Source organism: Pseudomonas plecoglossicida NBRC 103162 = DSM 15088 (assembly GCF_000730665.1).
Lineage (GTDB): Bacteria > Pseudomonadota > Gammaproteobacteria > Pseudomonadales > Pseudomonadaceae > Aquipseudomonas > Aquipseudomonas plecoglossicida.
In genome coordinates this window covers 227,709-285,379 of sequence record NZ_BBIV01000002.1, presented here as the reverse complement: position 1 = coordinate 285,379, position 57,671 = coordinate 227,709, and the positions used below count along the sequence as shown (strand labels likewise).

Genomic DNA, 57,671 nt, shown 5'->3' with positions numbered 1-57,671 from the left:
GGCTGTACCGCCATGAAAAGCGCATCGCCATCCCGCTGCTGGTCTCGAGCATCCTGCTGTTCTACGCCGGCATGGCATTCGCCTATTTCCTGGTGTTCCCGCTGATGTTCAGCTTCTTCGCCGCCGCGACGCCGGAAGGCGTGTCGATGATGACCGACATCGCCAGCTACCTCGACTTCGTCATGACCCTGTTCTTCGCCTTCGGCGTCGCCTTCGAGATCCCGGTGGCGGTGGTGCTGCTGGTGTGGATCGGCGTGGTCGATGTGCAGTCACTGAAGAAGATGCGTCCCTATGTGATCATCGGCTGCTTCGTGGTCGGCATGATCCTCACCCCGCCGGACATCTTCTCCCAGACCTTGCTCGCCGTGCCCATGTGGCTGCTGTTCGAGGTCGGCGTGCTGTGTGGCAGCCTGATCCGCAAGCGCGGCCACGAGCCCGATGAAGCCACGGACGACCACAACGACCAGCCGCCTGCGACCCAACCGTGAACCTGTTGCTCCTCGAAGAGGCCGACTTCGTCTCGGCCGACCGCGTCGTTCTCGCTGATCGGCGCTTCACCCACATGCAGGACATCCACCGCGTAGCGGTCGGCGACACCCTGCGCGTGGGCCGTATCAATGGCCTGATGGGCAGCGCCAGCGTGGTGCGCCTGGAGCAGCACGAAGCGGAACTGGCCGTCGCCTTCGACCAGCAGCCACCCGCCAAGCTGCCGCTGACCCTGGTGTTGGCCGTACCACGCCCAAAGATGCTGCGCCGGCTGTTCCAGACCGTAGCCACCCTCGGCGTACCGCGGCTGATCCTGCTCAACAGCTACAAGGTCGAGAAAAGCTTCTGGCAGACCCCTTTCCTCAAGCCTGAAAGCATCCGCGAGAACCTCATTCTCGGCCTGGAACAGGCCCGGGACACCGTGCTGCCTGAGGTGATCATCGAGAAACGTTTCAAACCGTTCGTCGAAGACCGCCTGCCCGCCATCGCCGATGGGACCCTCGGCCTGGTTGGCCACCCCGGCCCCTACCCCGCCTGCCCACGTGCAGTCGAGGGTCCGGTAACCCTGGCGATCGGCCCCGAAGGCGGCTGGATCCCCTACGAAGTCGACCTGTTGGGCAAGGCCGGCCTGAAGCCGGTACAGCTGGGCGATCGGATCCTGCGCGTCGAAACCGCTGTAACTGCCTTACTCTCAAGGATTTTCTGACAAACAGGTCAGCTTTCTCCCATCAAGTTTCCCCGGCGCAAGCCGATGGCCTGATTACACAAGAGTATTCCGTGCTGTCTAGTTGCCGGGGAGCCCAAAAATGTATCAATTGTTTTCCCAATCGCTGGGTAATGTGAGCGTCAATCGCAAGCTCGGGCTGGGTTTCGGCCTGGTGCTGCTGCTGACCCTGGCGATCACCCTCACCGGGTGGCTGGGCATGGACAGCATCATCAACCGCGGCGACAAGCTGGGCAATATCTCGGTGATCTACGGCTACACGCAAGACTTGCGTATCGCCCGTCAGCATTACCAGCGCCAGGCCGACCAGGCTTCGATAAACGAACTGGACCAGGCGCTGAACAATGTCGAACGCCAGGTCACGCTCATGCTTGGCCAGATCGAACAGGCCGGTGACCATCAACGCCTGCAACAGCAGCTTGAAGCGATCCGCCTTTATCGCCAGGCATTCACCGAACTCAAACAGGCGCCCAACGAGCAGATCCTGCAGCGCATGGCCGACCAGGGTACGCTGCTGCTGCAAACCAACCAGGCCATGACCGAATCGCAGACCAAGGTCCGCGACGCTGGTGCCCGCCAGGCCAAGGCCATGCTCGCCGGCGCCACCGCCCTGGCCATGCTGCTTGGCCTGCTGGCCGCCTGGGCCATCACCCGGCAGATCATCATCCCGCTGCGCCAGATCCTGGCCGCCGCCGAGCGAGTGGCCAACGGCGACCTGCGTCAGGACCTGCCAACCACTCGCCGCGACGAGCTGGGTCAGTTGCAGGCCAGCATGCACCGCATGACCCAGGGCCTGCGCGAGCTGATCGGCGGCATCGGCGACGGCGTCACCCAGATCGCCAGCGCCGCCGAAGAGCTGTCGGCGGCCACCGAGCAGACCAGTGCCGGGGTCAACAACCAAAAGGTCGAGACCGACCAGGTGGCCACCGCGATGAACGAAATGGCCGCCACCGTGCATGAGGTGGCGCGCAATGCCGAACAGGCCTCCGAGGCGGCGCTGATGGCCGACCAGCAGGCCCGGGAAGGCGATCGCGTGGTCGGCGAGGCGGTCACCCAGATCGAGCGCCTGGCCACTGAGGTGGTCAACTCCAGCGAAGCGATGAACCAGCTCAAGGCCGAGAGCGACAAGATTGGTAGCGTGCTCGACGTCATCAAGTCGGTGGCACAGCAAACCAACCTGCTGGCGCTCAACGCCGCTATCGAGGCGGCCCGCGCGGGCGAGGCCGGCCGCGGCTTCGCCGTGGTGGCCGATGAAGTGCGCAGCCTCGCCCAGCGCACCCAGCAGTCCACCGAAGAGATCGAGGAGCTGATCGCCGGCCTGCAGAGCGGTACCCAGCGTGTGGCCAGCGTGATGGACGCCAGCCGCCAGCTCACCGACAGCAGTGTCGAGCTGACCCGCCGTGCGGGGACTTCGTTGGACAGCATCACCCGCACGGTTTCATCGATCCAGGCGATGAACCAGCAGATCGCCACGGCGGCCGAGCAGCAGAGCGCCACGGCCGAGGAGATCAACCGTAGCGTGATGAATGTGCGGGATATTTCCGATCAGGCGTCGGCGGCGAGTGAGGAGACGGCCAGTTCCAGCATTGAGCTGGCGCGGCTGGGGACGCATTTGCAGGGGTTGCTGGGGCGGTTCAGGCTCTGATGGCACCAGGGGCCGCTTCGCGGCCCAATCGCCGGCAAGCCAGCGATTGGGCAGCCCCAGCGATTACAGCACTTGGCGCAGGAAGGCCTGGGCCCGCGGGTCTCTGGGCGATTCGAAGAACGCCACCGGCGCCGAGTCTTCCAGCAGCTTGCCATGGTCGAAGAACAGCACGCGATCCGCCACTTCCCGGGCAAAGCCCATTTCATGGGTCACGCAGACCATGGTCATGCCTTCCTGGGCCAGGGTCTTCATCACATCCAGCACTTCGCCGACCATCTCCGGGTCGAGCGCCGACGTCGGCTCGTCGAACAGCATCACCTTCGGGTCCATGGCCAGGGCCCGGGCGATCGCCACCCGCTGCTGCTGGCCACCGGACAGGCGTGACGGGTACTCATTGGCCTTCTGCGAAATACCGACCTTCTCCAGCAGCGCACGGGCCTTGGCCTCGCGGTCGGCCTTGCTGCGCTTGCGCACCACCTTCTGCGCCAGGCACAGGTTTTCCAGCACGGTCATGTGCGGGAACAGGTTGAAGTGCTGGAACACCATGCCGACTTCACGGCGGTAGGCGTTGATGTCGGTCTTCGGGTCGTCCAGGCGCAGGCCGTCGATGGCCACGTGGCCTTCGTCGAAATGCTCCAGGCCGTTGAGGCAGCGCAGGAAGGTCGACTTGCCCGAACCGGACGGGCCGAGCACCACCACCACTTCACCCTTGGCCACTTGCGTGGTGACGTTGTCCACCGCGCGTACCACATGGCCACGGGTGTCGAAGACTTTCAGCAGGTCACGGACTTCAATCACTTTGCGCAAGCCTCCGCTCGAGCCGGCTGGCCAGGTGCGACAGCGGCAGGTTGATCAGCAGGTACAGGCCTGCCACGCAGAACCAGATCTCGAAGGTCGAGAACGAGGTGGTGATGGCCTCGCGGCCACTCTTGGTCAGCTCGGTGATGGCGATCACCGACACCAGCGAGGTGTCCTTGACCAGGCTGATGAACTGCCCGGCCAGCGGTGGCAGCACACGCTTGAACGCCTGCGGCAGGATCACATGGCGCATCGACTGGCCGGCGTTCAAGCCCAGGGAGCGTGCGGCCTCGTTCTGGCCCTTGGCGATCGACTGCACGCCAGCCCGCACGATTTCCGCCACGTAGGCGCCGGTGAACAGCGCCAATGCCGCCACCCCGGCAAACTCGCGAGACAGGTTGAGCACGGTGCCGATGAAGAAGTAGAAGATGAAGATCTGCACCAGCAGCGGCGTGCCCCGAACCAGTTCGACGTAGACCGTCGACAGGTCGCGCAGCGTCGGGTTGTTGGAAAGCCGGCACAGTCCGGCAAACAGCCCGATCACCAGGCCCAGTGCCCCGGATACCACCGAGATCCACAAGGTCGTCCACAGGCCCCACGCCAGCGGCCCCGCAGCCCAGTGGCGGGTCACGCCGATCGGGTCGCCTTCGAAGACGTCGTCGCCGCGGCTCAGTTGCAGGCTGTCCTTGGCCACGTCGAGTACTTGCTCATCGCCGTTTTCGTCCGTCAGCGTGACACGCGCGTTGTCACCGGAGACGACGATGTCCTGCACGGTGCCGTAACCGGCCGCACGCTGCGCTTCCTCGGCCTTGTAGGCGAAGTATTGCGGCACGCGGTTCCAGCGCCACTCGTAGGAAATCATCGAAGTGGCCATGTACAGGCTGAACGCCAGGCCCACCAGGACCAGCGCGGTCAGCGCATGCCAGGGCCACTGGGCTTTCTTGTGTTTGATCACGTGGTTACTCCAGAAAGCGGCAAGCCGCAAGCTACAAGCTGCAAGAGAAAGCGAACCGCGTATGGGCCCACCTCCTCTTGCAGCTTGCAGCTTGCGGCTTGAAGCTGCTTCTTATTCCATTTCCTTCAGCCAGTCCTTGTTCTTGAACCACTTGTCGTGGATACGATCGTAGGTCCCGTCATGCTTGATCTGGTGCAGGAAGTTGTTGATGAAGTTGATGCTGTCGTAGTCGCCCTTCTTCAGGCCGAAGGCCAGCGGCTCGTAGGTGAAGGGTTCTTCGAGGAACAGCAGCTTGCCGGCGCCGGCCTTGTCCACTGCCACCACGTTGTACGGGGCGTCGTAGACGAAGGCGTCAGCCTTGCCGTTGACCACGTCCATCACCGCTTCCTGCTCGTTGTCGTAGCCGTGGTACTGGGCCTTGGCGATCAGCTTCTTGGATACCATCTCGCCGGTGGTGCCGAGCTTGGAGGTGATGCGGTACTTCTCGTTGTTCAGGTCCTTGTACGACTTGATCTCGCCCGCCAGTTCCTTGCGGATCAGCAGGGTCTGGCCGACTACGATGAAGGGTTCGCTGAAATTCAGGCGCAGGTTGCGTTCCTGGGTCAGGGTCATGCCGCTGCCGATGATGTCGAACTTGTCGGTCAGCAGGGCCGGGATGATGCCGTCGTAGGCGGTGGAAACAGCCTCGAACTTGACGCCCATGGACTTGGCCATGGCCTTGAGGATATCGACTTCGAAGCCGATGATCTCGCCGCGCTTGTTGGTCATCTGGAACGGCATGTAGGTCGGGTCCATGCCCACCCGCAAGGTGCCACGCTTGACCGCGTCGTCGATGGCGCCGGCCTGGGCGCTAGCGACCGCGACCAGCGCGGTGACGCCCACCAGCAGGCGCGAAAGGTATTTCTTCATCATCACCAAGTCCCCTAGCAAGAAAAGTAGCGAATCTTATCGTTGGCACGGCCGTACCGGCCGGCGTGTTTTATCGGAGAGGGATGCTAACGCATGGCGGCCCTGGGACCTAGAGCCGGGGGGGACTTTGTTGGCCAAAATCCGATTGGGCGGGAATATACGGGGGCCTTCATCGCCGGCAAGCCGGCGAAAGGGCCGCAAAGCGGCCCCAAGGTCTGTCAGGCGCCGACGAGTGCCGGCTGCCCTTCACTTTCTGGATGCAGCGGCAGCAACGGCGAATGCGGGTCGTTGTTGATCGACGCACGCCACACATCGATCCACGCCGTATCGTGCCGGGCCCAGACCTGCTCGTGCAGGCGGGTCAGCGCCACCGGGTCGCTGAGCAAGGCCAGGCGGGTATTGAGATCAAGTCCTTTAGGCCCGACCTCGAGCGCCTTGGCCACACGCTCGGCGCGCAATGCCTCGATCGGTGCTGCCTGCCCATGCCGGGCAGTGGCCATGGCACAGGCCAGGGCATTCTGCCGCGGGTCGACCACGGCACGCACGAAGCCGTCATGCAGGGCATGCCAACGGTTTTCGTGGGTGTACTGGTCAGTTGCCAGCAGCTCCTGCGGCGTCGCGTACTCCTCGGGGATGAGGAACAGCTTCTCGTCCTTGGCCGCCAGGCCCAGGCGAGTACGGCTGGAAATCACCGAAACCGGAATCGACAGCACCAGCGAACCGACAATCGGCGCCAGCCACCACAGGAAGCTCGGGTTCAGCCATGCGACCAACCCGGCCCAGGCAAAGCCCAGCAGGGTCTGCGGGCCATGGCGACGCACCGCCTCGCTCCACGGGGTGGAGTCGTCGTCACGCTGCGGCGAATTCCAGGTCGCGGCCCAGCCGAGGAACGCGGCCAGCACGAAGCGGGTGTGGAAGATCATCCGCACCGGTGCCAGCAGCATGGAGAACAGCATCTCCATCAGCATCGACAAGGTGACCTTTATGCGCCCGCCGTACTCGACCGCGCCCTTGGCCCAGATCAGCACGATGCTGAGCAGCTTGGGCAGGAACAGCAGCACGATGGTGGTGGAGAACAGCGCCACAGCCTTCTCTGGGTGCCATTGCGGCCACAGCGGGTAGAGCTGGTACGGCTCGATGAAGTACTGCGGCTCCATCAGCGTGTTGGTCGCCAGCAGCGCGGTCGACAGCACCAGGAACAGGAACCACAGCGGCGCCGACAGGTACGACATGACCCCGGTGAGGAACACCGCACGGTGCACCGGGTGCATGCCCTTGACCAGGAACAGGCGGAAGTTCATCAGGTTGCCGTGGCACCAGCGACGGTCGCGCTTGAGCTCGTCGAGCAGGTTCGGCGGCAACTCTTCGTAACTGCCCGGCAGGTCGTAGGCGATCCACACCCCCCAGCCGGCACGGCGCATCAGCGCGGCTTCGACGAAGTCGTGGGAAAGGATGGCCCCGGCGAACGCGCCCTTGCCCGGCAACGGCGCCAGGGCGCAGTGCTCAATGAACGGCTTCATGCGGATGATTGCGTTGTGGCCCCAGTAGTGCGACTCGCCCAGCTGCCAGAAGTGCAGGCCGGCGGTGAACAACGGGCCATACACGCGGGTAGCGAACTGCTGCATGCGCGCATACAGGGTGTCCATGCCCGAAGCCTTCGGCCCGGTCTGGATGATGCCGGCGTCCGGGTTGGCCTCCATCAGCCGCACCAGGCTGCTCAGGCACTCGCCGCTCATCACGCTGTCGGCGTCGAGCACGACCATGTACTTGTACTCGCCACCCCAGCGACGGCAGAAGTCGTCGAGGTTGCCGCTCTTGCGCTTCACCCGGCGACGGCGGCGGCGGTAGAAGATGCGGCCGAAGCCCTTGGTCTCGCGGCACACATCGAGCCAGGCCTGTTGCTCGGCCACGGCGATGTCGGTGTCGTTGGTGTCGCTGAGCACGAAGAAGTCGAAGCGGTCGAGGTTGCCGCTGGCGGCGACCGACTCGAAGGTGGCGCGCAGACCGGCGAACACCCGCGGTACGTCTTCGTTGCAGATCGGCATCACCAGCGCGGTGCGCGCTTCGGGCGCGATCGGCTCGTTGCCGGCGCTGCTACCCGAAATCTTGTACTTGTCACGCCCGGTGAGCAGCTCCAGGAAGCCCATCAGCGCGGTCCAGAAGCCCGCCGATACCCAGCAGAAGAGGATACCGAAGAGGATCAGGATGGACGTCTGCAGGGCATACGGCCAGACCTGCACCACGGTGTCCCAGAGCGGCTGGTTGGCCACCTCGTTGAGGTCGACGAACGACCAGCCCTGGTACGGCAGGATGCCCTTCATGTACCAGCCGGCGACGATGGTCTGGCCGATCATCAGGGTCAGCAGGATGTAGCGACGGATCGAGCCGACCGTGCGCCAGCGCGCCGGCGGCAGTTCGCGCTTGGGCGGCTGCGGGGCGTTGGGGCGACCGGTCATGCGTCGCCACATGCGGATCAGCACGTTGGTCCGCCACGGTTCCGGCACGACCTTGGTGCGCTTGATCGGCGGGGCGATCTTCAGGCACAGGCGGCCGCTGCCGTCGACGCCGAGCATTTCGGCATCTTCCAGCTCGGCGGCACTGCCTACGGTCAGGCGCGAACCCACCGAGGCCTGGACGGCCTCGGTGGAATCGGCGGCCGGTCCGGCCGCCAGGCGTTGGTGCAGCTCACCGAACGACGTGCAGCTGGCGAGTTCCGCACGCTGCTCGTCGCTCAGTGGGAGGTGGGCCAGGTACTCGCCAAGCGATTCCGGCCTTGCGCTTGAGTTACTCATCGGCAGGCAACTGATAGCTCCAGGTCTCGGTCAGCACTTTTTCGGTGGTGGCCGGGGTCCCGTTGGTGGACGCCGCATCGGCGGCTGGTTGTTCGGCCTTGGCTAACTCCTGCGCCTTGGCGGTTTTTTCCTGCTTGGCGTGCTTGGCGGCCGCCTTGTCCTGCTTGCTGTCCTGGGCAGGCTTGGCCGGCTCGACCGGTACGTCACGGACCAGCGCTGCGCGCATCTCGGTGGACTTGTTGGCTTCCTTGACCTTCAACCGCAGGGTCAGGCGCCAGCCTTTGGTCTCTGGGTTATAGCGCAGATTGTTCTCGACCACCTCGGCGTTGTCGCCGACGCTGATCTGGCTGCGCACCGCGGCGTCTTCCGGCAGCGCGGCCAGGGCCGGGCCTGCGAAGTCGACCAGGAAGGCAACGCTGCCGTCTGGCTGGCGGATCAGGTTGGACTGCTTGACGTCGCCGGTGGAGCGCAGGGTCTGCTTGACCCAACCCAGGTCAGGTGCCTGGAACTTCTGCTCGTCGATGGTCCAGTGCAGGCGGTAGGCGTACTCCGCCGGCTTGCCTGGCTCGGGCATGGTCTCCGGGCTCCAGAAGGCAACGATGTTGTCGTTGGTCTCGTCGGCTGTCGGGATCTCGACCAGGTCGACAGTGCCTTTGCCCCAGTCGCCCTTAGGCTCGATCCAGGCGCTCGGGCGCTTCTGGTAGTTGTCGTCGAGGTCTTCGTAGTCGCTGAAGGCGCGCTGGCGCTGCATCAGGCCGAAACCGCGCGGGTTCTCGACGCTGAAGTTGCTCACGGCCAGGTGTTTCGGGTTGTTCAGCGGGCGCCACAGCCACTCGCCGTTGGCCGCGTGGATCGACAGGCCTTCGGAATCATGCAGGGCCGGACGGTAGTTCAGGACCTTGGATGGCTGGTTGGGACCGAACAGGTACATGCTGGTCAGCGGCGCGATACCCAGCCGGCTGACATGGTCACGCAGGAACACGCGGGACTGCACGTCGACCACGGTGTCGCTGCCAGGACGCAGGATCAACTTGTACGCGCCAGTGGAGCGCGGCGAATCCAGCAGGGCGTAGATCACCAGGTGCTTGTCGGCCGGCTTGGGCTTTTCTACCCAGAACTCGGTGAAGCGCGGGAATTCCTCGCCCGACGGCAATGCCGTATCGATCGCCAGGCCACGGGCCGACAGGCCGTACACGTGGCCCTTGCCGACGACGCGGAAGTAGCTGGCCCCCAGCAGGGTCATGATCTCGTCCTGCTTGTCGGCCTTGTTGATCGGGTACATCACGCGGAAACCGGCGTAACCCAAGTTCTTGGTGGTTTCCGGGTCATGCGGTACATCACCGAACTCGAAGCGGCTCGGGTCGTACTTGATTTCCTCGACCGTGCTGGCGGTGACTTCGTTGATCTTCACCGGCGTGTCGAAGTGCATGCCCTGGTGGTAGAAGGACAGCTTGAACGGCGTCTTGTCCTTGGCCCACTCGGCCTTTTCCTGCAGGAAATGAATCTTCTGGTAGTCGGCGAACTTCATGTCGCGGAATACCGCCGGCAGGTTGCTTTTCGGTGCTTCGTACTTCTGGCCGGCCAGATCCTTTGCCTTGGCTGCAACATCGTCAAGATTGAATGCCCACAGCTGGCCCGCGCTCATCAGGCCAACCAGTGCGACACTGGCCATCAGGGCCTTGCGCAGCCGAGTGCCGGGGATACTTGATGCTTTTTGGGGACTTACAATCACGAGCAACCCTCGCCGAAAACAGATCATGAAACCAACGGCCAGCGACAAATGCCGGGTTGGCGAGCACTGTTCGGACCCCGTGAGGGCGTAATGATTCCCCAAACGGATCCAGACAATGCTCGAGTCAGAGTGAAACGAACCTGCGAACGCAGGTTCACGCAGCGCGCGATTATCCAGCAGGTCGCGCTGCAACGCATCAGGCAGAACCAACTATTTATCGTACAAAACCCCTTGTTTTCCTATAAACAAGGGGTTTTTTAACCTCATATTTGTAACATAAATGTCACCGGGCCATCGTTGACCAGGTGCACCTGCATGTCCGCACCGAACTGCCCGCTTGCCACAGCCGGGTGCTGGCCCTGGGCTTGCTGCAACAGATAGTCGAAAAGCTCGGCGCCCAGGGCCGGCGGCGCGGCGGTCGAGAAGCTCGGGCGCATGCCGTTGCGGGTGTCGGCAGCCAGGGTGAACTGGGACACCAGCAGCAGACCACCGTCAACATCCTTGAGCGAACGGTTCATCTTGCCCTGCTCGTCGCTGAACACACGGTAGTTGAGCAGCTTGTGCAACAGCTTGTCAGCCTTCTCGCGGGTATCGTCAGGCTCGACCGCCACCAGCACCAGCAGGCCCTGGTCGATTGCACCGACGATTTCCCCTTCTACCTCCACCCGCGCGCCACGCACGCGTTGCAGCAGCCCCTTCATGCTTCTTCCAGCGGCAGGTCAAGCAAACGCCGGGCCATCTGGTCGGCCGCGCGGACGAGGGCGTCGGTGATGCCCGGTTCGGAGGCGGCATGCCCGGCGTCCCGAATCACCTTGAGTTCGCTGTTCGGCCAGGCCTGGTGCAAGGCCCAGGCGTTGTCCAGCGGGCAGATCACATCGTAGCGGCCATGCACGATCACCGCCGGCAGGTGGGCGATCCTGGGCATGTCGCGGATCAGCTGGTCTGGCTCGAGGAAGGCATCGTTGACGAAGTAATGGCACTCGATGCGAGCAATCGACAAGGCCCGCTGCGGCTCGGAGAAGCGGTCGACCACCAGCGGGTTGGGGCGCAGGGTGGCGGTGCGGCCTTCCCAGGTGGACCAGGCCTTGGCGGCGTGCATCTGGGCGATCTGGTCGTTGCCGGTCAGGCGCTTGTGGAAGGCCTTGACCAGGTCACCGCGCTCGTCCGGCGGGATCGGCGCGATGTAGTCCTGCCAGTAGTCGGGGAACAGGCGGCTGGCGCCCTCCTGGTAGAACCACTGGATCTCCTGCGGGCGGCACAGGAAGATGCCGCGCAGGATCAGGCCATGCACCCGCTCGGGGTGGGTCTGGGCGTAGGCCAGGGCCAGGGTCGAGCCCCACGAGCCGCCGAACAGCACCCACTTGTCGATCCCCAGGTGCTTGCGGATGCGCTCGAGGTCTTCGACCAGGTGCCAGGTGGTGTTGTTCTCCAGGCTCGCATGGGGCGTGGAGCGGCCACAGCCGCGCTGGTCGAAGGTGATGATGCGGTACAGGTTGGGGTCGAAGTAGCAACGGCTCTGGGCATCGCAACCCGCGCCCGGACCACCGTGGATGAATACCACCGGCAGACCTTCCGGCGAGCCGCTTTCATCGACATACAGCACATGCGGCGCTTCCACGGCCAGATCGTGCCGGGCGTAGGGTTTGATCTGCGGGTACAGGGTCTGCATTGCGCACTCCGTGTGAGGATATTGTCTGCCGTTGGGCATCATAAACCTGAATTGCGCTTTGAGCATGCCCTTGTACCGGTCGCAAAGCATCAGACCTGGTCTGTGGCGATCCCAATGCGAGCCGTGGCAGATAGTTAACACGTGTCGTCCTCGAGGCTGGGAATAGTAGGAGGCCCCTCACTCGACCAAGGACCTTCGCATGACGCTCCCCTCCCCGGCCGCCCCCAGCCGCCCTTACACACTCATCGAGAGCAAGACGCCCCGATGGATGAAGCACGCTACCGTCGAAACGCTAGGCGCACTGCGTGCAGCGCTCAATGGCCTTCCCAAGGAATTCGAACAGGCTTGTCGAGACAATCCGAATGTGACCAGAGCGTTGGCCCTGGAGCATGAGCATTACCGACAGACGCGAAGCGCTGTGCAGGCCCTGTTCGAGCCCCTGCCGAGCCTTGAGACTTTCGCTGCACAGACGCTGGCCGAGGGCATCAAGAAGACCTTCGGTCTGAACCTCGACGTGAGCAAAACCTATCTATTCGACGCTGTCGCTTACAGTACTCGACGTCAACAGGGCCACGCCGAACCCTCTCGGTTCGTCAGGTCGCTGACCCACCATGCCCTGCAAAACTTCGAAGTGGCGGCCACACGGCCTGGTGGGCTTGATGTGCCGACTCCGCAGATGCGCTCGGTCATTCTCGACTCCCGCGGTTACCTGAACGGCCCGCCCTTCGATAATCGGGTAGACATAGACCCTGCTGAGTTCGCCAGGCTGTGCCGTGAACTAGACATTGGCGGCCAGTACCATGCCCTGCTGGACAAGATCTACTACCCAACACCCAAACCAGGTGAAAGTGCCTTCGACGCGCAGTTGCCGGTACTGGACAAACTCAGCGCACACGAGCTCTCGGCCTTCAGGCAGAACCTGCACCTTGCCTTGCTCCGCGGGGCGATCACCGAGAATCTGCATGCTGCCGTGCTGAACACCCCCATGGACGAAAAGGCAGCATCTTCCAAGCCGCATGCCACTTTCGGCTTCCTCAAGCTGTGGGGCGTCGAATTGAACGCAATGCTGTTGATTACCTTCGCCAATGCACAGCCCTCGGGAGCCGAGGTCGTGCTGTATTGTCCCCATGACAGCACATCACCGATCCGCCAGTATGCTTCGTTCGAGGCACTCACGATCGATCTGAGCGAGCGCATCAGAAAAAACCTGGACGTCATCGCCAGCCATATTCCCGACGCCAGCCGCGACCTGCTGCTACGCAAGGTAGAAGATCATCTGCTGCCATTGACCTTCACCACCCACAACATTCATGAGCGTGTACCCGACCCCTCCGCCAGGCTGCCCTTGACCGTGCGTGATCTTGCCAAGCCGTTGCACGCCGAGCTGATTTACCAGGGCTTCGTCAGGCGGCGTGATAATGCGCTGCTGCACGCTGTACCGACCAAGGCGATGGACGCCAAGACCTTCAGAGACCGCCTGAATTACTGGGAGTCGGTAGCTTTCAATGTACTGGGCCTGGTCGGCCTCGCCATCCCCGGCCTGGAAGCCCTTGTCCCGGTGACGACAGGGGCCCTGGCGCTGATCGAGCCTGGTCTGAGCTTGGCGAACAGCTTGCTGATGGGCGTTACTCTCTACCAACTGGGCCACGAAGTGTACGAGGGCATCAAAAGCTGGTCGAACGAAGACAAACAGCAAGCCATGAACTACCTGCTGGATGTCATCGAAAATATCGCACTCATGGCGGCCCTCGCTGCTGCTACAGGGGTAGTAAAGGACGAATTCTCCAAAGTGCCCGACGAGGCCAAACCTGCCGGGCCTGACCCTGAACCCGCCAAAGACATCCAGCCCCCCTCTTTCATCGAAGAGCTGGAAGAAGTGACCCTGTCCGATGGTGAGCAGCGCCTATGGAAGCCGGACCTGGCACCCTATGTCCAGGATGTGACACTTCCCTTGGATGCCATGGCGGATGCGACTGGTCTTCACCATCACGATGGCAGGACTTGGCTGATGCTCGATGGCAAGACCTATGCCGTGAAACGATCACCGGCATCCAACGACTATCGTCTGGAGCATCGCTCGCGAGCGCACGCCTATGAGCCACCATTGCGTCACAACGGTGCCGGTGCCTGGTTGCACAGCCTGGACCGGCCTCGGGAATGGGATTACCTGCAACTGTTCCGCCGTCTGGGCCCTTTGACTGCCGGTTTCGATGACAGCAGTGCACGCCACATCCTCGCGGTCAGCGGCATTGACGAGGGCGTCTTGCGGTACATCTTGAGCGAGGGCACACAAATCCCCGCGCTGCTCAAGGACACACTTCAGCGTTTCAGGCTGGATCAACAGGTTTCGCACGCCATGACAAGCGCCGGGCGCAGTGCCCGCAGGGCCGAATTCGACAAGCGCTACCAACAATTGCCTGCAAGCCAGGAGCCCGGCGCGGCGATCATCCAACGTATCTACACCAAACTGCCCAGTGCCGTTATCGATGAATTGCTCACGCATGCCTCACCGACCGAGCGGCAACAGTTGGCCACCGGCAAGGTACCCAGGCGCGTTGGCGATGAAGTGCGAGCCTTCCAGCAACAGCTGCGCCTGTCCCGTGCCTGCGAAGGGTTGTACCTGCAGTCGGTGGACAACACTGACACGGACCGCCTGATCCTGCACTCGCTGCAGCGGCTACAGGGTTGGGCCGAAGACATTTCCCTCGAGTTGCGCATGGGTACGCTGGATGCTGACCGTGTCGAGCGAGTAGGGCCAGAGCAAATACCTGAGCAAATCATCCAGAAGACACTCGACGGCTACAAACTGCTGCTTGGACAGCAAGCACATGCAACGCTGGTCGAAGCCGTTTACGCCACCCTGAACCCGGCGCAACGCGCCAGCCTGGCCAGCGCAGGCATCACCGATGTTCGCACGCTCACCGCACGCCTCGCGCAACCACCCCTGTTGCCACGTTGGGCACTGCGCAAGGCGCTGAAGATGCAGCGGCCAGGCCCGCGCTCACCGATGCGGCTGGCCGACGGGCGCATCGGCTACTTGCTGAGTGGGCGCGGTGCTCTTGGCGCCGAGACAAGTCGAACCAACCTGTTGCATCAGCTCAATGACCTGACCCTGACCGATGAGTTGGGCATCAGTTCCGAGCAGATTCTTTCAGTGCTGGAGGCGGCAGGCCGCTCCCCGGAACAGATCCAAGAGCGCATTCACCAACTGTTTGCCGAGCGCCGTGAGCTGCAAGCCAGCCTGGATGCCACTCGCCCTCGCATTCTCACGGGATTGGGCGCACAGCGGGCGAACCACGAGGAAATCGCTACAGCCATCTGGCGTCAGTGGATCCGCGGCGCTGTGCCGGAACTCGAGCAGACACCCGGCACACTCCATCTACAAAACATGTTCATCGCCGAGTTCCCCAACCAGTTACCCGAATTCATCTCGTCACGCATCAACCGCCTGCAGTTGCATGGCATCACCCTCGACCACACAGCTGATGGATCATTGGGTCACGATCATTTTGAAGCTCAACTCAGTGCGTTGTTTCGGCACTTTCCACAACTGGAAAGCCTGGACATTGAACGCGCCCTGGATCCCACTGCAAGGAGCAGCGAGTTCGCTACCAGCCTGTTATTGATCGTCCGAAGTTTCCCGCAACTGAGAGAACTCAGGTTCGTCAATCAGAACACCGTGCTTTTCCCCCTGGACCTGGAGCGCCTCGAGTCCCGAACTGATCTGACGCGCCTGGATCTAAGCGGCAATCGCTTCGACTCAGGCTCGAGGTTCAGCTTTCCCGACCTGCATTTCGAATACCTCGGCCTCGACCGTATGGGCATGCACAACTGGCCCGCATGGTTGAACCAAACGGCGCTCGAGCGGGTTGCCGAGCTGTCGATACGCGAGAACCGCCTCACCTCGGTGCCGGGGTGGCTAGAGGAGAACTCGCTCAGCCAAGGCACTCCTACGAGGATCAACTTGAGGGACAACCCTGTCCGGCCATTCCAGCTGCGCAGTCTTCATCTGAGTCAGGACTGGCAGACGCGACGCTTCAGCTTCAACTTGAGCCTTCCACAGAGTGTCGAAGAATCGGTCGCCATGGCGCAGGACCAACTTCGCCAGCTTCGCGAGGCCACTGACCAATGGGCCAACGCCTCCAGTTCATCTGCCCCCCTTAGCGACGAAACGCGTCGCACCCGAAGCCTGGTCGGCCAGGCAATTCAAGACTACTGGCTGCAACAAGCACGCGGTTACAGCCTCACCCCATTGCACCTGGAAGAGGTATCGCTGAGTGACTTGCCGCCACATCTGCCTGAATTTTTCTTCAACGACATTGGGCACATCAGGTTACGCCGAGTGGCTTGCACGACCGAGCAACTGAACGCACTGGTGAGGGCCTGCCCAAGGCTGGAATCGCTGACACTCGAAGGACATGTTCAGGCCACCCAGGCACTACCATCAGCCTTGGTCAACTCCAGCATCAACGAGTTGAACCTGCGCGAGCTAGGCTTACGGGTGGATCAGCCCATGCTTGACAGCTTGGCGCTCATGCCTGAGCTGAGCGTCCTCGACCTGTCCGGCAACCATTTGTCAGAAGACCTGCGCAGTCCCACCAGGGCACGGCACCGATTACAGCTACTCAACTTGTCCAATACCGGCCTGCAGCGGTGGCCTGCCCTGCTCAATGACTGGCTGCCAAACTACATGCTGAATCTGGACGGCAATCAGTTGACGGTGCTGCCCGAATACATCCTGGAAAACCCGCCGAGCAACCACCCGTCAGTGGCAATATCGCTGCTCGACAACCCACTGACCTACCAAACCATGCGCCGTGCGCACCTCTCGGGTGGGCGCAACCCTCGCTACACCTTCTCGATGAGCCTGCCTGAGGACCTTGCCTCACTCAGGGTCGATGGCAGCACTTCGGGCGGATCTCCCGACAGCAGTGGCTCGGATGCGTCTGTGCCTGCAGCCCATCAGCACAGCCTGCTGATCTTGCCGGAGGAGGACGTACCAGATGTCGAGCAATGGCTACCTGCCGGTACGGCCGAATCCGTGATCGCAGCTCGCCGAAGCATCTGGGGAGCGCTGGAACAAAATTCCGATAGCACACAACTGTTGGCACTGGTCAGGCGCCTGGCGCACAGCAGCGCTTATCGCACGGCACTCTCCCATGACGATTTCATCGAACGTGTCTGGAGAGTGCTGGAACATGCGAGCCGTCAACCCGAAGAGCAGGAAAACCTCAGCCAATTGGCCAGCGCTGGCCTCATCGGTGAAACCTGCATTGATGGTGCCCTTATGCAGTTCAAAGAGATCGAAGATGAAGTGTTCAACCGCACCCTGGCAGCGATCACGCCAACCGACCATAACGGCTCAAAACTCTATCAGATGGTACGTCGCGAGTACCGCCAACGCGAACTCGACAACATCGCCACGCAGCGGGTGGAAAACCGCGACCTTGCCGAGCTGCGTCTGGCCTACCTGCGCCGCTTGTCTGTAGCACTGGATTTGCGCTCTCCCCCCGACTACATGATGTACGAGCACTCGGCCAGGTTACGCCGTGGCGAAATTGAGAGCGTCGAGCGGCTGGTTCGTGAGCGCGAGGCGGGTGAGGATTTTCTGGTCTTTGCCACCTACTTCGAGCCCTGGACAAGGTTCTTGCGCGAGACCCATGCCGAACGTTTCGCCCAGTTGCAAGACAACTACCTGAGGGACGAAGAGGCATTGCTTTCCCAGGATCCTGAAGCCTCTCTCGATGAGGTCGCGCGACAATTGCGGGATAACGTCGACGCCCTGATTCGAGAACTCACCATTCTGGCAGGTCAGCAACAACCCTGACAGCCAGCAACTGGGGCCACCCTGTGGCCCCACACGGTCATTTTCCGTAAAAGCTTTCTCCCCAGCCCAGCAGGTTCTGCAACAGATCTCGCAATACCACTCGGGTCGGCTCCGCCAGATCCTCACGATAGGCAAATGGCGCGGCTTCATCCATATAAGTGCACTGGGCCAATTCCAGTTGCACCGCATGGATGTGGTTCTGCGGGTTTCCGTAATGCCGGGTGATGTGCCCACCTTTGAAGCGCCCGTTCAGCACATGGCTGAACGGGGTCGCCTTGGCGCAGACGCCCTTCAGTCTATCCGCCAGTCGCGGATCACAACTGGCGCCATTGAAGGTTCCCAGGTTGAAATCCGGCAGCTTGCCGTCGAACAGGTGGGGAATGCACCCGCGGATCGAGTGGGCGTCCCACAGCAGCGCATAGCCGAACTGCTCGCGCAGGCGCTGCAGCTCGTTGCGCAGGGTATCGTGGTACGGCCGCCAGATCTGCTCCAGGTAGGTGGCACGCTCTTGCGCCGAGGGCGCTTTGCCTTCCTTGAACAGTGGCTCGCCCTCGAACAGCGTGGCCGGGAACAGCCCGGTGGTCGCCCCGACATACAACGGCTGGTCGTCTTCCGGACGGTTCAGGTCGATGACGAAACGCGAGTACTCCGCCGCCACCACGCTGGCTCCCAGTTCCTGGGCGAAATCGTACAGGCGCGGGATATGCCAATCGGTATCGGGCAAGCTTTGTGCCGCCTCTACCAGGCCGTCGCGCACGGCGGGGGTCAGTTTCAGCCCCGCGTGGGGCATGCTGATCAGCAGGGGCAAATGGCCCCGGTGGAAACTCAGTACCTTGTCCATCTGGCCTCTCTCAATTGGAAATCTCGCTGCCCTTGCGCACCACGCGCTTGGGCAGGTCGCCGCCCAGCCAGTAGGCCAGGTCGGCGGGGCGTTCGATCTGCCAGGCGACGAAGTCCGCCACCTTGCCGGCTTCGAGCGAACCATGGCTGTCGCCAAGGCCCAGCGCGGTGGCGGCATACAGGGTGACACCGGCCAACGCTTCTTCCGGGGTCATGCGGAACAAGGTGCAACCCATGTTCAGCATCAGCCGCAACGACAGGCCAGGTGAAGTGCCGGGGTTGAGGTCGCTGGCCAGGGCGATCTTCACGCCATGGCGGCGCAAGGCGTCCATCGGTGGCAACTGGGTTTCGCGCAAGAAATAGAAGGCGCCCGGCAGCAGCACCGCGACAGTGCCGGCCCTGGCCATGGCGATGGCATCTTCCTCGGTCATGAATTCCAGGTGGTCGGCAGACAGCGCCTGATAACGCGCCGCCAGGCTGGAGCCGTGCAACGACGAAAGCTGTTCGGCGTGCAGCTTGACCGGCAGCGCCAGTTCACGCGCCTTGACGAACAGCCGCTCGACCTGCGCCGGGGAGAATGCCAGGTGCTCGCAGAAGGCATCGACCGCATCCACCAGCCCTTCGTCGGCCAGGGCCGGGAGCATTTCGTCGCAGATGTGCGCGATATAGTCGTCCGAGCGGCCGGCGTACTCCGGTGGCAAGGCATGCGCGGCGAGGCAGGTGGCGCGTACTGCCACCGGCAACTCGTCAGCCAGGCGCCGGGCCACGCGCAGCATCTTTCTTTCGTTGGCCAGGTCCAGGCCATAGCCGGACTTGATCTCGATCGTGGTCACGCCATCGCGCATCAGCGCCTGCATGCGCTGGCGGGCGCTGGCGAACAGTTCGTCCTCGCTGGCGGCGCGGGTGGCGCGCACAGTGCTGGCGATGCCGCCGCCCTGGGCGGCGATCTCGGCATAACTCACGCCCTGCAGGCGCTGCTCGAACTCGCCGCTGCGGTTACCGCCGAACACCGCGTGGGTGTGGCAGTCGATCAGGCCTGGGGTGACCCAGGCGCCATGCAGGTCGACCGTGCGGGCGATGTCCAGCGCCGGCAGGTCGGCACGCGGGCCGATCCATTCGATCAGGCCGGCGTTGCTGACGATGGCGGCGTCCTCGATGACCGAGTAGCTGCCTTGGGCCATGGTTGCCGCGTGGCAGTGCTGCCAGAGGGTTCTCATACACAAACTCCGATGTTCAATCACTCATGCCGGGCGAGGCGAGGCTCCCACATCTTGCTCCTACAGGCTTGGTAGCACGCCGGCCGGCATCAGCGCAGTCAGCTTGCCTTCGGCCAGCAAGTCGCTGGCAACCTCGATATCCGGCGAGAAGAAGCGGTCGCGGTCATAGTGCGGCACTTCGCGGCGCAGCACCTGGCGCGCCTGCTCCAGCTTCGCGGAGGTTTTCAGCCCTTCGCGCAGGTCCAGGCCCTGGCAGGCGCCGAGCCATTCGATGGCCAGCACGCCACGGGTATTCTCGGCCATCTCCCACAAGCGCTTGCCGGCGGCCGGGGCCATCGACACGTGATCTTCCTGGTTGGCCGAGGTCGGCAGGCTGTCGACGCTGTGCGGGTGCGACAGGGCCTTGTTCTCGCTGGCCAGCGCCGCCGCGGTGACCTGAGCGATCATGAAGCCGGAGTTGACTCCGCCGTTTTCCACCAGGAACGGCGGCAACTGCGACATGTGCTTGTCCATCATCAGCGAGATGCGCCGCTCGCTCAGCGCGCCGATCTCGGCGATGGCCAGGGCCAGGTTGTCGGCGGCCATGGCCACAGGTTCAGCATGGAAGTTGCCGCCCGACACCACGTCACCCTCGGCGGCGAATACCAGCGGGTTGTCCGACACCGCGTTGGACTCGATGGCCAGCACCTCGGCCGCCTGGCGCAGCTGGGTCAGGCAGGCGCCCATGACCTGGGGCTGGCAGCGCAACGAGTACGGGTCCTGGACCTTGCCGCAGTTCTTGTGCGACTGGGAGATCTCGCTGGACTCGCCCAGCAGGTCGCGAAAGCACGCCGCCGTATCGATCTGGCCCAGCTGGCCGCGGGCGGCATGGATGCGCGCATCGAACGGCGAGCGCGAGCCCAGCACCGCTTCGACGGTCAGGCCGCCACAGGCGATGGCGGCAGCGAACAGATCTTCGGCCTGGAACAGGCCACGCAGGGCGTAGGCCGTGGAAGCCTGGGTGCCGTTGAGCAGCGCCAGGCCCTCCTTGGCTGCCAGGGTCAGCGGCTCGAGGCCGGCCACGGCCAGGGCTTCGCTGGCCGGCAGCCATTGGCCACGGTAGCGCGCCTTGCCTTCGCCGAGCAGCACCAGCGACATGTGCGCCAGGGGCGCCAGGTCACCGGAAGCCCCCACCGAGCCTTTGAGCGGAATGTGCGGGTAGACCTCGGCATTGACCAGGGCGATCAGCGCATCGATGACCTTGCGGCGGATGCCGGAAAAACCACGGCTGAGGCTGTTGATCTTCAGCACCATGATCAGTCGCACCATGGCGTCGTCCAGTGGCGCGCCGATACCGGCGGCGTGGGACAGCACCAGCGAACGCTGCAGGTTCTCCAGGTCGTGACTGGCAATGCGGGTCGAGGCCAGCAGGCCGAAGCCGGTGTTGATGCCATAGGCCGTGCGGTCTTCGGCGATGATCCGCTCGACGCAGGCAACGCTGGCGTCGATGGCCGCGCCGGCGCTGGCATCCAGGCTCAACTGCACAGACGCCAGATGAATACGGCGCAGCTGGGCCAGGGTCAGGCGACCGGGAACGAGGTTCAAAGCTTCCATGTTCAGACTCCTTTGCGTGTTCAGTGCAGTGCCGGCAGCACGGGCTGCGGCCCTTGAGACGTTTTCAGAAGCGCGGCGGCGCGGGCGATATCGGGGGCCAGCCAACGGTCTTCCAGGTAGGCCGGCACCTGCTCGCGCAGCAGGCGCCAGGCGGCATCGGTGCCTGCACCGAAGCGCTGCTCCTTGAGGAATTCGAAGGCCTGGGCGGCCAGCAGGTATTCGATGGCCAGTACCTGGGTGCAGTTTTCCAGCACCTGGTGCAGCTTGAGCGCGGCATTGGTGCCCAGGCTCAGGTGGTCTTCCTGCAGGCCCGAGGTCACGAAATTGTCGAGTACCGCCGGCTGCGCCAGCTGGCGGTTCTGCGCGCACAGCGAAGCCGCGACGTACTGGGCGATCATCATCCCCGAGTTGACCCCGGGGTTGCTGACCAGGAAGGCCGGCAGGCCACTGACGTGCGGGTTGACCAGGCGGTCCAGGCGGCGCTCGGCGATCGAGCCGATCTCGGCCATGGCGATCGCCAGCAGGTCGGCGGCCATGGCCACCGACTGCCCATGGGGGTTGGCCTGGGATACCACCCGGAAGTCGTCCGGGGTGCCCAGCAACAGCGGGTTGTCGTTGGCGCCATTGAGTTCCGCCTCGATCTGCCGGGCGGCGTGGGCCAACTGGTCACGGGCGGCGCCGTGAACCTGGGGGATGGAGCGGATGCTCAGGGCGTCCTGGGTGCGGATGCCTTTGCTGGTGGCGATCACTTCGCTGTCAGCGAGCAAGGCGCGCAGGTTCTCGCCCACCACCTGCATGCCCGGGTGCGGCTTGAGCGCGATGATGTCCGGGTCGAAGGCGGCGATCTGCCCGCGCAGGGCCTCGAAGCTCATGGCGCCGATCACGTCGGCCCATTGCAGCAGGCGACTGGCATCGTCCAGCGCCAGGCTGGAAAGGCCGGTCATGCACGGCGTGCCGTTGACCAGGCACAGGCCATCCTTGGCGCCCAGCTGCACCGCTGCCAGGCCTTCGCCGGCCAGCGCTTCGGCGGCCTCGACGATGTGCCCGCGGTAGCTGACCTTGCCGATGCCCAACAGGCACACGCCGACGTGGGCCATGTGGGTCAGGTAGCCGACCGAGCCCTGGGATGGTACTTGTGGCGTGATGCCGTGGTTGAGCAGCGCCAGCAATGCCTCGACCACACGGCGATGGATGCCGGACTTGCCGTGGCTGTAGTTGGCGATGGCGGCGCAGATGATCGCCCTGGCCTGCTCATCGGGCAGCGCCGGGCCGACGCCACAGGCGTGGCTCAGCAGCGTGTTGCGCGACAGCGCCGCGAGCTGTTCGCCCTGCAGCGAGACATTGCACAGCGCGCCGAGCCCGGTGTTGACGCCATAGGCGCGCTCGCCGCTTTCGACGATATGACGCACGATGGCCTGGGCATTGTCGATGCGCGCCCAGACCTGCGGCGCCAGTTCCAGGCGCGCGCCATGGCGGGCCACGGCGGCGATGTCCTGCCAGCGCAGTGCGGCGCCGGTGAAGACCACGGTTGCAACTTGCGACATGGCGCTCCTCATACCGCGACCGCGCGGCGCTGGACGAAGCGGTCGACGTACTCGTCGGCCGGGTTGTGAAGGATCTGCTGCGGCGTGCCGACCTGGATCAGGCGACCGTCCTTGAGAATGGCGATGCGGTTGCCGATGCGCACCGCTTCGTCCAGGTCATGGGTGATGAACACGATGGTCTTGTGCAGGGTCTTCTGCAGCTCCAGCAGCTGGTCCTGCATTTCGGCGCGGATCAGCGGGTCGAGGGCGCTGAACGCCTCGTCCATGAGGATGATGTCGGTGTCCGCCGCCAGCGCACGGGCCAGGCCCACGCGTTGGCGCATGCCGCCCGACAGCTGGTGCGGGTACTTCTTCTCGTAGCCCTTCAGGCCCACGGTCTCGATCCACTGCATGGCACGCTCGGCACACAGCTGCTTGCTCTCGCCGCGCACTTTCAGGCCATAGCCGACGTTGTCCAGCACGTTGCGATGCGGCAGCAGGCCGAAGCTCTGGAACACCATGCTGATCTTGCGCCGGCGGAATTCGCGCAAGGCCTCCATGTCGTACTGCAGGATGTCTTCGCCATCGACCAGGATCTGCCCGCTGGTGGGGTCGATCAGGCGGTTGAAGTGGCGCACCAGGGTCGACTTGCCGGAGCCGGACAGGCCCATGATGACGAAGATTTCGCCGCTGCCGATGGACAGCGACAGGTCGTTGACCCCGACCACGCAACCGGTCTGCGCCAGCACCTGCTCCTTGCCCTGCTGGTTGCGGATCATCTGCAGGGCTTCGTCGGCACGGTCGCCGAAGATCTTGAAGACGTTCTTCACTTCGATCTTGCTGATCGCCTGCGTGCTCATTTGCTCACCTCATGGCGTGGCCGGCCATAGGCCTGGGTAATGCGGTCGATCACCACCGCGAGAATGACAATGGCCAGGCCCGCTTCGAGACCGCGACCGACGTTGAGGGTCTGGATACCGACCAGCACATCCTCGCCCAGGCCACGGGCACCGATCATCGAGGCGATCACCACCATCGACAGGGCCATCATGGTGGTCTGGTTGATGCCGGCCATGATGCTCGGCAACGCCAGTGGCAGCTGCACGCCGAACAGTTGCTGCCAACGATTGGCGCCGAAGGCGTTGATCGCCTCCATCACTTCACCGTCGACCTGGCGGATCCCCAGGTCGGTCAGGCGGATCAGCGGCGGCGCGGCATAGATCACCGTGGCGAAGATCGCCGGCACCTTGCCCAGGCCGAACAGCATCAGCACCGGGATCAGGTACACGAAGCTGGGCATGGTCTGCATGATGTCCAGCAGCGGCATCAGCACGGCGCGCAGGCGGTTGCTGCGGGCCGAGAGGATGCCCAGCGGGATGCCCACCAGCACCGAGATCAGCGTCGCCACCAGCATCAGTGCCAGGGTCTGCATGAGCTTGTCCCACAGGCCGACGGCACCGACCAGGAACAGCAGCCCGGTGATGACCAGAGTCGGCAGGATGCGCCGGGTGGCGTGCCAGGCGATCACCGCCACCACACCGAGCATCAGCCACCACGGGGTGGCGCGCAGCGCGCCTTCGAGGCTGACGATGGCCCACAGCAGGGTGTCGGAGATGTGCCGGAACACATCGCCGTAGTTGGTGACCAGGGCGTCGACCCAGCCGTTGACCCAGTCGGCGATGGAGAATGTCAGGTTGTCAGGAAACATAGGTTCCACTCATCGGCTGTGGACGCTCAAAGCGCCGCGTTGATCTTCTTGGCAGCGTCTTCGCTGACCCAGGCCTGCCAGACTTCAGGATGTTCCTTGAGGAACGCCTTGGCCAGTGCGGGCGACTCGATCCGCTCCTTGGTCATGCGCGCCAGGTTCTGGTTCAGCAGGTCGATCGGCAGGTTGACCTTCTCCAGCACCGCGACCAGTTCGGGGGCTTGTTCGTGGAACGCCTTGGACAGACCGACCTTGATCGACACCGACTTGTCCACACCCTCCTTCTCCTGCAGCTTGACCAGGTCGACCTGGCCCATCAGCGGGGTTGGGGTCCAGTAGTAGAACAGGATAGGCTCGCCGCGCTTGTAGCTCGACAGGACGGCGGCATCCAGCGCCGGGCCGGTGCCGGGGCGGAAGTTGGTGTAGCTGCTTTCAAGGTTGTAGTCCTTGAGCATCTTGCTGTTGTCCAGCTCGCAGGTCCAACCGGCCGGGCAGTTGTAGAAGCGGCCTTTGCTCGGCTCTTCCTGATCCTTGAACACGCTGGCGTACTGGGCCAGGTCGGCCACGTTCTTGAGGTTCGGCGCCTTGGCTTCGAGCTTGCGCTTGGCGTCGCCCTCGATCACATAGCGGGGCACGTACCAGCCTTCTTCGGCGCCCACCACCGGTGCACCGACGCCAACCACCTTGCCGGCGGCCTCGGCCTTCTTCCAGACCTCGCTGCGGCCAACCCACTCTTCGGCGAACACCTGGATGTCGTTGGTGCCCAGGGCGTTCTCCATGGTGATGGAGTTGCCGGGCAGGCTATCGGTTTCGCAGCCGTAGCCGTTCTTCAATACGAATTGCATCACGTCGGTCAGCAGCATGCCGCTTTCCCAGTTCAGCCCGGCGAACTTCACCGGCTTGCCCGACTCGCACCATCCAGCCGCCTGGCTGGTGCCGGCAACGCCGAGCAGGCCAAGGGTGAACAGCGAGGCAAGCAAGGTCTTGTTGGTTTTCATTGCGTGACGCTCCCAAACTTGAAAGTGGAAATCGGCAGTCCTTGCAAGGAAAAGGGCCGACTCGGGGCCGCTTTGCGGCCCTATCGCGGATGAATCCGCTCCTACAGGGTTCAGCGCTGTCCATGTAGGAGCGGGTTTACCCGCGATGGGCTGCGCAGCAGCCCCAAGGGCCTGTCAGCCAGTAATCATCGGCAGGTTCAACCCCTGCTCTTTGGCGCAATCAATCGCAATCTGATAACCCGCATCGGCATGACGCATCACCCCGGTGGCCGGGTCGTTGGTCAGCACGCGGGCGATACGCTCGGCCGCCTCATCGGTACCGTCGCACACAATCACCATGCCAGAGTGCTGCGAGAAGCCCATACCGACGCCGCCGCCGTGGTGCAGGGACACCCAGGTAGCGCCGCTGGCGGTGTTCAGCAGGGCATTGAGCAGCGGCCAGTCGGACACGGCATCCGACCCGTCCTGCATGGCTTCGGTTTCACGGTTGGGGCTGGATACCGAGCCCGAGTCGAGGTGGTCGCGGCCGATCACGATCGGTGCCGACAGCTCGCCGCTGCGTACCATCTCGTTGAACGCCAGGCCCAGCTTGGCGCGCAGGCCCAGGCCAACCCAGCAGATACGCGCCGGCAGGCCCTGGAAGCTGATGCGCTCGCGGGCCATGTCCAGCCAGCGGTGCAGGTGGGCGTCGTCCGGGATCAGTTCCTTGACCTTGGCGTCGGTCTTGTAGATGTCTTCGGCGTCGCCCGACAGCGCAGCCCAGCGGAACGGGCCGATACCGCGGCAGAACAGCGGGCGGATATAGGCCGGCACGAAGCCTGGGAAGTCGAAGGCATTGGTCACGCCCTCTTCCTTGGCCATCTGGCGGATGTTGTTGCCGTAGTCGAAGGTCGGCACGCCCTGTTTCTGGAAGTCCAGCATGGCTTGCACGTGCACGGCCATGGACTGCTTGGCGGCCTTGACCACGGCAGCCGGCTCGGTCTGCGCACGGTCGCGGTACTGCTCCCAGGTCCAGCCGGCTGGCAGGTAGCCGTTGAGCGGGTCGTGGGCGCTGGTCTGGTCGGTGACCATGTCCGGGCGCACGCCACGCTTGACCAGTTCCGGCAGGATCTCGGCGGCGTTGCCGTGCAGGGCGATGGAGATGGCCTTGCCTTCGGCGGTGTACTTGGCAATGCGCGCCAGGGCGTCGTCGAGGTCGGTGGCCTGCTCGTCGACGTAGCGGGTTTCCAGACGGAAGTCGATGCGGCTCTGCTGGCATTCGATGTTCAGCGAGCAGGCGCCGGCCAGGGTCGCGGCCAGGGGCTGGGCGCCGCCCATGCCGCCGAGGCCGGCAGTCAACACCCACTTGCCCTTGAGGCTGCCGCCGTAGTGCTGGCGTCCGGCCTCGACGAAGGTTTCATAGGTGCCCTGGACGATGCCCTGGCTGCCGATGTAGATCCAGCTGCCGGCGGTCATCTGGCCATACATGGCCAGGCCTTTGGCGTCCAGTTCGTTGAAGTGTTCCCAGTTGGCCCAGTGCGGCACCAGGTTGGAGTTGGCGATCAGCACGCGCGGGGCGTTGGCGTGGGTCTTGAACACGCCGACCGGCTTGCCCGACTGCACCAGCAGGGTTTCGTCGTCGTTGAGGTTGGTCAGGCTCTCGACGATCTTGTCGTAGCAGGCCCAGTTGCGCGCAGCACGGCCGATGCCGCCGTAGACCACCAGTTCTTTCGGGTTCTCGGCGACCTGTGGGTCGAGGTTGTTCATCAGCATGCGCAGCGGCGCTTCGGTCAGCCAGCTTTTGGCCGTCAGCTTGTTGCCACGCGGGGCGCGGATCTCGACGTCACGGAATTTGTTCAGTTTGTTGTCAGTCACGAAAAGTGCTCCTCGGGTGCGTACAGCGCGAATGGGGACGGCCTATCCACTTTCGCGCACTTGGCTTTACTTGTACATACAAGCATATGCAATTGAATTGCCAAGTGAGGCCCCTGGAGGACATCGAGCATCGGGAGAGAGGGTTGCAAGCCAGGAAAACCGGGGGATCGAAGGGGTAGGAAAAAATCTTCGGGCGCTGGGGGGAAGATTGCTTGAGGTTGGACGGCATTGCGCCATCCTGGGGCGTTCGGTAACAGGATGCTTCGTTTGGAAGCGTTACCGGGTAACCTTTGTGGTGGCTTTACTGGCCCTATCGCCGGCAAGCCGGCTCCCACATCGATCATTGTGGGAGCCGGCTTGCCGGCGATAGGGCCAGTCAGATCACCAGGAAAGCTGGGTCAGCTCGATCACGCAGCAGCGCCCCAGCACATCCACCTCCAGCAACCGATCATTACCATTCAACTGCAGGCAGTCATACAGCCCCAGCGTCTGCACCTGACCCTCGATGGTCACCTGCAGCTCTGCCTGCGCACTGAACACCAGCACCGTGCTGGCCGCACTGAACAAGCGGCTGCCACCATTGAACCACTGCAACCGCGCCCGGTATCGCGCAGGCGCGTAGATCAGGTTGAAGTCGCGAATCGCTCCGCCCAGCAGGGCGCAACTCACCTGGCTTTCACCACTGAAGGCATAGGCATCGAAGGGCAGCAGCGGCCTGCCTTGCTTGCCGTCCACGGTCAACTGCATGCCATCGCCCTGCAGCACGGTGATGATCCGCTGATAACCGGGGAAACTGGAGAACCCGCCAGACGCCTCGATATCGGCGATGGACAGCCGCCAGCCGAAGCCGTCCAGGCCATCGCCGGCATCGCGGGTGATCTCTTCGCTGAACCCACCGCCGTTCTTCCACGGCATGCGCGGGTAGTCTTTGGCACGCAAGCACTGCAACTGGCTCATTTACTGAAACGTCCTTCAAGGCGATGACGGGAACCGGGGTGGATCAAACGCGCAGCGGTCACCGGCTGGCGACCGGACCAGGTGCGCCGGCGGATCAGCAGGCACGGCTCGCCGCGCTCGATCTGCAACAGCTTGCACTCGTCGGGCTCGGCGAGAATGGCCTCGACCACGTGCTCGCCCTCGGTCAGCGGGGCCACCTGGGACAGGTAGGCATAGGGCGTCTGGCGGGTGAAATCCTGCTTGAGATAGTCCGGGGCGATCTGCGCGTTGACGTAGCGGTCTTCGATCTGCACCGGCACGCCGTTCTCGAAGTGCACGATCAGCGAGTGGAACACCCGCTGGCCTTCGCGCATGTCCAGGGCCAGGGCACGCTCGGAACCGGCCGGTTCCTCGGCCAGGACAATGACCTGGCAGCTGTGCTGGTGGCCGCGCGCGGCGATCTCGTCGGCGATGTTGTTGACCTCGAACAGCGCGGAGCGGGTCTTGGGTTCGGCAACGAAGGTGCCCACCCCCTGCATGCGCACCAGCAGCCCTTCGGCGGTGAGTTCGCGCAGGGCGCGGTTGATGGTCATGCGGCTGAAGCCCAGCTCGCTGACCAGCTCGCTCTCGGAAGGCACCCGGTGGTGCGGCGGCCAGCTGCCATTTTCGATCTGCTGGACGATCATCTGCTTGACCCGGGCATACAGCGGCGCCGGGCCCTCGCCCATCTGGGCTACCAGCGCGGAGACAGGAGGAGTCGGCACGGCGTTTGATCCTTGTGCGAATTGATTGACGGTAGCTTGCCGGAGTTTACCCGGCAGGCAAACGGCTGTATATGTATATACAAGTCGAACAATAACAGGATAGCGCAATGCCCGCCTACTTTGCCGAACGTGCCCTCCTGCCCAGCGGTTGGGCCAACGATGTCCGCCTCGAAGTCGCTGCCGATGGCCGGCTGGCTGCAATCGAAACCGATGCCAGCGCCGAAGGCGCCGAGCGGCTGGGGGGGCCATTGCTGCCTGGCATGCCCAACCTGCACTCGCATGCCTTCCAGCGGGCCATGGCGGGCCTGGCGGAAGTGGCGGGCAACCCCAACGACAGCTTCTGGACCTGGCGCGAGCTGATGTACCGGCTGGTCGGCAAGGTGACCCCGGAACAACTGCAGGTCATTGCCCGACAGCTCTATATCGAGATGCTCAAGGCCGGCTACACCTCGGTGGCCGAGTTCCACTACGTGCACCACGACCAGGCGGGCAAGGCCTATGCCGACCCTGCCGAACTGTCCCGCCGTATCAGTGCTGCCGCCGCCAGCAGCGGCATCGGCCTGACCTTGCTGCCGGTGCTGTACAGCCATGCCGGCTTCGGCGGGCAGGCGCCCAACGACGGGCAGCGGCGCTTCATCAATTCCACCGAACAGTACCTGCGCCTGCAGGCCCGACTGGCCCCCCTGCTGGCCGCACAACCGGCGCAGCAGCTAGGCCTGTGCTTCCACTCGCTGCGCGCGGTGACACCCGGGCAGATTGCCGAAGTGCTGGCCGCCGGCGACCGGCAGTGCCCGATCCACATTCATATCGCCGAACAGCAGAAGGAAGTCGACGACTGCCTGGCCTGGAGCGGGCTGCGCCCGCTGCAGTGGCTGTACCAGCATGTCGATGTGGATTCGCGCTGGTGCCTGGTGCACGCCACCCATGCCGACCACCACGAGGTTGCCGCCATGGCCCGCAGCGGCGCCGTCGCAGGCCTGTGCCTGACCACCGAGGCCAACCTTGGCGACGGTATTTTCCCGGCAGTGGACTACCTGGCCCAGGGCGGACGGATGGGTATCGGGTCCGACAGCCATGTGTCATTGAGCGTGGTCGAGGAATTGCGCTGGCTGGAATATGGCCAGCGCCTGCGGGACCAGCGGCGCAATCGTCTGTATCGCGAAGACCAGCCGATGGTCGGGCGCACGCTGTATGACGCGGCGCTGTCTGGTGGCGCACAGGCGCTTGGGCATCCGGTGGGCGAGCTGGCGGTCGGCAAGCGTGCCGACTGGCTGGTACTGGACGGTCAGGATCCGTACATCGCCATGGCCCAGGGCGATGCGGTTCTCAATCGCTGGCTGTTCGCAGGCAGCAATCGCCAGGTGCGCGATGTGATGGTCAATGGGCAGTGGGTGGTGCGCCAGGGGCGGCATGCGCAGGAAGAGGACAGTGCGCGGGCGTTTGTCGAGGTATTGCGTCAGTTGCTGGGTTAGTGGGGAGTCTGCACTGGCCCTATCGCTGGCAAGCCGGCGATAGGGCTCTTGCAGACTGCATCAATGCATCTGCACGATCTGGGTGTCCGGCGTACGCCAGATCAGCCGGCTGGTGTCATAGCCTTGCTGGCGCGCCTTGGACAACAGGTTCTCGCGCTCCCAGGCAGGCAGCGTCGGCGTGCGCGAAAGAATCCACAGGTACTTGCGATCCGGGCTGCCGACGATGGCCGTGCGGTAGCGGTCGTCCACGTACAGAATCCAGTACTCGCCCCGGGTCAGGCCCGGCACCAGCCGGGTGAACCAGTTGTCGAACTCCACCCACAGCCTGTCGGTGTGCCCCGGCTCCTGGATATTGGCGTGCCCCTCGGCGCGCAACCATTCATCGCCCAGGGTACGGCAGCGGTTGAGCACGCCATACGAGCCATCGGGCTTGAGGTTGTAGTGCGCTTCCGATTGGGCGCATTCGCTCTGGTACGGCATCGGCAGGCGCGCCAGCTCGTACCATTTGCCCTGGTAGCGCTTGAGGTCGACATTGCCGGCCGTCTTCGGCACCAGCGGGTCGTTGGCCGAGGTGGCGCAACCACCCAGCAGCATGACCAGGCACATTCCCAGCAGCAGGTGCACACGCGTCATTTGAGGCCCTGCCCTGAATACATCAACACCTTGTCTGCGGCGTACTGAACGCTGATGAAGCTCTTCTCGTCCCCCCAGGTACAACTGCTCATGCCCAGCGCGCCGGAGCATTCGGCGGGGGTGCCGAGCAAGTGCTCGACCTCGGCCTTGTTCATACCGGCCTTGAGCTTGGAATAGTTTTCCTGATTGATCTTGCTGCACGCAGTCAGGACGACGCACAAGGACAACAGGGCGAGGGAACGCAACGACATGAAGGAACACTCCTGAAAGGTGGGTGCAGGCGAGTGGCCTGCAGTGACCTTCGACGGGAAAATCCCTCCCTGGTTCCCTGCCACCCCCCCTTTCGTTCTACGCCGTTGGTCGGTTGGAACTGCGCAAACGATTAATGTTTCTGCGCAGACGGACGACACAGCTAGCGGCTGTGGCGCATTGCCGCAGCCTCCCCTCCGACGTGCCTTGTGCAGACCGCAAAAAAAAATGACCAAGAACCTGAAGTTCAGCCACAAGATCCTGCTGGCCGCCGCCCTCGTGGTGGCCGTTGCCTTCACCTGTTTCGTCCTGTTCAACGATTACCGACAGCGCCAGTCCCTGCGCAGCGATACGCAAAATACCCTGCAAGAGCTGGGCGGCCTCACGGCCGGCACCATCCGCAACTGGCTCGACAGCCGCATCCAGCTGCTCGACTCGCTGGCTCAGCAGATCGCCATCGATGGCCCCGGCAAGACCAGCCTCGACCGCAGCCTGGCACTGCCCGTCTACGCCAGCAATTTCCAGCTCACCTATTTCGGCGGCCAGGACGGCAGCATGCAGTCGGTGCCGGTGGGCAACCGCGCCGCAGACTACGACCCCCGCGTACGCGGCTGGTACAAGGCCGCCAGCGCTGGCACGGGCACCATCGTGACCGAACCCTACATCTCGGCGTCCGCCGGCAAGCGGGTGATCACCCTGGCCACGCCGGTCCGGCAAGCGGGCCGGCTGGTTGGCGTCAGCGGCGCCGACACCGACCTGCAGACCATCAGCAACCTACCGCTCGACCTGATGCTCAAGGTCGGTGCAGGCACGCAAGGTGCTCTGCAGGTTCTGCACCCCTTCCTGATTCAGCGTATTGATCTCGGTGATGTCGACATTGATCTAGGGAGTTTCAGGATCTAAGAAAGCTGGGGCCGCTATGCGGCCCTATCGCGACACAAGGCCGCTCCTACAGGGATCGGTGTAGGAGCGGCCTTGTGTCGCGATAGGCCTGCGCAGCAGGCCCATCACCTCAGAACCTGGACCCAGGCTCCAGCAAAAAGTCCATCTCTTCACTGGTGCTGGGCCTGTTCAGCATCAGGTTGCGATGCGGGAAGCGCCCGAACCGGGCGATCACCCGCTGGTGCTGCTCGGCATAGTCGAGGAAGCCTTCGAACAACCGGCGGTTGCCGTCAGGCTGCTCGTCCAGCAGGATCTGGTAACGCTCGACACTCAGGTTCTGCCAGTCCAGCACCTCGGCATGCTCCAGCACCAGCAGCACGAATACCCGCTGGATCGGCAGCAGCTGGTAGTCCCAGCCCTTCTGCAAGCCTTGCATGGCCACCACCTGGGCACGCCGGTCGCCTTCGAAGGCGCGCGGCGTGTCGCGGTGGATCATGCGCGGCAGCTGATCCAGCAGGATCAGCAGGCCGAGCCAGCCCTGCGGGCTCTGCTGCCACTCGTCGAGCCCGCCCGCCAGGGCATGCTCGACCAGGTCGCCAAACAACGCCTGGGCTTCGGCATCGTGATGCTTGCCGAACCACAGCGTGCTCTTCTCGTCAGCCACGGCCTGGGCACTGTTGCCCCAACCGAACCACCATTCCAGCAACGGCTGCCAAGGTGCGAGCATGGGTTACTCCTTGTGGTAGGCGGTCACGCGCTCGACCTCTTCCTTCGAGCCGAGAATCACCGACACGCGTTGGTGCAGGCTCTCGGGCTTGATGTCGAGGATGCGATCGTAACCGTTGGTGGAGGCGCCGCCGGCCTGTTCGATGATGAACGACATCGGGTTGGCTTCGTACATCAGGCGCAGCTTGCCCGGCTTGCTCGGCTCGCGAGCGTCGCGCGGGTACATGAACAGGCCGCCACGGGTCAGGATGCGGTGCACGTCAGCCACCATCGAGGCGATCCAGCGCATGTTGTAGTTCTTCTTCAGCGGCCCGGTCTCACCGGCCAGCAGCTCGCCCACGTAGCGCTGCACCGGGGCTTCCCAGTGGCGCTGGTTGGACATGTTGATGGCGAATTCGGCGGTGGTTTCCGGTACGCGGATGTTCTCGTGGGTCAGTACGAAGCTGCCCAGTTCGCGGTCCAGGGTGAAGCCCTTGACGCCGTTGCCCAGGGTCAGGATCAGCATGGTCTGCGGGCCGTAGATGGCATAACCGGCGGCGACCTGCTCGGTACCTGGCTGGAGGAAGGCGTTTTCGTTGAGGGTTTCGTTCTGGCTCAGGTACTCGTTAGGGCAACGCAGGACCGAGAAGATGGTGCCGACCGAGACGTTGACGTCGATGTTCGACGAACCGTCCAGCGGGTCGAACACCAGCAGGTAGGCGCCTTTCGGGTACTTGCCCGGGATCTGGTAGGCGTTGTCCATTTCCTCGGACGCCATGCCGGCCAGGTGGCCGCCCCACTCGTTGGCTTCGAGCAGGATGTCGTTGGAAATCACGTCGAGCTTCTTCTGCACTTCGCCCTGCACGTTTTCGGTGCCCATGCTGCCCAGCACGCCGCCCAGGGCGCCCTTGGAGACATGGTGGCTGATTTCCTTGCACGCACGCGCCACCACTTCGATCAGGAAGCGCAGATCGGCAGGGGTATTGTTGCTGCGGGTCTGCTCAATCAGATAGCGACTCAGGGTAACGCGGGACATGTATGGCTCCGAAAGGATGGGAAAAAAACCCCCGCAGTTTACAGGGAGTGTTGCAAGCTAGCGAGCGGTGAGACTCGCCTGGGCTGTCAGACGGCACAATAGGTCGGGAGTTCAGCGCTCGCCAGGCCGACGGTCAGTTGGGGCTGCTGCGCGGCCCCGCTGCTCAATCCAACGCCTTCCAGATCTCGGTGGCATATTCACGAATGGTCCGGTCCGAAGAGAACCAGCCCATCCTCGCCGTGTTCAGCACCGCCATGCGCCACCACTCCTGCGGCGTATGCCACAGCTCCTCGACCCTGCGCTGGGCGTCCCAATACGCGTCGAAATCCGCACAGACCAGGAACCGATCGTAGGCCACCAGGCCATCGACCAGCCCCGCGTAACGCCCCGGATCGTCAGACGAGAATACCCCACTGCGGATCGCCTGCAGCACATCGTTCAACCGGTGGGAGCTGGCAATCGCGGCGCTGGCGCCAAAATCGTTGGCCCGTTTGCGCGCCTCGACCTGCTGCGCGGTCAGGCCGAATATGAACATGTTGTCCGCGCCCACGTGCTCGCACATCTCGACGTTGGCGCCGTCGAGGGTACCGATGGTCAGCGCGCCGTTGAGGCCGAACTTCATGTTGCTGGTACCCGACGCCTCGTAGCCGGCGGTGGATATCTGCTCCGAAAGGTCCGCCGCCGGGATGATGCTCTCGGCCAGGCTGACGTTGTAGTTGGGCAGGAACACCACCTTGAGCAGGCCGCGCACGGTCGGGTCGTTGTTGACCACACGGGCGATGTCGTTGGTCAGCTTGATGATCAGCTTGGCCTGGTGATAGCTCGCCGCCGCCTTGCCAGCGAAAATCTTCACCCGCGGCACCCAGTCGGTGCCAGGGTCGTTGCGTATCGCCTGGTACAGGGCAACGGTATGCAGAAGATTGAGCAACTGACGCTTGTACTCGTGGATCCGCTTGACCTGCACATCGAACAGCGCTTCAGGATTGACCGTGACCCCTATTCGGTCCTGGATGATGCTGGCCAGCGCGCGCTTGCTGTGCAGGCGCTGGGCGGCGAAGGCCTTGCGGAAGCTGCCTTTGTCGGCGAACGGCACCAGGTCGGCCAGACGGCCTTGCGGGTCGTCCAGCAGCTCCGGGCCCACGGCCTCCACCAGCATCGCCGTCAGCTGCGGGTTGGACTGGTAGAGCCAGCGGCGGAAGGTGATGCCGTTGGTCTTGTTGTTGATGCGTTGCGGGTAAAGCTTGTGAAGTTCGGCGAACACTGTGCTTTTCATCAGCTTGCTGTGCAGCGCCGACACGCCGTTGACACTGTGCGAACCGAGAAACGCCAGGTTGCCCATGCGCACCCGGCGGCCGCCTTCCTCCTCGATCAGCGATACCGCACGCAGCACGTCGAAATCGTGCAGGCCCTTGGCGCGCAGGCCATCGATATGGAAGGCGTTGATCAGGTAGATGATCTGCATGTGCCGCGGCAGCATGCGCTCCATCAGCGCCACCGGCCAGGTCTCCAGCGCTTCAGGCAGCAGGGTGTGATTGGTGTAGGCGAGCGTGCCGACGGTCAGCTCCCAGGCTTTTTCCCACGGGACTTCATGCTGGTCGACCAGCAACCGCATCAGTTCGGCCACGGCGATCGAGGGGTGGGTGTCGTTGAGCTGGATGGCCGCTGCATCGGGCAGGTTGAGCAGGTCCTTGTGCATGTTCAGGTGCCGGCGCAGCAGGTCTTGCAACGAGGCGGAGACGAAGAAGTACTCCTGGCGCAAGCGCAACTCCTGCCCCGCTTCGGTGCTGTCCGCTGGATACAGCACTCGCGAGATGCTCTCGGCCCGCGCCACTTCCGCTACGGCACCCAGATGGTCGCCGGCATTGAAGCGTTCCAGGTGCAGTTCTTCCAGCGCGCGTGCGCGCCACAGCCGCAGGGTGTTGACGCTGGCGCCACGCCAGCCGACCACCGGCGTGTCATAGGCCACCGCCCGCACGGTCTCGCCGGGCGTCCACACCTGGCGCTGCGTGCCATCGGCATCGTGCACCGTTTCGACGCTGCCGCCGAAGCTGATCGGGTAGATCACTTCCGCCCGCTCGAACTCCCAGGGGTTGCCGAAGTCCAGCCAGTTCTCGGTCTGCTCTTGCTGCCAGCCATCGACAACCGCCTGGCGGAACAGGCCGTGCTCATAGCGGATGCCATAGCCGTGGGCCGCGATGCCGAGGGTCGACATGCTTTCCATGAAGCATGCCGCCAACCGGCCCAGACCGCCATTGCCCAGCGCCGCGTCCGGTTCGAGCAGGCGGATGCGCTCCAGGTCCACCTCCAGCCCTTCGAGCGCCTCGCGAGCAACGTCCAGAATGCCCAGGTTGCTCAGGCTGTCGTAGAGCAGCCGGCCAATGAGAAATTCCAGGGAGAGGTAGTAGACCCGTTTCTGGCTGCGCCGATAGGCCCGACGGGTGTGGTCCATCCAGTGGTCGACCATGTGGTCGCGTGCGGCCAGGGCGATGGCTTCGAACCAGTCGTGGTCGAAAGCGTGCTTGGGGTCCTTGCCGACCGCGTAGGTCAGCTTGTCCAGTACAGCGGCGCGAAATTCGGCCACCTCGGCGTCACGTGCTTTGGGTTCCTGAGACATGCGGCATCCTCGGGCAAGTTGACGAAAGCGGAGGGAGAGCGTTCAGACTAGACCCTTCGACAGAGAGTGATGGAGACGGTTCGCAGTTTTCATGCCCACTCGGCAAAAGATTGTTCACAAATTGAACAACTCCGGTATGATCGCGCGCCCAACACCGTGATCCAGCTTTACATAACGATGAAAACGACCCTGATTGCCGCAGCCGAAGTCGACCGCCTGGAAACCTGGCAGCGCTATGCCAGCCACATGTGCGGGGGCTGCCATTCGACCTGCTGCACCCTGCCGGTGGAAGTGAAGATCAAAGACCTGATCCGCATTGGTGTGGTGGACGAGTTCGAGAAGGACGAGCCGCCGAAGAACATCGCCAAACGCCTGCAGAAAGACGGGATCATCGAACGATTCAACCAGAAGTCGGGGATCTTCACCCTGACTCGGATGAGCAATGACGATTGCCTCTATCTGGATCGTAAGAGCCGGCTGTGCACCATTTATGACAAGCGCCCGGACACCTGCCGCAACCACCCGAAGATCGGGCCGCGGCCGGGGTATTGTGCGTACAAGCCGAAGGCGAACGTGCGCTGATTCATTGCCCTTGAGCACCTGCAGGCCACAGAGTCTGTATTCCCACCATGAACTCAGAAAATTCCTACACATTTGCACTGGAGGTACAGCCTCCTGCGAAATATCCTACGAGCTCTGTCGACGCGTGTCTGATTGTCCCTGGAAACCTGACTATCTAGGATTTCCGGGTCGCTGCTGTTTAGCGATGCGGGTGTGGAAACCCGGTTACTCACTCAGATCGCGGTTGTAATGGCAGCTGTGCGCGGGAGGCCGCTTGGCCTACCGGGTGCTTGGGTGACCGGTTTTTCCACCCCGCGTACAGTTGCCGCCTCTACGTGTGGAAACGTTGGTGGCAGTTCCTTTGATCTCACCCAGGAATTGCTATGAAAAAGATAGTCCCCGACCCACCTCACCATTTTGACCTGCCAGACGGCACGACCCTCACCTACGCCATCGGCAACAACCTCGTTCCCCTCGACCATGTCGTGGTCAACATCACCCATTACCTGACGATCGCCTACACCCACAGCCACCGCGCCCTCGATGGCATTGCCGATGAGGCCGCGCGAGAGTCGCTGATGAACGGGTTGCGGGCCATGCAGTTGGCCTGGGGGCAGGCGGATGCGCTTTCCCTCGCCCTGGAGCGTACCGGCAGCTTGCATTGATGCTCAACGCTTCGCGGGGCAAGCCCGCGCCCACAAAGACGGCACAACTCGCAAACCCTGTGAAGATCCTGTGGGAGCGGGCTTGTCCCGCGAACACCGGCTGAGCCGGTGCCATCCATCGTAGTAGTCAGGGAAATGGACCGATGACCGAAGACAACAAGACCACGCCAGGCAAAACCTTTTTCTACCAAGGCGAAGACCATGATCAGCCGCTGTTCCAGATAGCCGCCGGCATCCCGTGCCAGAACGCCCGTGAACAGGCCTCCGAGCTGATGGGCTATGTGCGCGACATGACGCTTACCGGTGTGATGGAAAACGACCAGCAACTGATCTGGGCTTCGCACTACTTGAGTGCATTGGCCAAGGCGCTGTTGGACGATGCCGAGTTGGGCATGATGCGCTAAGCCCGCCGCTCATTTTCCGCAACCGGGGAAGCTCGGGACGGGGCTGCCTGCACCAGCCCTATCGCCGGCAAGCCGGCTCCCACACAAAACCTGCAGCGCCGCAAATACACTGTGGGGGCCGGCTTGCCGGCGATAGGTCCAGATCAGTTGGGGAAGGTTCTGCAGGCTTGGCCATTGTCCTTCGGCGGATGGGTCGGGAAGGTCTCAGGTAACACCGTCACCGGGCTGGTGGCGACGAATCCATCAGCAAACCGCGCCTCCACAAACCGCGCCTGCCAGCCCTGCGACGGCGCAGTCCAGTCGAGACTGAAAGCTTCGCTGGGCACTAATGTCTGGGATGTGTAGCGAACCCCACAAGCATGCCGAAAATCCCGGTCCTCGCCGTTGTGCGCAGTCCAGACCTTCACTGCTACAGGCATTTCAGATAAGCGCACCTGCAATCGTCCCACCTCCTCGCCCGGCAACACCTGCACGCCAGGCAGAGGCCGACCCGCCTGGATACGCTGGACAAAGGGTACGAGCGTGGTAGCGACATGGGCGCGCACGCCGCCATGGTCCGAGTTCGGCAGCACCCTGAGGCTGGTCTGGCCCGGCAGACGCTGCAGGTAGTCCGTGGCGTGGTCGGGCGCGAAGAAATCATCCCCGCTGGCGGATACCAGGTACTTGGGTATTTCCAGGCGAGCGCCCGGCTCATCCAGATACCGCATCGGGTCCATCAGCCCCATCAGCCGCTCGAAAGCTGGGCTGCCCAACTGCTGCAAGACACCCGCTGCCTGATAGGGCCAAAGCGCCAGCGGCCATGCACCACCGTAGCGCTTGCGCAAGCCGGCCAACATATCGGAAGTGTCGGCAACATCGATGACGCTGGGCACAATCGCAATCACCCGGTCATCGGCCAAGGCCGTCAGCCACGCACTCCAACCGCGCTTCGAGGCGCCGGTGATGATGAAGCGCTCGATGCGCAATTCGGGCAATGCGCCTGCCGTGAGGTCCATCGCCCTGCTCGCGGCGGCAGCCATCGGCACATGCAGCGGTAGCTCCGGCGCGGCGGTTTCGCTGCGCAGCGCGTGCGCCCAGGTGTGGGCCACTGCGTGATCCTCGCGCATCGGCGCCTGGGCATCGCTGAAGGTCACGTACTGGTTGGGCACGTCGCTGATCATTGCCACAACGGTCTGCGTCTGCACAGCCACCGCACTGAGCGCCTCGGACGAGTAGTCGGGTGTCTGTTGTTTCTCACCCAATCTCACGCCGTTATTCACCACCAGCAGCGCCTTTTCCTGCAAGGCAGCGTCGGGCACATAAAGCTCGACGCGGTGCTCCCACAAGCGGGGTTCGACCACCGGTTCAGGCGCCCAGGCCTGCGAGGTCATCCGGTACTGATAAAGGGTATAGCCCTGCGCAGGCGTCTTCTGCTCAAGCTGGTACTGCAGCGGCGCCTGCCTTACCTTTTCGACATGACAGCGGGCCACTTCCTGCGGGCGCAGCCCGCTGCAGTCCTGCTGGGCACTGGCCTGATAACAGACAGCGAGACAGGGAATTACCAACAAATAGCGAGCGTTCATGTTTCGTGGTCCATGGAAAGGAGCAGGCAATGTAGGCAACGGTTCCAAGCGCCGCAAGGTAGCTGAAACATGCAGCCGCGAAATACAGCCGCTTCCTATGGCACTTTCCACAAAGCAAACAAAAACGCCCCCGGTCTTTCGACCGGGGGCGTTTTCATTCAGCCTGAACTAACTCAGTTCTTGGCTTTCTTGGCAGCGCGGGTACGCTCGCCTTCGTCCAGGATCTTCTTGCGCAGACGGATCGACTTCGGCGTGACTTCGCACAGCTCGTCGTCCTGGATGAATTCCAGGGCCTGTTCCAGGGTGTGGCGAACTGGCGGCACCAGGGCGATGACTTCGTCCTTGCCCGAAGCACGCATGTTGTCGAGCTTCTTGCCTTTGGTCGGGTTCACGCCCAGGTCGTTGTCGCGGCTGTTCAGGCCGATGATCTGACCGTTGTAGATCTCTTGACCGTGTTCAACGAACAGCTTGCCACGCGCCTGGAGGGTTTCCAGTGAGTAGGTCAGTGCCTTGCCGGTCTCGACCGAAACCAGTACGCCGTTCAGGCGGCCGGACATCTGGCCGGACTTCATGGTGTCGTAGCGATCGAAGATCGAGGTCAGAATGCCTGCACCGTTGGTCAGGGTCAGGAACTGGTTACGGAAACCGATCAGACCACGGGCTGGAATGTTGTACTCCAGGCGCACACGGCCTTTGCCATCCGGAACCATGTTGGTCAGGTCGCCTTTACGCAGACCCATCTCTTCCATGACCTTGCCCTGCGAATCTTCAGGGATGTCGATGGTGACGTTCTCGAACGGCTCCTGCTTGACGCCGTCGACTTCGCGGATGATCACTTCAGGACGGCCTACGGCCATCTCGAAGCCTTCACGGCGCATGGTTTCGATCAGTACCGACAGGTGCAGCTCACCACGGCCCGATACCTTGAACTTGTCAGGGGAATCGGTTTCCTGAACACGCAGAGCAACGTTATACAGCAGCTCCTTGTCCAGACGGTCCTTGATGTTACGGCTGGTGACGAACTTGCCTTCTTTACCGCAGAACGGCGAGTCGTTGACCTGGAAGGTCATGGAAACGGTCGGCTCGTCAACGGTCAGCGGCTTCATCGCTTCTACCGCGTCCGGGGCGCACAGGGTGTCGGAGATGAACAGCTCGTCGAAACCGCTGATGCAGACGATGTCGCCAGCCTGGGCTTCTTCGACGTCAACACGGTGCAGACCGTGGTGACCCATCAGCTTCAGGATACGGCCGTTGCGCTTCTTGCCGTTGGTGTCGATGGCGACAACCGGGGTGTTCGGCTTGACGCGACCACGGGCAATACGACCAACGCCGATAACGCCGAGGAAGCTGTTGTAGTCCAGCGCGGAGATCTGCATCTGGAACGAACCGTCACGGTCGACGTCCGGTGCTGGTACGTTGTCGACGATCGACTGGTACAGCGCGGTCATGTCTTCGCCCATGGCGGTGTGGTCCAGGCCGGCGATGCCGTTCAGGGCCGAGGCGTAGACGACTTTGAAGTCCAGCTGTTCGTCGGTGGCACCGAGGTTGTCGAACAGGTCGAAGATCTGGTCCAGAACCCAGTCAGGACGCGCGCCCGGACGGTCGACCTTGTTGATCACGACGATCGGCTTCAGACCGGCTTCGAAGGCCTTCTTGGTCACGAAGCGGGTTTGCGGCATAGGGCCGTCTTGAGCGTCGACCAGCAGCAGCACGGAGTCGACCATCGACATCACACGTTCTACCTCGCCACCGAAGTCGGCGTGGCCGGGGGTGTCGACGATGTTAATGTGGTAGCCGTTCCAGTTGATGGCGGTGTTCTTCGCCAGAATGGTAATGCCGCGCTCTTTTTCCTGGTCGTTGGAGTCCATGACGCGCTCGTCGTTGAGCTCGTTACGCTCCAGGGTGCCGGACTGGCGCAGGAGTTTGTCTACCAGGGTGGTCTTACCATGGTCAACGTGGGCGATGATGGCGATGTTACGCAGATTTTCGATCACAACTGTATCTCGATCAGAGGATTCGGTTGCCGCCAGTCTAGGCGGCCAATATGAAGTTAAAAGGCTCAGCGGGCCCAGCGGTCGGGAGGGCGATGGCGGATGCTGCCGCCATACAGCCCTGGCATCTTATGCCGGACGATAAACACGCACATTGGCATGTCCCTCACTGAGCAGGTGGTGTGCGTGCAGACGGCTCATCACACCTTTGTCGCAATACAGCAAGTACTGGCGCGTGGGGTCCAGGTGCTTGAACTTGCTGTTGATCGCGTAGAACGGCATGGCCTGGACTTCGATACCATCCAGTGCCAGTGGTTCGTCTTCCTGGGCGTCGGGATGACGGATGTCGATGACGATCTGGCCCGGCAGCGCCTCGGCCACTTCCTCGACTTCGATGTCCTTGCCCAGCTCGTCGATCACGTGGTCGATGGAGATGAACTTGGCGCGTTCGAGGGCGCGCTCCAGCACGGCCATGTCGAACTGCTTCTCTTCATGCTCCATGCGGTGACGCTTGGCATGAGTGGTCGGGTTCACCGAGATCACGCCGCAGTATTCAGGCATGTGCTTGGCGAAGTCGGCGGTGCCGATTTCGTTGGCCTGGTCGATGATGTCCTGCTTGTGGCTGGCCAGCAATGGGCGCAGTACCAGCTTGTCGGTGGCCGAATCGATGATCGACAGGTTCGGCAGCGTCTGGCTCGACACCTGGGAGATCGCCTCGCCGGTGACCAGCGCTTCGATTTCCAGACGGTCGGCCATGTGCGCCGCACCGCGCAGCATCATGCGCTTGAGGGTCACGCCCATGTAGCTGTTGTCGACCTTGTTGAGAATCTCGCCGACCACTTCTTCGAACGGCACGCTGATGAACAGCACGCGCTGGCTGCTGCCGTACTTCTTCCACAGGAAGTGGGCGACTTCCATCACCCCCAGCTCGTGGGCGCGGCCGCCGAGGTTGAAGAAGCAGAAGTGGGTCATCAGGCCACGGCGCATCATCTGGTAGGCCGCCACGGTGGAGTCGAAGCCACCGGACATCAGCACCAGGGTCTGCTCCAGGGCGCCCAGCGGGTAGCCGCCGATGCCCTGGTGCTGGTTGTGGATGACGTACAGGCGCTGGTCGCGGACTTCGATGCGCACCAGCACTTCCGGGGTCTTCAGGTCGATGCCGACGGCACCGCACTGTTGGCGCAACTGGCTGCCGACGTAGCGGTCGACGTCCATCGAAGTGAAGTCGTGGTGGCCGCCACGCTTGCAGCGCACGGCGAAGCGCTTGCCGGCCAGCAGGTGGCCGAAGTGCTGCTTGCACTTGGCGACGATGTCGTCGAAGTCGCCCAGCGGGTATTCCTCGACCTGCAGGAAGTGGGTGATACCCGGCGTGCAGGAAAGGCGCTCGATCATCTCGCGCTGGACCTTCTCGTCCTCGACGCGGGTAACCACTTCGAGATTGTCCCAGACACCATCGACCGCGAGCTCAGGATCGAGATCCTTGAGCACGTTGCGGATGTTCTTGCCGAGCTGACGGATGAAGCGCTTGCGCACTGGCCGGCTCTTGATGGTGATCTCTGGGAAGACTTTGACGATAAGTTTCATTGGGTTAACAGCGCGCGCAGGGCCTGCCGAAAATGAGGGGCGCGAATTATATCGGAAATTGCTCAGGATTTGACCAACTTTTGTACAGAAGGTTGGATTTATGTTGCCTGTACCGGCCCCATCGCCGGCAAGCCAGCTCCCACAGGCTCAATGACAAGCCTCAAGCCCTGCACCCTCCCCTGTGGGAGCCAGCTTGCTGGCGATGGGGCCCTTAAAGGAAGCGCAACTCTCAAGCAATGCACCGTATTGGTGCGCAACAAATAAAAATCGCATCTTAAGGGTGCATTTTTCTTCAGGCCAACCCCTGCATATGCCCGCAAACGCCCCCTTTTATCCCGCCCTCGCCATTTTCGGGCACTGGCATGCAATTTGCTCCCTTGTGAGGCAGGTAAGCTTGGCCGACTATCCGCGCCCGGCAACACCCTTTTTCCAGAGCAGCGGCCCACCGTGCTCTAGACCCTCCGGAGGACAACATGTCGAAGTCGGTTCAACTCATCAAAGATCATGACGTCAAGTGGATTGATCTGCGTTTCACGGACACCAAAGGCATTCAGCATCACGTGACCATGCCTGCGCGTGATGGCCTGGACGAAGACTTCTTCGAAGTCGGCAAAATGTTCGACGGCTCCTCCATCGCTGGCTGGAAAGGCATCGAAGCTTCCGACATGATCCTGATGCCGGTCGACGACACCGCCGTACTGGACCCGTTCACCGAAGAGCCGACCCTGATCATCACCTGCGACATCGTCGACCCGTCGAGCATGCAGGGCTACGATCGCGACCCGCGCGGCATCGCCAAGCGCGCCGAAGAGTACCTGAAGAGCACCGGCATCGGTGACACCGTGTTCGCAGGCCCGGAGCCTGAGTTCTTCATCTTCGACGAAGTGAAGTTCCAATCGGACATTTCCGGCTCGATGTTCAAGATCTTCTCCGAGCAAGGCTCGTGGATGACCGGCGCTGACGTGGAAGGCGGCAACAAAGGCCACCGTCCAGGCGTGAAAGGCGGCTACTTCCCGGTTCCGCCGTTCGACCACGACCACGAAATCCGTACTGCCATGTGCAACGCACTGGAAGAAATGGGCCAGACCGTTGAAGTTCACCACCACGAAGTGGCGACTGCCGGCCAGAACGAAATCGGCGTCAAGTTCAACACCCTGGTGAAGAAGGCTGACGAAGTACAGGCCCTGAAGTACGTCGTGCACAACGTTGCCGACGCCTACGGCAAGACCGCTACCTTCATGCCGAAGCCACTGTATGGCGACAACGGCTCGGGCATGCACGTGCACATGTCGATCTGGAAAGACGGCAAGAACACCTTCTCGGGTGAAGGCTATGCCGGTCTGTCCGACACCGCCCTGTACTTCATCGGCGGCATCATCAAGCACGGCAAGGCCCTGAACGGCTTCACCAACCCGTCGACCAACTCCTACAAGCGTCTGGTCCCAGGTTTCGAAGCTCCGGTGATGCTGGCCTACTCGGCTCGCAACCGTTCCGCCTCGATCCGCATTCCTTACGTCGGCAGCCCGAAAGCCCGCCGTATCGAAGCGCGCTTCCCGGACCCATCGGCCAACCCGTACCTGGCCTTCGCGGCCCTGCTGATGGCTGGCCTGGACGGCATCCAGAACAAGATCCACCCAGGCGACGCAGCTGACAAGAACCTGTACGACCTGCCACCGGAAGAGGCCAAGGACATTCCGCAAGTGTGCGGCAGCCTGAAAGAAGCCCTGGAAGAGCTGGACAAAGGCCGTGCGTTCCTGACCAAGGGCGGCGTGTTCTCCGACGACTTCATCGATGCCTTCATCGAACTGAAGAGCGAAGAAGAGATCAAGGTCCGTACCTTCGTGCACCCGCTGGAATACGAGCTGTACTACAGCTGCTGATGTGATCGGCGCCTTGCGCTGATCAACTCGACAGAAACGGCCTCCTTCGGGAGGCCGTTTCTGTTTCTGCCTTCTACAACTTCGGAAGGTTCCTACCCGAGAAATACGCCAGCTTCTGCACACTCGATACCTCACCCTTTTTGGAGAATTGCCATGCGTCCATTACCCGTTTTCGCTCTTGCCTTGAGCCTTGCTGGCTGCGCCAGCCCCCCGACAGGCAGCCCCGCCCTCGACCCCTTGCTCGACGCCATCGAGCAGCGCTTGAACCTGGCCAGCGCCGTAGCATTGCACAAGTGGGACCAGGGCCAACCCGTACAGGCAACCCAGCGCGAACAGCAGGTGCTGGCGAACGTGCGCGCGGCCGCGCCCGCTCATGGCCTGGCCCCGCAGCGCGCCGAAGCGTTTTTCGCCGACCAGATCGAAGCCAACAAGCTGGTCCAGTACAGCCTGCTCTCCCGCTGGCATCGCCAGGGCATGGCGCCGGACACGCCACGCCAGGACTTGCAGCAACAGATCCGCCCACAACTCGACGAGCTGCAGGCCAAGTTGCTGGTCCGACTGGCCGCATTCGAGCAGCAGCCGCCACCGGCGTGCGCCACCCGACTGGCCGAGGCGCTGGCCAGCCGACCGGTCGACAACCTGACCCGCAGCGCACTGGTACGTGCCACCGGCCAGCTGTGCGACAAACCTTGAAACCTCTATGCTCTATATTGGTGCAGTCAATGCAATACGGGCGTTGAGGGCAGCCCAAAATGGGTCACAAAAAACGTTAAACCAGGGCATTCTGTTCCGAATTCGCGCAATTACAGGCCTTTTTCGGCCAATTCCGCTTCTTTTCGGAGCCTTGGTTTGTTTCTTGCATTTTTAGTCCCATGAGGCTGGCATCAGCGGATCCATAGCGCGCCCGGCCATGCCCACCGCCATGCCAGACAAGCGCCAAAAGAGGTCAACGACGCCTTATGACCATCAGCGATGCACAGCACCGTCTGCTTCTGGACAACCTGACCACAGCCACGCTACTGCTCAATGCGGAACTGCGCCTGGAATACATGAACCCGGCCGCCGAAATGCTGCTGGCGGTCAGCGGCCAGCGCAGTCATGGGCAATTCATCAGCGAGCTGTTCACCGAGTCGACCGAGGCGCTCAACTCCTTGCGCCAGGCGGTGGAACACGCGCACCCCTTCACCAAGCGTGAAGCGCAACTGACTTCGCTGACCGGCCAGACCATCACCGTCGACTACGCGGTGACGCCGATCCTGCACCAGGGCAGTACCCTGCTGTTGCTGGAGGTACACCCGCGCGACCGCCTGCTGCGCATCACCAAGGAAGAAGCCCAGCTGAGCAAGCAGGAAACCACCAAGATGCTGGTGCGCGGCCTGGCCCACGAAATCAAGAACCCGCTGGGTGGTATCCGTGGCGCGGCGCAGTTGCTGGCACGTGAACTCCCTGAGGAGGGGCTGCGCGACTACACCAACGTGATCATCGAGGAAGCCGACCGGCTGCGTAACCTGGTCGACCGCATGCTGGGCTCCAACAAGCTGCCATCGCTGGCCATGACCAATATCCACGAGGTACTGGAGCGGGTCTGCAGCCTGGTCGACGCCGAAAGCCAAGGGTGCATCACCTTGGTGCGTGACTACGACCCCAGCCTGCCCGACCTGCTCATCGACCGCGAGCAGATGATCCAGGCGGTATTGAACATCGTGCGCAACGCCATGCAGGCGATCAGTTCGCAGAACGAACTGCGCCTGGGCCGCATCACCCTGCGCAGCCGTGCAGTGCGCCAGTTCACCATCGGCCATGTGCGCCACCGCCTGGTGGCCCGCGTCGAGATCATCGACAACGGCCCGGGCATTCCGACGGAACTGCAGGACACCCTCTTCTATCCCATGGTCAGTGGACGTCCGGATGGCACCGGGCTGGGCCTGGCCATCACCCAGAACATCATCAGCCAGCACCAGGGCCTGATCGAGTGCGAAAGCCACGCGGGCCACACCGCGTTTTCGATCTTCCTGCCCCTGGAACAAGGAGCCACCGCCTCATGAGCCGAAGTGAAACCGTATGGATCGTCGACGATGATCGCTCCATCCGCTGGGTCCTGGAAAAAGCCCTGCAACAGGAAGGCATGACCACCCAGAGCTTCGACAGCGCCGACGGCGTGATGGGCCGCCTGGCCCGGCAGCAACCGGACGTGATCATTTCCGACATCCGCATGCCAGGTGCCAGCGGCCTCGACCTGCTGGCCCAGATCCGCGAGCAGCATCCACGCCTGCCGGTCATCATCATGACTGCCCATTCCGACCTGGACAGCGCCGTGGCCTCCTACCAGGGTGGTGCCTTCGAGTACCTGCCCAAGCCGTTCGATGTCGACGAAGCCGTGTCGCTGGTCAAGCGTGCCAACCAGCACGCCCAGGAACAGCAAGGCCTGGACGTGCCCCTGGCGCTGGCCCGGACCCCCGAGATCATCGGCGAAGCGCCAGCGATGCAGGAGGTGTTTCGCGCCATCGGCCGGCTCAGCCATTCCAATATCACTGTCTTGATCAACGGCGAGTCGGGTACCGGCAAAGAGTTGGTGGCGCATGCCCTGCACCGTCACAGCCCGCGTGCAGCGTCGCCATTCATCGCCTTGAACATGGCGGCGATCCCCAAGGACCTGATGGAGTCCGAGCTGTTCGGTCACGAGAAAGGCGCCTTCACTGGTGCGGCCAACTTGCGACGCGGGCGTTTCGAGCAGGCTGACGGCGGCACGCTGTTCCTCGACGAGATCGGTGACATGCCGGCCGACACCCAGACCCGACTGCTGCGGGTGCTGGCCGACGGCGAGTTCTATCGCGTTGGCGGCCATGTGCCGGTGAAGGTCGATGTGCGCATCATCGCGGCGACCCACCAGAACCTTGAGTCGCTGGTAACAGCCGGCAAGTTCCGTGAGGACTTGTTCCACCGCTTGAACGTCATACGCATTCACATTCCACGCCTGGCAGACCGGCGCGAAGACATTCCGGCGCTGGCTCGCCACTTCCTCGGCCGTGCCGCCCAGGAACTGGCCGTGGAGCCGAAACTGCTGAAACCGGAAACCGAAGAGTTCATCCGCAACCTGCCTTGGCCAGGCAACGTGCGCCAACTGGAGAACACCTGCCGCTGGATCACCGTGATGGCCTCCAGCCGTGAAGTGCTGATTGGCGACCTACCGCCTGAACTGCTGAATCTGCCGCAGGATACAGCCCCGGTCACCAACTGGGAGCAGGCGCTGCGTCAGTGGGCTGACCAGGCGTTGGCACGCGGTCAATCGAACTTGCTCGACAGTGCCGTGCCCAGCTTCGAACGGATCATGATAGAGACGGCGCTCAAGCACACGGCCGGGCGACGTCGCGATGCGGCGGTGCTGCTGGGCTGGGGGCGCAATACCCTGACCCGCAAGATCAAGGAGCTGGGGATGAATGTGGATGGCGGGGATGATGACGATGGCGAAGACCATTGAGACCTGGTAAGTCGCTAGATCCTTGGGGCTGCGCAGCAGCCCCAGCAATTTCAGCCTCATGCACCGAACCTGTGCCCTGCGCACCGCCCCAAGGCACAAATCCCCGCAAAACCCGTCCAAATCCATCTCAAAGCCCAATAATCACGGGCTTTTCAAAACTGGCACGCCCCCTGCAATAACCCAGATATCTCCAGTTTCGGGGACCTCGGTACAGGCAGGCCGGGAAATCCCCTCTTTTATTCGTGCAGGCGCACCTGCACACGCCAACGCCCAGCGTCCTCTGCACCGGTCCACTCGCCCTGCAGAGGCCGGGCGGCCACCAGGGTCAGCAACAACCCCTCTTCGCTTTTCTGCAAACGCCAACCCACCGGTTTGCCCTGCAGGCTCAATTGCCCGCGCTGGGCCTTGCCTTCGGCTTCGAACAGCACGGCAACCGTCCCTTCGACATGCTCACCGTGCAGCTTCGGCTCTTCGTTGAACCACAGGTCGAGCCCATCCTGGACCACATCGACCTGCTCCAGCACACGCTCATCCGGTGTGGTGAGGCGACCGATCATCAGCCCAACCATCAGGCCGACGATCGCCAGGGACAGCAGCACACGCGGCAAGCCCTTCGTTCGCAGGTCCGCTTCAGGGGTAGAATGCTCGCCATCTTCTTGCTTGGAGCCGTGCATGTTTCACGTCATCCTCTTTCAACCAGAAATTCCGCCGAACACCGGCAATATCATCCGTCTGTGCGCCAACAGCGGTTGCGACCTGCACCTGATCGAGCCGATCAGTTTCGAGCTGGACGACAAGCGCCTGCGCCGCGCCGGGCTGGACTACCACGAGTATGCCACGCTCAAGCGCCACGAAAGCCTGGCCGGATGCCTGGAAAGCCTGGGTAACCCGCGGCTGTTCGCCTTTACCACCAAGGGCTCGCACCCGTTCCACGAAGTCGCTTATCAGCCGGGCGATGCCTTTTTGTTCGGGCCCGAAAGCCGCGGCCTGCCAGCCGAGGTGCTGGACAGCCTGCCGGCGGAGCAGCGCCTGCGCCTGCCGATGCGGCCGGGGTGCCGTAGCCTGAACCTGTCCAATACCGTGGCGGTCACGGTGTACGAAGCGTGGCGGCAGCAAGGGTTTGCCGGGAGTTGATAGGGCCCAGCGGGCAACAAAAAAGCGCCCCGAGGGGCGCTTTCTTCAAACCAGCAATATCACTGCACGGTCGGCACTTCGCCAGCGTCCTGCATGCGCTGCATTTCTTGCGCGTACAGGGCGTCGAAGTTCACCGGCGACAGCATCAGCGCCGGGAACGAACCACGGGTCACCAGGCTGTCCAGGGTCTCGCGCGCATACGGGAACAGGATGTTCGGGCAGAACGCGCCGAGGGTGTGGCTCATCGAGGACGCGTCGAGGTTCTTGATGAGGAAGATGCCGGCCTGCTGGACTTCGGCAATGAAGGCCACTTCGTCACCGTTCTTGACGGTCACCGACAGGGTCAGCACCACCTCGTGGAAGTCGCCTTCCAAGCCTTTCTGCTTGGTGTTCAGGTCCAGGGAAACGCTTGGCTCCCACTGCTGGCGGAAGATCTGCGGGCTCTTCGGCGCCTCGAAAGACAGGTCGCGCACGTAGATACGCTGCAGCGAGAACTGTGGGCTGTTGTCTTCGGCAGCTGCGCCGTTGGTCTGTTGGTCGGTCATGGCAGATCCTTATCCTAATGTTTTCGAATGCACAGCAAGTCAGGCCGCCAGCAGCGCGTCGAGCTTGCCGGCGCGCTCCAGGGCATAAAGGTCATCGCAACCGCCAACGTGGGTAGTGCCGATCCAGATCTGCGGCACGGAGGTACGGCCGGCCTTCTGGCTCATTTCGGCGCGCAGCTGCGGCTTGCCATCGACCTTGATTTCCTCGAAGGCCACACCCTTGCTCTCGAGCAGGTACTTGGCGCGCATGCAGTAGAGGCAATAGTCGCTGGAGTAGACGATGACGGGCTTCATATCACTTCACCAGGGGCAGGTTATCGGCTTTCCAGCTGGAAACACCACCGCTGAGCTTGGCGGCGGTGTAGCCAGCCTTGAGCAGGTCGCGGCAGATCATGCCGGACTGCTGGCCCATCGCGTCAACGACGATCAGGGTCTTTTCCTTGTGCTTGTCCAGTTCGGCCATGCGGCTGGCCATTTTGTCCTGCGGAATGTTCACCGCGCCGACGATGTGGCCGGCGGAGTATTCCTTGGCCGGGCGGATATCGATGACCAGGGCCTTCTCGGCGTTGACCAGCGCGGTCAGCTGGCCATTGCTCAAGCTCTGGCCGCCACGACGGATTTCATTGACCAGCAAGGCGACCAGCAGAACAACGAAGATCGCAACCAGGATGTAGTGATCTGTCGCGAATTGAATCAGGTGAGCAACCATCAGCGGTGTTCCAGGCGATTGAAAATGCCGGCCAGTATACACAGCCCCCCATGACCACCAAAGCCCGTCACGCCGGCGGGAAAGGTGCCTTCATGTTGCACAGGATGACCACGCCGGTCAGCGAACAGGACGATTATTCGCCGCAGGTGGCACATTTGCCCTAAAATGCGTGTCTTTATCATCTTTGAACAACCGTGAGTTTGATTGATGACGAGCACCCCCAAACCCCTTGTCCTGATCATCCTGGATGGTTTCGGTCACAGCGAAAGCCCCGAATACAACGCCATCTTTGCCGCCAACACCCCGGTCTATGACCGCCTGCGCGCGAGTCAGCCGCACGGCTTGATCTCCGGCTCAGGCATGGATGTCGGCCTGCCGGACGGGCAGATGGGCAACTCCGAAGTCGGTCACATGAACCTCGGTGCTGGCCGCGTCGTCTACCAGGACTTCACCCGGGTGACCAAGGCCATCCGCGACGGCGAGTTCTTCCACAACCCGGTGCTTGGCGGTGCGGTGGACAAGGCTGCAGGTGCGGGCAAGGCCGTGCACATCCTCGGCCTGCTCTCCGACGGCGGCGTACACAGCCACCAGGACCACTTGGTCGCCATGGCCGAGCTGGCCGTACAACGTGGTGCCGAGAAAATCTACCTGCACGCCTTCCTCGACGGCCGTGACACTCCGCCGCGCAGCGCGCAGTCGTCCATCGAACTGCTTGATGCCGCCTTCGCCAAGCTCGGCAAGGGGCGCATCGCGAGCCTGATCGGCCGCTACTACGCGATGGACCGTGACAACCGCTGGGACCGTGTCAGCGCCGCCTACAACCTGATCGTCGACAGCGTTGCCGAATACAGCGCAGACAGCGCCGTTGCCGGCCTGGAAGCGGCTTATGCACGTGACGAGAGCGACGAGTTCGTCAAGGCCACGCGCATCGGCGAAGCGGTCAAGGTCGAAGACGGCGATGCGGTGATCTTCATGAACTTCCGCGCCGACCGCGCCCGCGAACTGTCGCGCGTGTTCGTCGAGGCCGATTTCAACGAGTTCCCGCGCGCGCGCCTGCCGAAGCTGGCGGCCTACATCGGCCTGACCCAGTACTCGGCGAAGATCCCGGCCCCTGCGGCCTTCGCCCCGGCCAGCCTGAACAATGTGCTGGGCGAATACCTGGCGAAGAACGGCAAGACCCAGCTGCGCATCGCCGAAACCGAGAAGTATGCCCACGTCACCTTCTTCTTCTCGGGCGGGCGCGAAGAGCCGTTCGAAGGCGAAGAGCGCATCCTCATCCCGTCGCCGAAGGTTGCCACCTACGACCTGCAACCAGAAATGAGCGCACCGGAGGTCACTGACCGCATCGTCGAGGCCATCGAGCAGCAGCGTCATGACGTCATCGTGGTCAACTACGCCAACGGCGACATGGTCGGCCACACCGGCGTGTTCGAGGCCGCGGTCAAGGCGGTCGAGGCCCTCGACGGCTGTGTCGGTCGCATCGTCGAGGCGCTCGACAAGGTAGGCGGCGAAGCGCTGATCACTGCCGACCATGGCAACGTCGAGCAGATGGAAGACGCGTGCACCGGCCAGGCGCACACGGCGCACACCACCGAGCCGGTGCCGTTCATCTATGTCGGCAAGCGCAAGGTCAAGGTCCGCGAAGGCGGCGTGCTGGCCGACGTGGCGCCGACCATGCTTGAACTGCTGGGGCTGGAGAAGCCGGCTGAAATGACTGGCACTTCGATTCTGGTCGAGGCCTGATCTGTGCACAGGGGGCGCTTCGCGCCCCTTGTGGGAACTGGCTTGCCGGCGATTGGGCTGCAAAGCAGCCCCTGTGCAGATGAATTCCAGACAAACGCCCCGCCGCACCAGCAGTGAGGCGTTTTTTTTGCAGGCCCGGGCGGGCATACTACGCCAGTCTCCATCCTTGGTACGCCAAACCCCATGCTTCGCGCCCTGATCCTACTCGCCCTGTCTTGCCTGCTCGGTCCGGCCTTCGCCGACGAGCGTGTGCAGACCCAGCAACAACTGGACGCCACCCGCCAGGACATCGCCGAGCTCAAGAAGATGCTGGGCAAGCTCCAGGAAGAAAAGGCCGGTGTGCAGAAAGACCTGAAATCCACCGAGACCGACATCGGCAACCTCGAAAAGCAGGTGGAGGCTCTGCAGCAAGAACTAAAAAAGACCGAGGGCGAGCTGGAGCGCCTTGATACCGAGAAAAAAAAACTCCAGAGCGCCCGCAGTGAACAACAGCGACTGATCGCCATCCAGGCCCGTTCCGCTTACCAGAACAATGGCCGCGAGGAATACCTCAAGCTGCTGCTCAACCAGCAGAATCCTGAGAAGTTCGCCCGCACCCTTTCCTACTACGACTATCTGAGCAAGGCGCGCACTGAGCAGCTGCGCGCCTTCAACGAGACGCTGCGCCAGCTGGCCAACGTCGAACAGGACATCGGCCGCCAGCAAGAGCAGCTGTTGAGCCAGCGCGCCGACCTCGACACCCGCCGCCAGGCCCTGGAGGTCGAGCGTGGCAAGCGCCAGCAAGTGCTGGCCAAGCTCAACAGCGATGTGAAGGATCGCGACCAGAAACTGCAGGCTCGCGAACAGGACCAGGCTGACCTGGCCAAGGTGCTCAAGACCATCGAGGAAACCCTGGCTCGTCAGGCCCGCGAAGCCGAGGAAGCGCGCAAGAAAGCCCTGCTCGCCCAGCAGGAAGCCGAAAAGCGCCGCCTGCAGCAGGCCCTGGCCGCCCGCGAAGATGCCGAGCCGCCGAAAAAGGCCCGCACCACCCTCGGCCCGATGGTGTCCGGTGACGGCGCCAGCTATGGCGGTGCATTTTCCGCCGCACGGGGCAAACTTCCCTGGCCAGTCAATGGTCGATTGCTGGCACGCTTCGGCGATGCCCGCGGCAACGATGTGCGTGCCAAGTGGGATGGGGTGATGATCGGCGCCAGCCCCGGCACCCAGGTGCGTGCCGTGCACGGCGGGCGCGTGGTGTTCGCCGACTGGTTGCGTGGTGCCGGACTTCTGGTCATTCTCGACCATGGCAATGGCTTCCTGAGCTTGTACGGCCATAATCAGAGCCTGCTCAAGAGCGCCGGTGACATCGTCAAGGCCGGCGAAGCCATTTCCACCGTTGGCGACAGCGGTGGCCAGGACAGCTCGGGCTTGTACTTCGCCATCCGCCAGCAGGGCCGGCCAACCGACCCTGCGCAGTGGTGCAGAGGTTAGATTCACTTTTTACGGTGCAGCGCCAGGCGCTGCGCCGATGCTCGCCAATGAGCGTCTACAGGATCAGGAGTTCGTTCGACATGCTGCACTCGCCTCGCCTCACCCAGCTGGCCCTGACCATCGCCCTGGTGGTCGGCGCACCCTTGGCCAGCGCCGCCGAGCCGGCGCCCGCCAAGTCTGCCGCCGTGCCGGCCACCGAGGCCACCGCGAAGGCGCCGCTGCCACTGGAAGAGCTGCGCACCTTCGCCGAGGTCATGGACCGCATCAAGGCTGCCTACGTCGAACCGGTAGATGACAAGACCCTGCTGGAAAACGCCATCAAGGGCATGCTCAGCAACCTCGACCCGCACTCGGCCTACCTCGGCCCTGAAGACTTCCAGGAACTGCAGGAGAGCACCAGCGGCGAGTTCGGCGGCCTGGGCATCGAAGTCGGCCAGGAAGACGGTTTCATCAAGGTGGTGTCGCCCATCGATGACACCCCGGCCTCGCGTGCCGGCGTCCAGGCGGGCGACCTGATCGTCAAGATCAACGGCGCGCCGACCCGCGGCCAGAGCATGACCGAAGCCGTGGACAAGATGCGCGGCAAGGTCGGCGAGAAGATCACCCTGACCCTGGTGCGCGACGGCGGCAACCCGTTCGACGTGACCCTCACCCGTGCGGTCATCCAGGTCAAGAGCGTGAAGAGCCAGCTGCTCGAGAACGACTACGGCTACATCCGCATCACCCAGTTCCAGGTCAAGACCGGCGAGGAAGTCGGCAAGGCGCTGGCCAAGATGCGCAAGGACAACGGCAAGAAGCTGCGCGGCGTCGTGCTCGACCTGCGCAACAACCCTGGTGGCGTGCTGCAGTCGGCGGTGGAAGTGGCCGACCACTTCCTGACCAAGGGCCTGATCGTCTACACCAAGGGGCGTATCGCCAACTCCGAACTGCGCTTCTCCGCCGACCCGGCCGATGCCAGTGAAGGCGTGCCACTGGTGGTGCTGATCAACGGTGGCAGCGCCTCGGCTTCGGAAATCGTCGCCGGTGCCCTGCAAGACCAGAAACGCGCCGTGCTGATGGGCACCGACAGCTTCGGCAAAGGCTCGGTGCAGACCGTGCTGCCACTGGCCAACGACCGCGCCCTGAAGCTCACCACGGCGCTGTACTTCACCCCCAACGGCCGCTCGATCCAGGCCCAGGGCATCGTCCCGGACATCGAAGTGCGCCCGGCCAAGCTCACCGCCGAAGCCGACACCGAAAACTTCAAGGAAGCCGACCTGCAAGGCCACCTGGGCAACGGCAACGGCGGCGCCGATCGCCCGACCAGCAGCAGCAAGCGCAAGGAGCGGCCACAGGATGACGACTTCCAGCTGAGCCAGGCGCTGAGCCTGCTCAAGGGCCTGAACATCACCAAGGGCCACTGATACCTGTCATGCGCTTTCTGTTGTTCACGCTGTTCTGCCTGCTGGCTGGCACCGCCCACGCGGCGCCAGCCAAGGCCTACATGAGCATCATCATCGACGACCTGGGTCAAAGCAGCGAGCGGGACAGCCGAACGCTGGCCCTGCCCGGCCCGGTCACGATGGCGATCATGCCCGACACCCCTCACGCAAGCGATTTTGCTCGCCAGGCACACAAGGCCGGCAAGACGGTGATCCTGCACATGCCGATGGACCCGGCCACCGGCCCCTATGCCTGGCACCCCGGCACGCCATTGCCGGAGCTTGCCAAGCGGCTCCAGGCTGCCCTGACAAAGGTCCCCTACGCCGCCGGCGTCAACAACCACATGGGCAGCCGCATGACCGCCCAGCGCGAGCCGATGGCCTGGTTGATGGGCGAATTGCAGCAGCGCCACCTGTTCTTCGTCGACAGCCGCACCAGCGCGGCCACCGTGGCCGCCGCCGAAGCCCAGCGCATCGGCCTGGCGCATGTGTCTCGTGACGTATTTCTCGATGACGTGCGCACGCCCGAGGCGATCGCCGAACAGCTTCACCGAGGCATGGAGCTGGCACACCGCCATGGTTCGGCAGTGTTGATCGGCCACCCCTATCCACAGACATTGGCAGTCCTGGAACAGGCGCTGCCCCGGCTTTCCAGCCAGGGCATCACCCTGATCGGCCTCAAGCAAATGATCGCCGAGCGCAGCAATCTGGCCATGCCTGGCCACGGAAGGGATGGAATCTACAGCAATCGCTGACGCTGCGGACCCGCCGTAGCCTCATCCCAACCCATGGAAGGGAATGATGCCGCTGGCCTGGCCCAGGGTCAGGTTGCCACGGTAGATCCTCAGCACTTCCCCCGATTGAGCCGCCATCATCTGGTCCTTGTAACCTTGCAAGCGCTGGCGCCATAGCTTCAGGTGGCCTTTTTCGAAGTCCGTAGGGGCTGCCTGGGCATCGGAAAAATGGAAATGCGCCGCCCATAACGGCCGGCCTTTGCTGCCAGGCTTGCCCTTCAGGTTGATTTTGTATTCGTCCAGATAACCGTTCGAATCTTGCTGGCGTGGCCCAACGTATTCGACGGTGATCAGGGCTTGCTCATGCAGGAAGCGCAGCCCTCGCGCGCTGGGGTAGGCTGTGCGCGTGTAGAGTTTCTGCAGCAGCTCGACCCGTTTGCGACGCAGTGCCTCAGCGCCGTCGCGCAACTCATTTACGAGCCCTGCCCTTTCGCTGTGAGCGTCGAGCAGCCTGGCGAAATGTTCAAGGTCGCTGATCTGCCCGCTGAGCGTGTCGGTCAGCGCGCCGTCGTCCGCATCTTCATCAGCCATGCTTTCAGCGCGCTCGATAACCTTGCCATTACCCTGCAAGAGTTCTTGGGCAATCACTACGGTTGCCGCATCGCTCTCTGGCAACACATCCTGTGGCTGAACTTCTTCAACCGAAACCTGTTCCACCCATACCCCGTGCTCACGGTAGAACCTGTGGAGGATCTCGCTACCCAGCGGGTCGTGGACCTGCAACTGCGCCTGCCCCTCTACTGTCTTTTCGACACCGATAACGATCTGCCCATCCCGCGTATAGGCCACCTGCAATGCCTTGCGTGCATGCAGCGCGCGTGCCGGGACCAGAATCTGCCCAGAGGTCTGTTCACGCATGGCCGTGACCAGGGCATCCCCCGCCAGCGTTTTCAACTGCTGCACCTGGCGCTGATAGGCCAGTAGCCAATCGACGGCGACCACCTGCTTGCTCAAGCCTTTGAGCCTTTCGACATTGAGCCAGGCAGCGAGGTATTCGTCCCATGCCGCTTGTAATAACTCGATCCTCTGAGCTACCGGCAGATCGAGGTAGAACGACAAGTCGTGCGTGGAAGCCGCCACACGCAAGCGCTTGCCGGCGACCGCGGCGCGAAAGCCGAGGAACTGCTCGTTGCTCACCTTATGCATCTGCAGGCCAAGCTCGGCAAGGTGCA

General features: G+C 63.0%; 47 protein-coding genes and 2 pseudogenes (2 of these 49 cut by a window edge). 18 read left to right on the top strand and 31 right to left on the bottom strand.

Features of this window, described 5'->3' with window-relative positions; translation table 11 throughout:
• The 3 genes from tatC to PPL01S_RS01330 form a co-directional block, all read left to right on the top strand.
• Positions 1-488, top strand: the 3' portion of a protein-coding gene (tatC, locus tag PPL01S_RS01340) for a twin-arginine translocase subunit TatC (protein WP_016395363.1). 304 nt of this gene lie to the left of the window's left edge; 488 of the gene's 792 nt are visible here — the last part of the coding sequence; its start codon lies off the left edge, out of view; it ends in the stop codon at positions 486-488.
• On the top strand, positions 485-1,192 hold the full coding sequence (locus tag PPL01S_RS01335; protein WP_016395364.1) for a 16S rRNA (uracil(1498)-N(3))-methyltransferase: 708 nt from the start codon (positions 485-487) through the stop codon (positions 1,190-1,192). The genes tatC and PPL01S_RS01335 overlap by 4 nt, the downstream gene beginning before the upstream one ends.
• Before the next feature lie 100 nt (positions 1,193-1,292).
• Positions 1,293-2,855: a methyl-accepting chemotaxis protein gene (locus PPL01S_RS01330; RefSeq protein ID WP_016395365.1), complete on the top strand. Its 1,563-nt coding sequence runs from the start codon at positions 1,293-1,295 to the stop codon at positions 2,853-2,855.
• Between the two features lie 63 nt (positions 2,856-2,918).
• Here PPL01S_RS01330 and PPL01S_RS01325 read toward each other — a convergent pair whose 3' ends face one another.
• The 7 genes from PPL01S_RS01325 to pip all read right to left on the bottom strand — a co-directional run bounded on the left by PPL01S_RS01325 (position 2,919) and on the right by pip (position 11,710).
• Complete coding sequence (locus tag PPL01S_RS01325; protein WP_016395366.1) at positions 2,919-3,653, bottom strand: amino acid ABC transporter ATP-binding protein; 735 nt, start codon at positions 3,651-3,653, stop codon at positions 2,919-2,921.
• Positions 3,646-4,608: an amino acid ABC transporter permease gene (locus tag PPL01S_RS01320; protein ID WP_016395367.1), complete on the bottom strand. Its 963-nt coding sequence runs from the start codon at positions 4,606-4,608 to the stop codon at positions 3,646-3,648. The genes PPL01S_RS01325 and PPL01S_RS01320 overlap by 8 nt, the downstream gene beginning before the upstream one ends.
• Positions 4,609-4,719: 111 nt before the next feature.
• Positions 4,720-5,517, bottom strand: a complete 798-nt coding sequence (locus PPL01S_RS01315; RefSeq protein WP_016395368.1) for a transporter substrate-binding domain-containing protein — start codon at positions 5,515-5,517, stop codon at positions 4,720-4,722.
• A 218-nt stretch (positions 5,518-5,735) separates the two neighbouring features.
• The gene (gene mdoH / locus PPL01S_RS01310) at positions 5,736-8,309 is read right to left on the bottom strand and encodes a glucans biosynthesis glucosyltransferase MdoH (protein WP_016395369.1); all 2,574 of its coding nucleotides are present in this window, start codon (positions 8,307-8,309) and stop codon (positions 5,736-5,738) included.
• Entirely contained in the window at positions 8,302-10,041 is a 1,740-nt protein-coding gene (locus tag PPL01S_RS01305) for a glucan biosynthesis protein G (RefSeq protein ID WP_016395370.1), read from the bottom strand. Before PPL01S_RS01305 ends, mdoH begins: the two co-directional genes overlap by 8 nt.
• Before the next feature lie 263 nt (positions 10,042-10,304).
• Positions 10,305-10,742 (bottom strand): D-aminoacyl-tRNA deacylase, encoded by a 438-nt coding sequence (dtd, locus tag PPL01S_RS01300; protein ID WP_028625088.1) that lies wholly within the window; start codon positions 10,740-10,742, stop codon positions 10,305-10,307.
• The gene (pip, locus tag PPL01S_RS01295; protein WP_016395372.1) at positions 10,739-11,710 is read right to left on the bottom strand and encodes a prolyl aminopeptidase; all 972 of its coding nucleotides are present in this window, start codon (positions 11,708-11,710) and stop codon (positions 10,739-10,741) included. The genes dtd and pip overlap by 4 nt, the downstream gene beginning before the upstream one ends.
• Before the next feature lie 199 nt (positions 11,711-11,909).
• On the opposite strand from pip, the gene PPL01S_RS01290 reads away from it, so the two are divergent.
• A complete protein-coding gene (locus PPL01S_RS01290; RefSeq protein WP_081663678.1) occupies positions 11,910-17,537 on the top strand; it encodes a dermonecrotic toxin domain-containing protein in 5,628 nt (1,875 codons plus the stop codon).
• 37 nt (positions 17,538-17,574) lie between these two features.
• Here the strand turns inward: PPL01S_RS01290 and hutG are convergent, their stop codons facing one another.
• From hutG to hutC, 10 genes are all read right to left on the bottom strand, one after another.
• Positions 17,575-18,378, bottom strand: a complete 804-nt coding sequence (hutG, locus tag PPL01S_RS01285) for an N-formylglutamate deformylase (RefSeq protein ID WP_016395374.1) — start codon at positions 18,376-18,378, stop codon at positions 17,575-17,577.
• Between the two features lie 10 nt (positions 18,379-18,388).
• Complete coding sequence (gene hutI / locus PPL01S_RS01280) at positions 18,389-19,594, bottom strand: imidazolonepropionase (protein WP_016395375.1); 1,206 nt, start codon at positions 19,592-19,594, stop codon at positions 18,389-18,391.
• Between the two features lie 60 nt (positions 19,595-19,654).
• On the bottom strand, positions 19,655-21,187 hold the full coding sequence (gene hutH / locus PPL01S_RS01275) for a histidine ammonia-lyase (protein ID WP_016395376.1): 1,533 nt from the start codon (positions 21,185-21,187) through the stop codon (positions 19,655-19,657).
• Positions 21,188-21,207: 20 nt separating this feature from the next.
• A complete protein-coding gene (locus PPL01S_RS01270) occupies positions 21,208-22,731 on the bottom strand; it encodes an HAL/PAL/TAL family ammonia-lyase (protein ID WP_016395377.1) in 1,524 nt (507 codons plus the stop codon).
• An 8-nt stretch (positions 22,732-22,739) separates the two neighbouring features.
• Entirely contained in the window at positions 22,740-23,570 is an 831-nt protein-coding gene (locus tag PPL01S_RS01265; RefSeq protein ID WP_016395378.1) for a quaternary amine ABC transporter ATP-binding protein, read from the bottom strand.
• Positions 23,567-24,418: an ABC transporter permease gene (locus tag PPL01S_RS01260; protein WP_016395379.1), complete on the bottom strand. Its 852-nt coding sequence runs from the start codon at positions 24,416-24,418 to the stop codon at positions 23,567-23,569. Before PPL01S_RS01260 ends, PPL01S_RS01265 begins: the two co-directional genes overlap by 4 nt.
• A gap of 26 nt (positions 24,419-24,444) precedes the next feature.
• The gene (locus tag PPL01S_RS01255) at positions 24,445-25,413 is read right to left on the bottom strand and encodes an ABC transporter substrate-binding protein (protein WP_016395380.1); all 969 of its coding nucleotides are present in this window, start codon (positions 25,411-25,413) and stop codon (positions 24,445-24,447) included.
• Positions 25,414-25,587: 174 nt separating this feature from the next.
• The gene (hutU, locus tag PPL01S_RS01250; RefSeq protein WP_016395381.1) at positions 25,588-27,267 is read right to left on the bottom strand and encodes a urocanate hydratase; all 1,680 of its coding nucleotides are present in this window, start codon (positions 27,265-27,267) and stop codon (positions 25,588-25,590) included.
• A 381-nt stretch (positions 27,268-27,648) separates the two neighbouring features.
• Positions 27,649-28,224, bottom strand: a complete 576-nt coding sequence (locus PPL01S_RS01245) for a HutD/Ves family protein (protein WP_016395382.1) — start codon at positions 28,222-28,224, stop codon at positions 27,649-27,651.
• Positions 28,221-28,931 (bottom strand): histidine utilization transcriptional repressor HutC, encoded by a 711-nt coding sequence (hutC, locus tag PPL01S_RS01240; RefSeq protein WP_171817241.1) that lies wholly within the window; start codon positions 28,929-28,931, stop codon positions 28,221-28,223. The genes PPL01S_RS01245 and hutC overlap by 4 nt, the downstream gene beginning before the upstream one ends.
• A 143-nt stretch (positions 28,932-29,074) precedes the next feature.
• Here hutC and PPL01S_RS01235 point away from each other — a divergent pair, with 143 nt between their 5' ends.
• Positions 29,075-30,439, top strand: a complete 1,365-nt coding sequence (locus tag PPL01S_RS01235) for a formimidoylglutamate deiminase (protein WP_016395384.1) — start codon at positions 29,075-29,077, stop codon at positions 30,437-30,439.
• Positions 30,440-30,499: 60 nt separating this feature from the next.
• On the opposite strand, the gene PPL01S_RS01230 is transcribed toward PPL01S_RS01235, so the two are convergent.
• Both PPL01S_RS01230 and bamE read right to left on the bottom strand, forming a co-directional pair.
• Positions 30,500-31,072 (bottom strand): lipocalin family protein, encoded by a 573-nt coding sequence (locus PPL01S_RS01230; protein ID WP_016395385.1) that lies wholly within the window; start codon positions 31,070-31,072, stop codon positions 30,500-30,502.
• Positions 31,069-31,323 (bottom strand): outer membrane protein assembly factor BamE domain-containing protein, encoded by a 255-nt coding sequence (gene bamE / locus PPL01S_RS01225; protein ID WP_016395386.1) that lies wholly within the window; start codon positions 31,321-31,323, stop codon positions 31,069-31,071. The genes PPL01S_RS01230 and bamE overlap by 4 nt, the downstream gene beginning before the upstream one ends.
• Positions 31,324-31,549: 226 nt before the next feature.
• Here bamE and PPL01S_RS01220 point away from each other — a divergent pair.
• Positions 31,550-32,092, top strand: a pseudogene (locus PPL01S_RS01220) (cache domain-containing protein); the annotation flags it as partial.
• A gap of 3 nt (positions 32,093-32,095) precedes the next feature.
• Here the strand turns inward: PPL01S_RS01220 and PPL01S_RS25935 are convergent.
• The 4 genes and pseudogenes from PPL01S_RS25935 to PPL01S_RS01205 form a co-directional block, all read right to left on the bottom strand.
• Positions 32,096-32,203 (bottom strand): annotated as a pseudogene (locus PPL01S_RS25935) (hypothetical protein); the annotation flags it as partial.
• A gap of 130 nt (positions 32,204-32,333) precedes the next feature.
• Complete coding sequence (locus tag PPL01S_RS01215) at positions 32,334-32,930, bottom strand: DUF924 family protein (RefSeq protein ID WP_016395388.1); 597 nt, start codon at positions 32,928-32,930, stop codon at positions 32,334-32,336.
• 3 nt (positions 32,931-32,933) lie between these two features.
• Positions 32,934-33,944, bottom strand: a complete 1,011-nt coding sequence (locus tag PPL01S_RS01210; protein WP_016395389.1) for a class 1 fructose-bisphosphatase — start codon at positions 33,942-33,944, stop codon at positions 32,934-32,936.
• A 163-nt stretch (positions 33,945-34,107) separates the two neighbouring features.
• Positions 34,108-36,558: a glycogen/starch/alpha-glucan phosphorylase gene (locus PPL01S_RS01205; RefSeq protein ID WP_016395390.1), complete on the bottom strand. Its 2,451-nt coding sequence runs from the start codon at positions 36,556-36,558 to the stop codon at positions 34,108-34,110.
• Between the two features lie 177 nt (positions 36,559-36,735).
• On the opposite strand from PPL01S_RS01205, the gene PPL01S_RS01200 reads away from it, so the two are divergent.
• The 3 genes from PPL01S_RS01200 (at position 36,736) to PPL01S_RS01190 (ending at position 38,188) form a co-directional block, all read left to right on the top strand.
• Entirely contained in the window at positions 36,736-37,140 is a 405-nt protein-coding gene (locus PPL01S_RS01200; protein WP_016395391.1) for a YkgJ family cysteine cluster protein, read from the top strand.
• A gap of 362 nt (positions 37,141-37,502) precedes the next feature.
• The gene (locus tag PPL01S_RS01195) at positions 37,503-37,784 is read left to right on the top strand and encodes a hypothetical protein (protein WP_016395392.1); all 282 of its coding nucleotides are present in this window, start codon (positions 37,503-37,505) and stop codon (positions 37,782-37,784) included.
• 143 nt (positions 37,785-37,927) lie between these two features.
• Positions 37,928-38,188, top strand: a complete 261-nt coding sequence (locus PPL01S_RS01190) for a DUF3077 domain-containing protein (protein WP_016395393.1) — start codon at positions 37,928-37,930, stop codon at positions 38,186-38,188.
• 143 nt (positions 38,189-38,331) lie between these two features.
• Here the strand turns inward: PPL01S_RS01190 and PPL01S_RS01185 are convergent, their stop codons facing one another.
• The 3 genes from PPL01S_RS01185 to thiI form a co-directional block, all read right to left on the bottom strand.
• Positions 38,332-39,750, bottom strand: a complete 1,419-nt coding sequence (locus tag PPL01S_RS01185; RefSeq protein ID WP_016395394.1) for a PhoPQ-activated pathogenicity-related family protein — start codon at positions 39,748-39,750, stop codon at positions 38,332-38,334.
• A 173-nt stretch (positions 39,751-39,923) separates the two neighbouring features.
• A complete protein-coding gene (gene typA, locus PPL01S_RS01180) occupies positions 39,924-41,744 on the bottom strand; it encodes a translational GTPase TypA (RefSeq protein ID WP_016395395.1) in 1,821 nt (606 codons plus the stop codon).
• A 126-nt stretch (positions 41,745-41,870) separates the two neighbouring features.
• Positions 41,871-43,325 (bottom strand): tRNA uracil 4-sulfurtransferase ThiI, encoded by a 1,455-nt coding sequence (gene thiI / locus PPL01S_RS01175; RefSeq protein ID WP_016395396.1) that lies wholly within the window; start codon positions 43,323-43,325, stop codon positions 41,871-41,873.
• Between the two features lie 473 nt (positions 43,326-43,798).
• Between thiI and glnA the strand changes: the two genes are divergently transcribed.
• The 4 genes from glnA to ntrC all read left to right on the top strand — a co-directional run bounded on the left by glnA (position 43,799) and on the right by ntrC (position 48,683).
• Positions 43,799-45,205 carry a type I glutamate--ammonia ligase gene (gene glnA, locus PPL01S_RS01170; RefSeq protein ID WP_016395397.1) on the top strand — a complete coding sequence of 469 codons (1,407 nt, stop codon included), beginning with the start codon at positions 43,799-43,801 and terminating at the stop codon, positions 45,203-45,205.
• A gap of 153 nt (positions 45,206-45,358) precedes the next feature.
• Entirely contained in the window at positions 45,359-45,898 is a 540-nt protein-coding gene (locus tag PPL01S_RS01165) for a chorismate mutase (RefSeq protein ID WP_028625086.1), read from the top strand.
• 266 nt (positions 45,899-46,164) lie between these two features.
• A complete protein-coding gene (gene glnL, locus PPL01S_RS01160) occupies positions 46,165-47,250 on the top strand; it encodes a nitrogen regulation protein NR(II) (protein WP_016395399.1) in 1,086 nt (361 codons plus the stop codon).
• On the top strand, positions 47,247-48,683 hold the full coding sequence (gene ntrC / locus PPL01S_RS01155) for a nitrogen regulation protein NR(I) (protein ID WP_016395400.1): 1,437 nt from the start codon (positions 47,247-47,249) through the stop codon (positions 48,681-48,683). The genes glnL and ntrC overlap by 4 nt, the downstream gene beginning before the upstream one ends.
• 236 nt (positions 48,684-48,919) lie before the next feature.
• On the opposite strand, the gene PPL01S_RS01150 is transcribed toward ntrC, so the two are convergent.
• Entirely contained in the window at positions 48,920-49,357 is a 438-nt protein-coding gene (locus tag PPL01S_RS01150; protein ID WP_016395401.1) for a hypothetical protein, read from the bottom strand.
• Between PPL01S_RS01150 and trmL the strand changes: the two genes are divergently transcribed.
• Complete coding sequence (gene trmL, locus PPL01S_RS01145; protein WP_008093177.1) at positions 49,356-49,817, top strand: tRNA (uridine(34)/cytosine(34)/5-carboxymethylaminomethyluridine(34)-2'-O)-methyltransferase TrmL; 462 nt, start codon at positions 49,356-49,358, stop codon at positions 49,815-49,817. The genes PPL01S_RS01150 and trmL overlap by 2 nt on opposite strands.
• Positions 49,818-49,876: 59 nt before the next feature.
• Here the strand turns inward: trmL and secB are convergent, their stop codons facing one another.
• Genes secB through PPL01S_RS01130 form a run of 3 tightly spaced genes read right to left on the bottom strand, consistent with a single transcriptional unit; the run spans position 49,877 to position 51,071 of the window.
• Positions 49,877-50,362: a protein-export chaperone SecB gene (secB, locus tag PPL01S_RS01140; RefSeq protein ID WP_016395402.1), complete on the bottom strand. Its 486-nt coding sequence runs from the start codon at positions 50,360-50,362 to the stop codon at positions 49,877-49,879.
• 39 nt (positions 50,363-50,401) lie between these two features.
• Positions 50,402-50,656 (bottom strand): glutaredoxin 3, encoded by a 255-nt coding sequence (gene grxC, locus PPL01S_RS01135; RefSeq protein WP_016395403.1) that lies wholly within the window; start codon positions 50,654-50,656, stop codon positions 50,402-50,404.
• Between the two features lies 1 nt (position 50,657).
• Positions 50,658-51,071 (bottom strand): rhodanese-like domain-containing protein, encoded by a 414-nt coding sequence (locus PPL01S_RS01130; protein WP_016395404.1) that lies wholly within the window; start codon positions 51,069-51,071, stop codon positions 50,658-50,660.
• A gap of 207 nt (positions 51,072-51,278) precedes the next feature.
• On the opposite strand from PPL01S_RS01130, the gene gpmI reads away from it, so the two are divergent.
• The 4 genes from gpmI to PPL01S_RS01110 all read left to right on the top strand — a co-directional run bounded on the left by gpmI (position 51,279) and on the right by PPL01S_RS01110 (position 56,460).
• Complete coding sequence (gene gpmI / locus PPL01S_RS01125; protein WP_016395406.1) at positions 51,279-52,814, top strand: 2,3-bisphosphoglycerate-independent phosphoglycerate mutase; 1,536 nt, start codon at positions 51,279-51,281, stop codon at positions 52,812-52,814.
• Positions 52,815-52,997: 183 nt separating this feature from the next.
• Entirely contained in the window at positions 52,998-54,284 is a 1,287-nt protein-coding gene (locus PPL01S_RS01120; RefSeq protein WP_016395407.1) for a murein hydrolase activator EnvC family protein, read from the top strand.
• Between the two features lie 80 nt (positions 54,285-54,364).
• Complete coding sequence (locus PPL01S_RS01115; RefSeq protein ID WP_016395408.1) at positions 54,365-55,687, top strand: S41 family peptidase; 1,323 nt, start codon at positions 54,365-54,367, stop codon at positions 55,685-55,687.
• A gap of 8 nt (positions 55,688-55,695) precedes the next feature.
• Positions 55,696-56,460 (top strand): divergent polysaccharide deacetylase family protein, encoded by a 765-nt coding sequence (locus PPL01S_RS01110; RefSeq protein ID WP_016395409.1) that lies wholly within the window; start codon positions 55,696-55,698, stop codon positions 56,458-56,460.
• 21 nt (positions 56,461-56,481) lie between these two features.
• Here PPL01S_RS01110 and PPL01S_RS01105 read toward each other — a convergent pair whose 3' ends face one another.
• Positions 56,482-57,671: the final stretch of a dermonecrotic toxin domain-containing protein gene (locus PPL01S_RS01105; RefSeq protein ID WP_248694060.1), read on the bottom strand. Its footprint extends 3,385 nt past the window's final position; the window shows 1,190 of its 4,575 coding nt (coding positions 3,386-4,575); the start codon falls outside the window, past its right edge — the gene reads right to left on this strand; its stop codon occupies positions 56,482-56,484.

What these genes read in the sequence shown, in the direction of transcription:
- gpmI (WP_016395406.1), top strand. Translation starts at nt 51,279, where the DNA reads ATGACGAGCACCCCCAAACCCCTTGTCCTGATCATCCTGGATGGTTTC.
- PPL01S_RS01165 (WP_028625086.1), top strand. Translation starts at nt 45,359, where the DNA reads ATGCGTCCATTACCCGTTTTCGCTCTTGCCTTGAGCCTTGCTGGCTGC.
- PPL01S_RS01265 (WP_016395378.1), bottom strand. Translation starts at nt 23,570, where the DNA reads ATGAGCACGCAGGCGATCAGCAAGATCGAAGTGAAGAACGTCTTCAAG.
- PPL01S_RS01330 (WP_016395365.1), top strand. Translation starts at nt 1,293, where the DNA reads ATGTATCAATTGTTTTCCCAATCGCTGGGTAATGTGAGCGTCAATCGC.
- PPL01S_RS01260 (WP_016395379.1), bottom strand. Translation starts at nt 24,418, where the DNA reads ATGTTTCCTGACAACCTGACATTCTCCATCGCCGACTGGGTCAACGGC.
- PPL01S_RS01215 (WP_016395388.1), bottom strand. Translation starts at nt 32,930, where the DNA reads ATGCTCGCACCTTGGCAGCCGTTGCTGGAATGGTGGTTCGGTTGGGGC.
- bamE (WP_016395386.1), bottom strand. Translation starts at nt 31,323, where the DNA reads ATGTCGTTGCGTTCCCTCGCCCTGTTGTCCTTGTGCGTCGTCCTGACT.
- mdoH (WP_016395369.1), bottom strand. Translation starts at nt 8,309, where the DNA reads ATGAGTAACTCAAGCGCAAGGCCGGAATCGCTTGGCGAGTACCTGGCC.
- PPL01S_RS01110 (WP_016395409.1), top strand. Translation starts at nt 55,696, where the DNA reads ATGCGCTTTCTGTTGTTCACGCTGTTCTGCCTGCTGGCTGGCACCGCC.
- thiI (WP_016395396.1), bottom strand. Translation starts at nt 43,325, where the DNA reads ATGAAACTTATCGTCAAAGTCTTCCCAGAGATCACCATCAAGAGCCGG.
- trmL (WP_008093177.1), top strand. Translation starts at nt 49,356, where the DNA reads ATGTTTCACGTCATCCTCTTTCAACCAGAAATTCCGCCGAACACCGGC.
- PPL01S_RS01255 (WP_016395380.1), bottom strand. Translation starts at nt 25,413, where the DNA reads ATGAAAACCAACAAGACCTTGCTTGCCTCGCTGTTCACCCTTGGCCTG.
- hutC (WP_171817241.1), bottom strand. Translation starts at nt 28,931, where the DNA reads ATGGGCGAGGGCCCGGCGCCGCTGTATGCCCGGGTCAAGCAGATGATC.
- PPL01S_RS01200 (WP_016395391.1), top strand. Translation starts at nt 36,736, where the DNA reads ATGAAAACGACCCTGATTGCCGCAGCCGAAGTCGACCGCCTGGAAACC.
- PPL01S_RS01235 (WP_016395384.1), top strand. Translation starts at nt 29,075, where the DNA reads ATGCCCGCCTACTTTGCCGAACGTGCCCTCCTGCCCAGCGGTTGGGCC.
- glnA (WP_016395397.1), top strand. Translation starts at nt 43,799, where the DNA reads ATGTCGAAGTCGGTTCAACTCATCAAAGATCATGACGTCAAGTGGATT.
- glnL (WP_016395399.1), top strand. Translation starts at nt 46,165, where the DNA reads ATGACCATCAGCGATGCACAGCACCGTCTGCTTCTGGACAACCTGACC.
- PPL01S_RS01205 (WP_016395390.1), bottom strand. Translation starts at nt 36,558, where the DNA reads ATGTCTCAGGAACCCAAAGCACGTGACGCCGAGGTGGCCGAATTTCGC.
- PPL01S_RS01245 (WP_016395382.1), bottom strand. Translation starts at nt 28,224, where the DNA reads ATGAGCCAGTTGCAGTGCTTGCGTGCCAAAGACTACCCGCGCATGCCG.
- ntrC (WP_016395400.1), top strand. Translation starts at nt 47,247, where the DNA reads ATGAGCCGAAGTGAAACCGTATGGATCGTCGACGATGATCGCTCCATC.
- PPL01S_RS01185 (WP_016395394.1), bottom strand. Translation starts at nt 39,750, where the DNA reads ATGAACGCTCGCTATTTGTTGGTAATTCCCTGTCTCGCTGTCTGTTAT.
- PPL01S_RS01130 (WP_016395404.1), bottom strand. Translation starts at nt 51,071, where the DNA reads ATGGTTGCTCACCTGATTCAATTCGCGACAGATCACTACATCCTGGTT.
- PPL01S_RS01315 (WP_016395368.1), bottom strand. Translation starts at nt 5,517, where the DNA reads ATGAAGAAATACCTTTCGCGCCTGCTGGTGGGCGTCACCGCGCTGGTC.
- PPL01S_RS01120 (WP_016395407.1), top strand. Translation starts at nt 52,998, where the DNA reads ATGCTTCGCGCCCTGATCCTACTCGCCCTGTCTTGCCTGCTCGGTCCG.
- hutH (WP_016395376.1), bottom strand. Translation starts at nt 21,187, where the DNA reads ATGGAAGCTTTGAACCTCGTTCCCGGTCGCCTGACCCTGGCCCAGCTG.
- PPL01S_RS01190 (WP_016395393.1), top strand. Translation starts at nt 37,928, where the DNA reads ATGACCGAAGACAACAAGACCACGCCAGGCAAAACCTTTTTCTACCAA.
- secB (WP_016395402.1), bottom strand. Translation starts at nt 50,362, where the DNA reads ATGACCGACCAACAGACCAACGGCGCAGCTGCCGAAGACAACAGCCCA.
- PPL01S_RS01270 (WP_016395377.1), bottom strand. Translation starts at nt 22,731, where the DNA reads ATGTCGCAAGTTGCAACCGTGGTCTTCACCGGCGCCGCACTGCGCTGG.
- pip (WP_016395372.1), bottom strand. Translation starts at nt 11,710, where the DNA reads ATGCAGACCCTGTACCCGCAGATCAAACCCTACGCCCGGCACGATCTG.
- PPL01S_RS01150 (WP_016395401.1), bottom strand. Translation starts at nt 49,357, where the DNA reads ATGCACGGCTCCAAGCAAGAAGATGGCGAGCATTCTACCCCTGAAGCG.
- PPL01S_RS01115 (WP_016395408.1), top strand. Translation starts at nt 54,365, where the DNA reads ATGCTGCACTCGCCTCGCCTCACCCAGCTGGCCCTGACCATCGCCCTG.
- hutG (WP_016395374.1), bottom strand. Translation starts at nt 18,378, where the DNA reads ATGGACAAGGTACTGAGTTTCCACCGGGGCCATTTGCCCCTGCTGATC.
- grxC (WP_016395403.1), bottom strand. Translation starts at nt 50,656, where the DNA reads ATGAAGCCCGTCATCGTCTACTCCAGCGACTATTGCCTCTACTGCATG.
- PPL01S_RS01290 (WP_081663678.1), top strand. Translation starts at nt 11,910, where the DNA reads ATGACGCTCCCCTCCCCGGCCGCCCCCAGCCGCCCTTACACACTCATC.
- dtd (WP_028625088.1), bottom strand. Translation starts at nt 10,742, where the DNA reads ATGAAGGGGCTGCTGCAACGCGTGCGTGGCGCGCGGGTGGAGGTAGAA.
- PPL01S_RS01230 (WP_016395385.1), bottom strand. Translation starts at nt 31,072, where the DNA reads ATGACGCGTGTGCACCTGCTGCTGGGAATGTGCCTGGTCATGCTGCTG.
- hutI (WP_016395375.1), bottom strand. Translation starts at nt 19,594, where the DNA reads ATGAGAACCCTCTGGCAGCACTGCCACGCGGCAACCATGGCCCAAGGC.
- PPL01S_RS01210 (WP_016395389.1), bottom strand. Translation starts at nt 33,944, where the DNA reads ATGTCCCGCGTTACCCTGAGTCGCTATCTGATTGAGCAGACCCGCAGC.
- PPL01S_RS01195 (WP_016395392.1), top strand. Translation starts at nt 37,503, where the DNA reads ATGAAAAAGATAGTCCCCGACCCACCTCACCATTTTGACCTGCCAGAC.